The sequence below is a fragment of the Pseudohaliea sp. genome (assembly GCF_040217025.1).
In the GTDB taxonomy this organism is placed as follows: Bacteria; Pseudomonadota; Gammaproteobacteria; order Pseudomonadales; family Halieaceae; genus Pseudohaliea.
The window spans coordinates 335,742-393,412 of record NZ_JAVJOA010000010.1 but is presented as its reverse complement, the minus strand read 5'-3'; the positions used below and the strand labels follow the sequence as shown (position 1 = coordinate 393,412).

Annotated in this window: 46 protein-coding genes and 1 pseudogene (2 of these 47 cut by a window edge); 42 read left to right on the top strand and 5 right to left on the bottom strand. The window is 60.4% G+C overall.

Features of this window, described 5'->3' with window-relative positions:
* On the bottom strand, positions 1-747 hold the 5' end (the start) of the coding sequence (prsK, locus tag RKE50_RS13185; RefSeq protein ID WP_350037012.1) for an XrtA/PEP-CTERM system histidine kinase PrsK. 1,380 nt of this gene lie to the left of the window's left edge; the window shows 747 of its 2,127 coding nt (coding positions 1-747); the start codon lies at positions 745-747; its stop codon lies off the left edge, out of view.
* 208 nt (positions 748-955) lie between these two features.
* Here prsK and RKE50_RS13180 point away from each other — a divergent pair, with 208 nt between their 5' ends.
* The 21 genes from RKE50_RS13180 to RKE50_RS13080 all read left to right on the top strand — a co-directional run bounded on the left by RKE50_RS13180 (position 956) and on the right by RKE50_RS13080 (position 26,404).
* Positions 956-1,999, top strand: a complete 1,044-nt coding sequence (locus RKE50_RS13180) for an SDR family oxidoreductase (protein WP_350037010.1) — start codon at positions 956-958, stop codon at positions 1,997-1,999.
* Positions 1,996-3,312, top strand: coding sequence for a nucleotide sugar dehydrogenase (locus RKE50_RS13175; RefSeq protein WP_350037008.1), 1,317 nt, complete (start codon positions 1,996-1,998; stop codon positions 3,310-3,312). Before RKE50_RS13180 ends, RKE50_RS13175 begins: the two co-directional genes overlap by 4 nt.
* A gap of 138 nt (positions 3,313-3,450) precedes the next feature.
* Positions 3,451-4,845 (top strand): ExeA family protein, encoded by a 1,395-nt coding sequence (locus RKE50_RS13170; RefSeq protein WP_350037006.1) that lies wholly within the window; start codon positions 3,451-3,453, stop codon positions 4,843-4,845.
* Between the two features lie 146 nt (positions 4,846-4,991).
* Complete coding sequence (locus RKE50_RS13165; RefSeq protein ID WP_350037004.1) at positions 4,992-5,624, top strand: XrtA/PEP-CTERM system exopolysaccharide export protein; 633 nt, start codon at positions 4,992-4,994, stop codon at positions 5,622-5,624.
* A gap of 27 nt (positions 5,625-5,651) precedes the next feature.
* Positions 5,652-7,199, top strand: coding sequence for an XrtA system polysaccharide chain length determinant (locus RKE50_RS13160; protein ID WP_350037002.1), 1,548 nt, complete (start codon positions 5,652-5,654; stop codon positions 7,197-7,199).
* The gene (locus RKE50_RS13155) at positions 7,196-8,146 is read left to right on the top strand and encodes an XrtA-associated tyrosine autokinase (protein WP_350037000.1); all 951 of its coding nucleotides are present in this window, start codon (positions 7,196-7,198) and stop codon (positions 8,144-8,146) included. Before RKE50_RS13160 ends, RKE50_RS13155 begins: the two co-directional genes overlap by 4 nt.
* A 5-nt stretch (positions 8,147-8,151) precedes the next feature.
* Entirely contained in the window at positions 8,152-9,636 is a 1,485-nt protein-coding gene (locus RKE50_RS13150) for a TIGR03016 family PEP-CTERM system-associated outer membrane protein (protein ID WP_350036998.1), read from the top strand.
* A 12-nt stretch (positions 9,637-9,648) separates the two neighbouring features.
* Positions 9,649-10,785 (top strand): non-hydrolyzing UDP-N-acetylglucosamine 2-epimerase, encoded by a 1,137-nt coding sequence (gene wecB / locus RKE50_RS13145; protein WP_350036996.1) that lies wholly within the window; start codon positions 9,649-9,651, stop codon positions 10,783-10,785.
* Entirely contained in the window at positions 10,782-11,660 is an 879-nt protein-coding gene (locus RKE50_RS13140) for an XrtA system polysaccharide deacetylase (RefSeq protein ID WP_350036994.1), read from the top strand. The genes wecB and RKE50_RS13140 overlap by 4 nt, the downstream gene beginning before the upstream one ends.
* Entirely contained in the window at positions 11,657-12,754 is a 1,098-nt protein-coding gene (locus RKE50_RS13135; protein ID WP_350036992.1) for a GNAT family N-acetyltransferase, read from the top strand. The genes RKE50_RS13140 and RKE50_RS13135 overlap by 4 nt, the downstream gene beginning before the upstream one ends.
* Positions 12,754-14,034, top strand: coding sequence for a TIGR03087 family PEP-CTERM/XrtA system glycosyltransferase (locus RKE50_RS13130; protein ID WP_350036990.1), 1,281 nt, complete (start codon positions 12,754-12,756; stop codon positions 14,032-14,034). The genes RKE50_RS13135 and RKE50_RS13130 overlap by 1 nt, the downstream gene beginning before the upstream one ends.
* Positions 14,012-15,601 (top strand): exosortase A, encoded by a 1,590-nt coding sequence (gene xrtA, locus RKE50_RS13125; protein ID WP_350036988.1) that lies wholly within the window; start codon positions 14,012-14,014, stop codon positions 15,599-15,601. The genes RKE50_RS13130 and xrtA overlap by 23 nt, the downstream gene beginning before the upstream one ends.
* Positions 15,601-16,782: a TIGR03088 family PEP-CTERM/XrtA system glycosyltransferase gene (locus RKE50_RS13120; RefSeq protein WP_350036986.1), complete on the top strand. Its 1,182-nt coding sequence runs from the start codon at positions 15,601-15,603 to the stop codon at positions 16,780-16,782. The genes xrtA and RKE50_RS13120 overlap by 1 nt, the downstream gene beginning before the upstream one ends.
* Before the next feature lie 66 nt (positions 16,783-16,848).
* Positions 16,849-18,756, top strand: a complete 1,908-nt coding sequence (locus RKE50_RS13115; RefSeq protein ID WP_350036984.1) for an XrtA/PEP-CTERM system amidotransferase — start codon at positions 16,849-16,851, stop codon at positions 18,754-18,756.
* Positions 18,757-18,761: 5 nt separating this feature from the next.
* Entirely contained in the window at positions 18,762-19,976 is a 1,215-nt protein-coding gene (locus tag RKE50_RS13110) for a TIGR04063 family PEP-CTERM/XrtA system glycosyltransferase (RefSeq protein ID WP_350036982.1), read from the top strand.
* A complete protein-coding gene (locus tag RKE50_RS13105) occupies positions 19,969-21,180 on the top strand; it encodes a glycosyltransferase (protein ID WP_350036980.1) in 1,212 nt (403 codons plus the stop codon). Before RKE50_RS13110 ends, RKE50_RS13105 begins: the two co-directional genes overlap by 8 nt.
* 68 nt (positions 21,181-21,248) lie before the next feature.
* The gene (locus RKE50_RS13100; RefSeq protein WP_350036978.1) at positions 21,249-22,529 is read left to right on the top strand and encodes a phenylacetate--CoA ligase family protein; all 1,281 of its coding nucleotides are present in this window, start codon (positions 21,249-21,251) and stop codon (positions 22,527-22,529) included.
* 88 nt (positions 22,530-22,617) lie between these two features.
* Positions 22,618-24,045, top strand: coding sequence for a putative O-glycosylation ligase, exosortase A system-associated (locus RKE50_RS13095; RefSeq protein WP_350036976.1), 1,428 nt, complete (start codon positions 22,618-22,620; stop codon positions 24,043-24,045).
* Positions 24,026-25,039, top strand: a complete 1,014-nt coding sequence (locus tag RKE50_RS13090; protein WP_350036974.1) for a polysaccharide deacetylase family protein — start codon at positions 24,026-24,028, stop codon at positions 25,037-25,039. The genes RKE50_RS13095 and RKE50_RS13090 overlap by 20 nt, the downstream gene beginning before the upstream one ends.
* Before the next feature lie 8 nt (positions 25,040-25,047).
* Complete coding sequence (locus RKE50_RS13085) at positions 25,048-25,713, top strand: tetratricopeptide repeat protein (protein WP_350036972.1); 666 nt, start codon at positions 25,048-25,050, stop codon at positions 25,711-25,713.
* Positions 25,652-26,404: a GNAT family N-acetyltransferase gene (locus RKE50_RS13080; RefSeq protein WP_350036970.1), complete on the top strand. Its 753-nt coding sequence runs from the start codon at positions 25,652-25,654 to the stop codon at positions 26,402-26,404. Before RKE50_RS13085 ends, RKE50_RS13080 begins: the two co-directional genes overlap by 62 nt.
* Here RKE50_RS13080 and RKE50_RS13075 read toward each other — a convergent pair.
* Positions 26,393-28,033 carry an asparagine synthetase B family protein gene (locus RKE50_RS13075; RefSeq protein WP_350036969.1) on the bottom strand — a complete coding sequence of 547 codons (1,641 nt, stop codon included), beginning with the start codon at positions 28,031-28,033 and terminating at the stop codon, positions 26,393-26,395. The genes RKE50_RS13080 and RKE50_RS13075 overlap by 12 nt on opposite strands.
* 444 nt (positions 28,034-28,477) lie before the next feature.
* On the opposite strand from RKE50_RS13075, the gene RKE50_RS13070 reads away from it, so the two are divergent.
* From RKE50_RS13070 to RKE50_RS13035, 8 genes and pseudogenes are all read left to right on the top strand, one after another.
* On the top strand, positions 28,478-29,440 hold the full coding sequence (locus RKE50_RS13070; protein ID WP_350036967.1) for a glycosyltransferase family 2 protein: 963 nt from the start codon (positions 28,478-28,480) through the stop codon (positions 29,438-29,440).
* A 157-nt stretch (positions 29,441-29,597) separates the two neighbouring features.
* Positions 29,598-30,566, top strand: a complete 969-nt coding sequence (locus RKE50_RS13065; protein ID WP_350036966.1) for a glycosyltransferase family 2 protein — start codon at positions 29,598-29,600, stop codon at positions 30,564-30,566.
* The gene (locus tag RKE50_RS13060; protein ID WP_350036965.1) at positions 30,556-31,497 is read left to right on the top strand and encodes a glycosyltransferase family 2 protein; all 942 of its coding nucleotides are present in this window, start codon (positions 30,556-30,558) and stop codon (positions 31,495-31,497) included. The genes RKE50_RS13065 and RKE50_RS13060 overlap by 11 nt, the downstream gene beginning before the upstream one ends.
* Positions 31,498-31,513: 16 nt before the next feature.
* Complete coding sequence (locus tag RKE50_RS13055) at positions 31,514-32,947, top strand: oligosaccharide flippase family protein (protein WP_350036963.1); 1,434 nt, start codon at positions 31,514-31,516, stop codon at positions 32,945-32,947.
* Between the two features lie 80 nt (positions 32,948-33,027).
* Positions 33,028-34,110, top strand: coding sequence for a glycosyltransferase (locus tag RKE50_RS13050; protein ID WP_350036961.1), 1,083 nt, complete (start codon positions 33,028-33,030; stop codon positions 34,108-34,110).
* Between the two features lie 260 nt (positions 34,111-34,370).
* Complete coding sequence (locus tag RKE50_RS13045; RefSeq protein ID WP_350036959.1) at positions 34,371-34,739, top strand: hypothetical protein; 369 nt, start codon at positions 34,371-34,373, stop codon at positions 34,737-34,739.
* Between the two features lie 363 nt (positions 34,740-35,102).
* Positions 35,103-36,214, top strand: a pseudogene (locus RKE50_RS13040) (IS3 family transposase).
* Positions 36,215-36,303: 89 nt separating this feature from the next.
* Positions 36,304-36,522 carry a hypothetical protein gene (locus tag RKE50_RS13035; protein WP_350037906.1) on the top strand — a complete coding sequence of 73 codons (219 nt, stop codon included), beginning with the start codon at positions 36,304-36,306 and terminating at the stop codon, positions 36,520-36,522.
* A gap of 182 nt (positions 36,523-36,704) precedes the next feature.
* Here the strand turns inward: RKE50_RS13035 and RKE50_RS13030 are convergent, their stop codons facing one another.
* Together RKE50_RS13030 and RKE50_RS13025 are read right to left on the bottom strand one after the other, a co-directional pair.
* The gene (locus RKE50_RS13030) at positions 36,705-37,655 is read right to left on the bottom strand and encodes a methyltransferase domain-containing protein (protein ID WP_350036957.1); all 951 of its coding nucleotides are present in this window, start codon (positions 37,653-37,655) and stop codon (positions 36,705-36,707) included.
* 262 nt (positions 37,656-37,917) lie between these two features.
* Positions 37,918-39,696: a TonB-dependent receptor plug domain-containing protein gene (locus RKE50_RS13025; protein WP_350036955.1), complete on the bottom strand. Its 1,779-nt coding sequence runs from the start codon at positions 39,694-39,696 to the stop codon at positions 37,918-37,920.
* 210 nt (positions 39,697-39,906) lie between these two features.
* Here RKE50_RS13025 and RKE50_RS13020 point away from each other — a divergent pair, with 210 nt between their 5' ends.
* The 9 genes from RKE50_RS13020 (at position 39,907) to RKE50_RS12980 (ending at position 52,068) form a co-directional block, all read left to right on the top strand.
* Positions 39,907-41,991 carry a PQQ-dependent sugar dehydrogenase gene (locus RKE50_RS13020; protein ID WP_350036953.1) on the top strand — a complete coding sequence of 695 codons (2,085 nt, stop codon included), beginning with the start codon at positions 39,907-39,909 and terminating at the stop codon, positions 41,989-41,991.
* 68 nt (positions 41,992-42,059) lie between these two features.
* Positions 42,060-42,305, top strand: coding sequence for a phosphopantetheine-binding protein (locus RKE50_RS13015; RefSeq protein ID WP_350036951.1), 246 nt, complete (start codon positions 42,060-42,062; stop codon positions 42,303-42,305).
* Positions 42,306-42,327: 22 nt separating this feature from the next.
* On the top strand, positions 42,328-44,157 hold the full coding sequence (locus RKE50_RS13010) for a hydrolase 1, exosortase A system-associated (protein WP_350037865.1): 1,830 nt from the start codon (positions 42,328-42,330) through the stop codon (positions 44,155-44,157).
* A 5-nt stretch (positions 44,158-44,162) separates the two neighbouring features.
* A complete protein-coding gene (locus RKE50_RS13005; protein WP_350036949.1) occupies positions 44,163-45,641 on the top strand; it encodes a polysaccharide lyase in 1,479 nt (492 codons plus the stop codon).
* Between the two features lie 248 nt (positions 45,642-45,889).
* A complete protein-coding gene (locus tag RKE50_RS13000; protein WP_350036947.1) occupies positions 45,890-46,882 on the top strand; it encodes a Kelch repeat-containing protein in 993 nt (330 codons plus the stop codon).
* A gap of 138 nt (positions 46,883-47,020) precedes the next feature.
* Complete coding sequence (locus RKE50_RS12995) at positions 47,021-48,034, top strand: polysaccharide pyruvyl transferase family protein (protein WP_350036945.1); 1,014 nt, start codon at positions 47,021-47,023, stop codon at positions 48,032-48,034.
* 191 nt (positions 48,035-48,225) lie between these two features.
* Positions 48,226-49,212: a hypothetical protein gene (locus RKE50_RS12990; RefSeq protein WP_350036943.1), complete on the top strand. Its 987-nt coding sequence runs from the start codon at positions 48,226-48,228 to the stop codon at positions 49,210-49,212.
* Between the two features lie 3 nt (positions 49,213-49,215).
* Positions 49,216-51,111: an asparagine synthase-related protein gene (locus tag RKE50_RS12985; protein WP_350036941.1), complete on the top strand. Its 1,896-nt coding sequence runs from the start codon at positions 49,216-49,218 to the stop codon at positions 51,109-51,111.
* Between the two features lie 18 nt (positions 51,112-51,129).
* A complete protein-coding gene (locus tag RKE50_RS12980; protein WP_350036939.1) occupies positions 51,130-52,068 on the top strand; it encodes a glycosyltransferase in 939 nt (312 codons plus the stop codon).
* Positions 52,069-52,296: 228 nt separating this feature from the next.
* On the opposite strand, the gene RKE50_RS12975 is transcribed toward RKE50_RS12980, so the two are convergent.
* A complete protein-coding gene (locus RKE50_RS12975) occupies positions 52,297-53,235 on the bottom strand; it encodes a PEP-CTERM sorting domain-containing protein (RefSeq protein ID WP_350036937.1) in 939 nt (312 codons plus the stop codon).
* A 334-nt stretch (positions 53,236-53,569) separates the two neighbouring features.
* Between RKE50_RS12975 and RKE50_RS12970 the strand changes: the two genes are divergently transcribed.
* The 4 genes in view from RKE50_RS12970 to RKE50_RS12955 are tightly spaced (at most 34 nt apart) and all read left to right on the top strand, a layout consistent with a single transcriptional unit that may run on beyond the window.
* Positions 53,570-54,295: a PEP-CTERM/exosortase system-associated acyltransferase gene (locus RKE50_RS12970; protein WP_350036935.1), complete on the top strand. Its 726-nt coding sequence runs from the start codon at positions 53,570-53,572 to the stop codon at positions 54,293-54,295.
* Positions 54,296-54,329: 34 nt separating this feature from the next.
* Positions 54,330-55,751, top strand: coding sequence for a phenylacetate--CoA ligase family protein (locus tag RKE50_RS12965; RefSeq protein ID WP_350036933.1), 1,422 nt, complete (start codon positions 54,330-54,332; stop codon positions 55,749-55,751).
* Positions 55,748-56,977 (top strand): ABC transporter permease, encoded by a 1,230-nt coding sequence (locus RKE50_RS12960; protein WP_350036931.1) that lies wholly within the window; start codon positions 55,748-55,750, stop codon positions 56,975-56,977. The genes RKE50_RS12965 and RKE50_RS12960 overlap by 4 nt, the downstream gene beginning before the upstream one ends.
* Positions 56,974-57,671: the 5' portion of an ABC transporter permease gene (locus RKE50_RS12955; protein ID WP_350036929.1), read on the top strand. Its footprint extends 529 nt past the window's final position; the window shows 698 of its 1,227 coding nt (coding positions 1-698); the start codon lies at positions 56,974-56,976; the stop codon falls past the right edge of the window. Before RKE50_RS12960 ends, RKE50_RS12955 begins: the two co-directional genes overlap by 4 nt.

Below are 57,671 nucleotides of genomic sequence, written 5' to 3'. Positions count from 1 at the left end.
CCCCAGCAGGTAGACGCCGGCACCCATGAGGGTGACGGTGTGGAACACCACCTGCCGCGACACGTGCAGCTCCAGCTGCCAGTCGCGGTTGCGGGCGATGGCGACGGCCAGCCACGGGGTGACCAGCGCGGTAACGAGGCCGCGGGCCTGCCAGAGGTTGGCATCGAGCTGGCGGAAGAGCAGCGCCTCGGCGTACATGAAGAAGTCATAGGCCCAGAGCGTGCCCAGGCTGAAGCAAAGGTACTTCAGCGACCAGCGCTCCGCCTGCGTGCCGTTGCGGTAAAGCTGTTCGATGAGCAGGAGCCCTGCCAGCGAGACCAGCAGCGAGATGGCGAGCATGGTGTTGTGGTAGGTGCTGACGTTGAGCCCGAGGGCCGAGCGCGCGCCAGCGAGCCCTCGAAGCCCGGCGACGACGAGGAGCGCCAGGGCGAAGAGGGCGAACGTGCCCCGCCAGCGGCGGCCCTGCCAGCGCCAGGGATCACCGCCGTTCTGCAGGCAGAGCAGCTGGACCAGCAGGAACAGCCAGGCGAGGTTGCGGGCGGCCTCGGTCAGCTGGATGGCGGCCAGCGGCGGGTACTCGGCCAGCGTACCGAGGGCCACTGTGCCCGCCCAGAGTGCCGTCGCACCGCAGCCCGCGAGCAGCGCCGGCCCCACCGCCGTTCGCCGCTGCTGGACAATGATCAGCACGGCGAGCAACGCAAAGGCGACGGCGGCTACGAGGTACGTGTACAGGCCGATGTTGCCCAAGGCAACTTCCTCCCATGGCGGATAGCGGTCCGGGCAAGCCCGGCCGGCGCGTGCTTCAAACTGTGGCGCCGGTCACGGCAACGCCGTGGCCCGACAGACTCCCAGACCCTATACTCGCCGCTCAAGGCTGTAAACGACCCGCGCGCCCGGACGAGACACCGCGCACAAAAAGCGCCGGGCGTGGGGTTGCAGAGATAAGGGAGTGGGGATGTCGCCTATCGAGACCGTTGAAGCCTCGCTTCGGGAACAGCCCGCGACCTGGCTGGTCACCGGCTGCGCCGGATTCATCGGTTCGCACCTGGCCGCTCGACTGCTTTCCCTGGGCCAGCGCGTGGTCGGCCTCGACAACTTCGCCACCGGGCACCGGCGCAATCTCGAACGGGTCCGGCGCGAGGCCGGGCCCGCGGCCGACTTCCTTTTTACCGAGGGTGATATCAGGGACCTGTCGATCTGCCGCACGGCAACAGACGGGGTGGACTATGTCCTCCACCAGGCCGCCCTCGGCAGCGTCCCGCGCTCCCTTGAGGATCCACTGACCACCAACGCGGTAAACGTCGACGGTTCCCTCAACGTGCTGGTGGCGGCCCGCGATGCGGGCGTGCGCCGCGTGGTCTACGCGGCGTCCTCCTCCACCTACGGCGACCATCCGGGGCTGCCCAAGGTGGAGGATGTGATCGGCGCGCCGCTGTCGCCCTATGCGGTCAGCAAGTATGTCAACGAGCTCTACGCTGACGTCTTCGCCCGGTCCTACGGGCTGGAGAGCATCGGCCTGCGCTACTTCAACGTCTTCGGGCCGGGGCAGGATCCCGCCGGCGCCTACGCGGCGGTGATTCCGCGCTGGTTCGGGCAGCTGCTGGCCGGGGAGCGCTGCGGGATCAACGGCGACGGCGAGACCTCGCGGGACTTCTGCTACGTCGACAACGTGGTGCAGGCCAACCTGCTCGCCGCCACCACGGACCGCGAGGACGCCGTGAACACGGTCTACAACATCGCCTACGGCGCGCGCACCACGCTCAACGAGCTGTACGCCGCCATCCGCGATGCGGTGGCCGCTGAATACCCCGGGGTAGCGGAACTGCCTGCCGACTACGGCCCCTTCCGCGAGGGTGACGTGCGCCATTCGCTGGCCGATACCGGGCGGGCGAGAGAACGGCTTGGCTACGCCCCGGCCGTGGACGTGGCAACGGGCCTGTCGCGCACGGCGGCCTGGTTCCTGGCAGAACATCACAACGAGAGAGCGAGTAACGCGTGAACGACACAGTAGCGATCGTCGGCCTCGGCTACGTGGGGCTGCCGCTGGCGGTGGCCTTCGGCCGCCGCCGCCGCACCATCGGGTTCGACCTGAACGAGGCCAAGCTCGCGCGCTACCGCGCCGGTGAGGACCCGAGCGGCGAAGTCAGCAGCGACGAGCTGGCCGCCGCGGAGCATCTCGAGTACACGGCCGATCCGTCGCGGCTGCGGGAGGCGGGGATCGTGGTCGTGGTCGTCCCCACCCCCATCGATGCCGCCCGGCGCCCGGACCTCTCGCCGCTCGAGGGCGCGTCGCGCACCGTGGGCCGCCACCTGTCGCCGGGTACGATCGTCATCTTCGAGTCCACCGTCTACCCGGGCTGCACCGAGGAGGTCTGCGTGCCGATCCTCGAGGCCGAGAGCGGCCTGCCGTGGCTGGGGCGCGAGGGCACCGCGGCCGCGGAAGGCGACCCGGGTTTCTACATCGGCTACTCACCGGAGCGGATCAACCCCGGCGACAAGGTGCACCGGCTCGAGACCATCACCAAGGTGGTCTCCGGCGACACGCCTGCCACCCTTGAACGCGTGGCGGCGCTCTACGAGAGCGTGGTGGATGCCGGCGTCCATCGGGCCGCCTCCGTCAAGGTGGCCGAAGCCGCCAAGGTCATCGAGAACACGCAGCGCGACCTCAATATCGCGCTGATGAACGAGCTGTCACTCATCTTCCACAAGCTCGGAATCGACACGCTCGACGTGCTCGAGGCAGCGGGCACCAAGTGGAATTTCCTGCCTTTCCGTCCCGGGTTGGTCGGCGGCCACTGCATCGGCGTTGACCCCTACTATCTCACCTACAAGGCCGAGAGCGTCGGTTACCACCCGCAGGTTGTCCTCGGCGGCCGGCGCGTCAATGACGGCATGGGCAAGTACATTGCCGAGCAGACGGTGAAGGAATTGGCATCCCGGGGGCACCCCGTGGCCGGCGCCCGGGTCACGGTGCTGGGCCTGACCTTCAAGGAGAACTGCCCGGACCTGCGCAATTCCCGCGTCGAGGACATCCTGCGCGAGCTGGCGGAATACCGCTGCGCGGTGCAGGTGCACGACCCGCTCGCCGAAACGGGGGAGGCGCGGGAGGAATACGGCGTCGAGCTGCTGTCCTGGGCCGATCTGCAACCCGCCCACGCGGTCATCCTCGCAGTGCCCCACGCGGCCTACCTCGAACAGGGGCTGGGCCTCCTGGAAGGCCGCCTGGCCGACGACGGGGTGGTGCTGGATATCAAGGGCGTGCTGGACCGGGGCGAGGCCGCGGAGCGCGGCATCAGCCTCTGGCGCCTGTGAGCGCCGGGCTTTAGACCACGGGATTGCCGGGTCGCCAGGCTTTGACCAGGACTGTGAGCAGCAGCACAGGCCGGCCCTTGCCAAGGTTCCACCGGCGGTTCAGGATGAAAGTTCGGTTTCACGGGTCTGGCTGATGCCATGTACGACCAGTTCTACGGCTTTTCCGAGGAGCCCTTCCGGCTGAGCCCGGACCACGGCTTCGCCTACGAGCACCGGGCCTACAGCAAGGCGCGGGCCTACATGGCCTATGCTTTCCTGCGGGCCGAGGGGTTCGTGATGGTCACCGGACGCCCCGGTACCGGTAAGACCACCCTCATCGGCGCACTCGTCGACCAGCTCGCGGGCGAGAACGTGACCACGGCCAACCTGGTCTGCACCCAGCTCGGCGCCGACGACCTGCTCAAGGTCGTTGCGGACGAATTCGGCATCGACCCGGCGATCACCCGCAAGGGCGAACTGCTGCAGGCTCTCACGCGCCGCTTCAAGGCGTGGCAGCGAGAAGGGCAGCGCGTACTGCTGATCGTCGACGAGGCTCAGGACCTGTCCGCCCCCGCCATGGAGGAGCTGCGGCTCCTCACTAACATCCAGGTGGGTGGGCGGCCCATCCTGCAGATTTTCCTGCTCGGCCAGCCGGAACTCCGGGAGTTGATTCTCAGCCCCCAGCTCGAGCAGGTGCACCAGCGCATCGTCGCCGCCAGCCACCTGCGCCCGCTGGAGGCTGAGGAGACCGAGGCCTATATCAGGCACCGGCTGGAGCGCGTGGGCTGGCAGGGAGACCCCGCGATCAGCACCGCGGTGTACCCGCTGATCTACAAGTTCAGCGAGGGCGTTCCGCGGCGAATCAATCTCATATGCAGCCGGCTGTTCCTGCACTGCGCGGTCGAGGGGCGCCACAAGGTAGAAGTCGCTGATGTAAAGGAAGTCATCGGTGAACTGCAGGAAGAGAACCTCGCTGCGGGCAGCGGCTTCACCGCGAGGGACTTCCGCGCGAAGGACAGCTATGAGCCGGGTCCCGCCGCTGCTGCGGAGCCCGCGGGCGAGCCGGATACGGCGGACAGCCCGGTGAGCGGCGACGGTGGCGATAGCCGGGCAGGGCAGGCTGACGAGCCGCCTGTATCCAGCCCTTCCCCGGAGGCGAGGATCGTCAGCACGGGCAAACCCCCGGGGGAGGAAGAGCCCGAGGAGGACGCCGAAGAGCAGGCTGCGACCTGCCGTCCGGTGGCGGCCGCCGGTGGTGCCAGGGTCGTCAGCATGCCGATACGTGCCGCTGCGCGGGCTTCGAAACCCGAGCCGGTGCAGCAACAGCAGACTGCCGAGCAGGAGCCGCCGCCGGTGTCACCCAGATTGCCGCCAGTTGCGCCTGTCCACCGTGCGGTGGAGGAGAGGGATACCGCAGAGCGTCGTACACCAGACCCCGCACCAACGTCTCGCAAGGATCGGTCGATGCTGGTGGCCGGCCTGCTGGTCGCCGCCTCCATCGGCCTGGTGGCCTGGGCGGCCAGTGGTTTCAGCCTCGGGCCACTGGCGCGCTAAGGCAGTAGAGTTATTGTGATTGCATTGCCTGTGATTGCTTTCACAGATCAGTGATAAAAGAGGGGATGACGCATAGTTTGCAGTTTGCAATGCGGTCTATACTGATTTCGAACAGCGGGGAGAACCCCGGAGAGGAGAACAATACAATGACGGCGTCTCGACTGTTTACCCGGCGGCTCCTGGCCGCGCCCCTGGGGCTCCTGCTGGCCCTGGGCCTCGCTGCCTGCGGCGGCAACCCCACCGTGCCCGCCGAGGAGCGCTTCGACATTCCCGACTACGAATACGTCATCGGCCCGGGCGACACGATGGAGATTTTCGTCTGGGGTAACGAGGAACTGACCACGACCGGCATCGTTCGCCCGGACGGCAAGTTCACGACCCGTCTCGTCGAAGACCTGCCGGCGGCTGGCAAGACCTCAACGGAACTCGCGCGGGATATCGAGAAAGCCTACGCCGAGTACGTGCGCCAGCCGGTGGTCAGCGTCATCGTCAACGGTTTCGTCGGCGTGCCCGAGCAACAGGTGCGCGTGGTGGGTGAGGCCACCCAGCCGGCCAGCGTGCCGTTCCGCCAGCGCATGACGCTCCTCGACCTGATGATCGCCGTCGGTGGCATGACAGAGTTCGCGGATGGCAACGGTTCTGTGCTGGTGCGCAACTATAACGGCGAGCAGCGCGCCTACGACCTGCGCCTCGACGACCTGCTGCGGGATGGCGACATCTCGGCGAACATGGTGCTCATGCCCGGTGATATCGTGATCATCGCCGAGAGCTGGTTCTGATAGCGGCGAGCCGCGGAGGTCAGGACTATGCAGGAAGCGCTGGCGCAGGTTTACGGTTACGCCCTCGGCGTCTGGCGGCATCGCTGGGCGGCATTGCTTTTCGCTTGGGTGATTGCCCTCGCTGGTTGGGCCTATGTTTGGCAAATGCCTGAGTCCTACAAGGCGACAGCTCGCCTCTATGTTGATTCGAACTCGGTCCTTCGCCCGTTGATGAGAGGGCTGGCCATTACGCCGAATATCGACCAGCGCATCGCGATGATGAGCCGCACTCTGCTTAGCCGACCGAATCTCGAGAAGCTAGCGCGCATGACTGACCTCGACCTTGCGGTAACTACGGACACGCAGAAAGAAGCATTGATTTCAAGGCTGGAGGATTCGATCTCTCTGAGCGGGACTCGTGGCAACTCCTCCATGTATTTTATTTCAGTAACGCACCGGGAGCGTGAAACCGCTCGCCGTATTGCTCAGTCGCTGATCACGGTCTTCATCGAAATGTCGCTAGATGATAAGCGAGAGGATAGCTCGGGCGCACAGAGCTTCCTCGATAAGCAGATCGCTGAGTCGGAGCGCCGATTGGTCGAGGCCGAAAACCGCCTCGCCCGCTTCAAGCAGGAGAACGTGGACGTGCTCCCCGGGGAAAGCGGAGACTATTACGCCAGGCTGCAGAGTACGCGTAGTCAGTTGGAGGCGGCTCGGCTGGAACTACTCGAGCAGAAGAATCGGCGGGACGAACTTCAGCGCCAGATCGATGGTGAAGAACCGGTGTTCATCAGCAGCAGCAGTTCTGCACCCACTGGCTTGCCCATCGATTCCCGAATTCAGGCATTACAGGGACAACTCGACAACTTGCTTGCACGCTATACGGACAAGCACCCTGAGGTTCAGCAGCTCTCGGGCTTGATTGACGAGCTCCGGACCGAGCGTGCTGAACAATTACAAGCCATGGGGCCTGGGGCGGCAAGCACGTTCAGTGGTGTCGCCAACAGTCCGGTTTATCAGGGCATGCGCACTATGTTGGCAGAGGCTGACGCCAGTGTGGCGGAGCTTTCGGTGCGGGTAGGGGAGTATGAAAGGCGCGTGGAGGAACTCGCCGAGAAAGTGAACTCCATTCCTGAGGTCGAGGCTCAATTAAAGCAACTTAGCCGCGATTACGGGGTACTAAGCCAGCAACACGAGGAGATGTTGCAGCGGCGTGAATCCGCGCGCATTTCCTCTGATGTCGAGAACAATGCCGGCGACGTCAGTTTTCGGGTGGTCGACCCACCCTTCGTTCCGAGCAAACCCAGTGAGCCAAACAAACTGTTGCTAAATGCAGGGGTGCTGGTGATTGCCGTTGGCGCCGGTATCGCTCTGGCCCTAGGATTGTCGTTCATCCATCCGATCATCAACGACGCGCGAATGCTTGCCATGGCAACAGGGTTGCCACTACTCGGTAGCGTTACCTGGAACAAGAGCGCCGAACAGAAGCGGCGGGAGCGCTGGCGGCTCGCGGGTTTCGGAGCCTGCGTCGCGTCACTGATGGTCATGTTTGGCGTGTTGCTAGTCGCGCCGCAGATGCTGGAGCGGTTCGCATGAGTACCATCGAGAAGGCGCTGGGTAGCCTGCACAGGAAAGAACAGGACGATGTTCCAGATACGGTAGAGCGCGCCACTGCTTCACGCACTGACGCACAACAGGATACGCCCCCGGTGGGCGCCTCTGATGGAAAGCCACTGGTCGAGATTCCTTTCGAGGTGTTGCAGGCTCGTGGCTTCATGTCTCCGAGCGTACCGCGGAGTACGATCGCCGAAGAGTTTCGCGGTATTAAGCGACCATTATTGAAGAATATAGCGACTGGCTCGGTTAAGTCTGAAAACCCGAATCTGGTCATGGTCACTAGCGCCTTGCAAGGTGACGGGAAGACTTATACTTCGATAAATCTCGCACTGAGCATCGCGATGGAGCAGGACAAGACCGTGCTGTTCGTCGATGCTGACGTGCTAAAGGCAACGGCCGGGCGGTTATTGGGCGTCCCATCGCATACACCGGGGCTGATCGACCTTCTGGGTAAGGGCGGTGTGGAACCTCGCGACGTCATCCTGCGCACCAACATGCCCAAGCTGCGGATTCTGCCGGCGGGCTCGCCGAGCGAGCATGCAACGGAGTTGCTCGCCAGCGACAACATGCATCAGCTAATGCTCGAGCTGGCCCGCCGTTATCCGGACCGGGTTATCGTCTTTGATTCCCCTCCGCTGCTTCTCACTAGCGAGGCCGGGGTGCTGGCTAGTTTTATGGGGCAGATCGTGTTCGTAGCCAGTTCTGGAGTGACGGCGCAGGGTGCGGTGCAACGAGCCCTTGAACACATCGGCCCAGACAAGATGGTCGGAGTAGTACTGAACCGTGCGCCCAGGCGTCGCTTTAATCTGTTTGGCATGGGCTACGGCTATGGCTACGGCTATGGCTATGGGTATGGGCATGGCTATGGGCAAGGAGAGCGTGAGGGCGACCAACAGCAACCACCCCAGCCGGAGACAGTCCGGTGAGAGTTATGCGCGGGGCATTGTTCTCGCTCGCCGCCTCTTTCGCTGGGGGCGGGGTAGCTTGGGCTGCCGAATGGGAAAGAGGAGCTGCTGTCTCTTTGAGCAGCTACTATTCCGACAACATCTGTCTGGCGAACCGCGATAAGGAGGGCGAGTATGTGGGCACTGTGACGCCCGACATACGTCTAAAGGGGACCGGTGCGCGGGCGAGTGTTTCCCTGAATGCCAGGGTAGAGTTGAACACCCTTGACCAATTGGATACAGATTGCCCGGGCGGCGCACAGGGCGGTCAGCTTCTCAATCGGGAATCTGTGATCCCTACTGGAAATTTTTCTGCGGACACCGAAGTCGTAGAGAATTGGCTGACCCTGAATGCCGATGCCTTTGCTGGACAGAACCCCATCAACCCTTTTGCGCCCGGCGGCGATGATGGAATCAACGCCAGAGACAATACCAACATTACCTATCGCTGGGGCGCTGGGGCAACCGCCGCTCGTCAGTTCAGCGGTCGTACACAGTTCTTCCTGCGCTATTACTACAACGAACAGACCAACGCGGTTGGGCTGCTGGCGGATAGCAATGAAAATCAGTGGCAGGGCCGCTTTGGCATGATTCCGGGCACAAGTCGCTTTACAGCCAGCATCTCCGGCCAGTACAGCGAAGTGGAGTTTGAGGAATCGGCTCGGGCCCCGGCCTTCACCAACGAACTTTCTTCCGCACAGCTTAACCTCGCGTTCCAGCTGACCCGAAGCCTGCAGCTCAACGGCTATGTCGGCGAGGAGTGGAATGTCTTCACCAGTGCTAGTGACGACATAGATGGTGAGTTCTGGGACGTCGGGTTGCGTTGGACGCCGAATGAGCGGGTCGCTGTAGATATTGGTACTGGTGAGCGGTTCTTTGGTGATACTCCTCGTTTCAACGTCGAGTACCGACACAAACGCTCCATCTTCCAGGCCGGCTATCTGCGCACGCTCCAGTTCCCTCGGGACCTCAGAGCACCAGGGACTGAACAGGAAGATCCTTTTCCACCGGATCTGGGAGAATTGCCGGTCGATCCGGTAACAGGGTCGGGCACACCAACCTTCATTGGCCAGTCTCCGATCCTCAATGAGCAGTTCCTGCTCCGCTATAGCTTTCAGGCACGGCGTACTCGTTTCTCCGCGACTGCTAGTGAATCTCAGCAGACCCAGGTCGAGACGCTGGGGGAAGGCACGTTTCGCAATGCTAGTTTTGCCGTAACACGGCAGTTGTCTTCGCTGGGTTCACTGAGTGCCAGAATTGGTTACCGAGAAAGCGAGGGTGAGGGTGGCAATGCCGGATTCTTTGCGCAAAATGCCACGGCATGGATCGGCGGCGTTAGCTATCGGCGAAGGATCGGCGCTGCAACCTCCGTATCCCTGGGTTGGCAATACACCGATCAAGAATCCGACTTTGCCTTCAACGAGTTCGCCGAGAACCGGATCACCCTGAGTCTGCGCCACACTTTCTTCTGAACGAGGCATGCCATGACCCGGACCAGCGCATCGGCCCACATCCTCTGCGTGGTGGGGGCCCGGCCCAACTTCATGAAGATCGCCCCGATCATGCGCGCCCTGGCTGCCGCGCACGGGCTCACCGCCTCGCTCGTGCATACCGGCCAGCACTATGACGCTGCCATGAAGCACGCCTTCTTCGAGCAGTTGCATATCCCCGAGCCGGACGTGGACCTCGAGGTTGGATCCGGCAGCCACGCCGAGCAGACCGCGCAGATCATGCTCCGCTTCGAACCGGTGCTGGACGAGCGGCGGCCCGATGCGGTGCTGGTGGTGGGCGATGTCAACTCCACCGTCGCCTGCGCCCTGGTGGCGGTAAAGAAAGGTATCCCGGTGATCCACGTGGAGTCGGGGCTGCGTTCCGGCGACCGCAGCATGCCGGAGGAGATCAACCGCATTCTCACGGATCAGCTCTCGAACCTGCTGTTCACCACCGAGGCAGCGGCCGCTGACAACCTCGCCCGCGAAGGTATCAGCTATGACAAGGTCCATTTCGCCGGCAACGTCATGATCGACACGCTGTTCTACAACCTTGCCGGCGCGAAACCCGCGGCCGCGACGCTCGGCAGTGCCGGCCAGGCAGGCTGGGCAGCGCACTACGGCCTGTTGACGCTGCACCGCCCGGCGAACGTCGATGACCCCGCGACGCTCAAGCGGCTGCTCGAGACCCTGGTGGAGATCAGCCGCGAGACACCGCTCGCTTTCCCGGTGCATCCACGGACGCGGGCGCGCATTGAAGCGGCGGGTCTCGCAGGTCTCCTGGAGACAGGCCGCTTCGCCCTGCTACCGCCTCAAGGCTACCTGGAAATGCTCGGGTTGATGCGCTATGCGGCGCTTGTCCTCACTGATTCCGGCGGCATCCAGGAAGAGACCACGGCGCTGGGCGTCCCCTGCGTGACGCTCCGCGATAGCACGGAGCGGCCGATCACCGTGAGCGAGGGTACCAACACCGTGGTCGGCAGCGACCGCGAGGCGATCCTTGCCACCGTTGCCGCCATCCGCGCTGGCGAGGGCAAGGCCGGGCGCCAGCCGGCGCTCTGGGATGGCCGCGCTGCCGAGCGCATCGTGGCGACCATCGCCGAGTGGTGCGGGGTGGCGCGCGCCGCATGAGCACCCCGGCACCCCGCAACGCCATGACCGTAGATGTGGAAGACTATTTCCAGGTCTCGGCCTTCGAGGCCCACGTGCCGCGGGAGAGCTGGGAACGTACCGCCACCCGGGTCGAGGCAAACGTGGAGCGTGTGCTCGAGCTATTTGCCGGCCACGATGTGCGCGGAACCTTCTTTACCCTGGGCTGGGTGGCCGAGCGTCACCCGCAGCTGGTACGGCGCATCGTCGACAGCGGCCACGAACTGGCGAGCCACGGCTGGGACCACACCCGGGTGACGGAGCAGACCCCGGAGGCCTTCCGCGCCGACGTGCGTCGCACCCGCGCCCTCCTCGAGGATCTCGGCGGCGTACCCGTGCGCGGCTACCGGGCGCCCAGCTATTCCATCAACGGCGGCAACCTATGGGCCCACGAGGTGCTGGCGGACGAGGGCTACACCTACAGCTCCAGCATTGCGCCGCTCAGGCACGACTTCTACGGCATGCCGGAGGCGCCGCGCTTTGCCTTCGACACCGCCGGCGGCCGGCTGCGGGAGATTCCCGTGACCACCGTGCCCCTCGGTGGGCGCAACCTCAACGTCGGCGGCGGCGGCTGGTTCCGCCTGTATCCCTACGGCTTTTCGCGCTGGGCCCTGCGCCGGGTAAACGGTCGCGACGGCGAGAGCGCCCACTTCTATTTCCACCCCTGGGAGATCGACCCGGCACAGCCGCGCATCGCCGGCGTCGGCCTGAAAACCCGGTTGCGCCACTACCTGAACCTAGGTCGCATGGAGCGGCGGCTGGAGCGGCTTCTCGGCGACTTCTCCTGGGGGCGCATGGACGAGGTGTTCGCCGTGGGCTCTGGCGCCAACGCCAAGGCGGGCGAGGCTGCGGCGTGAGCATCACCGTGCGCGCGGCGGGCCCGGCGGACGAGCCGGCCTGGGAGGCCTTCGTGGACGGGTGGCCTGGCGCCACCTTTTTTCATCGCTATCCCTGGCGGCGGGTGCTGGAGCGTGCCTTCGGTCACCGCTGCCATTTTCTGCTTGCCGAGGACGGCGGGGCGGTAGCCGGTGTGCTGCCGCTGGCCGAGGTACGCAGCCGCCTCTTCGGGCGCAAGCTGGCGAGCCTGCCTTTCTGCGTTTATGGGGGCATCGCCGCCGGCAGCGAGGCGGCCGCCACGGCGCTGCGTGAGCGGGCGAGCGCCCTGGCCCGGGAGCTCGGGGTCGAGGCGCTGGAGCTTCGCCACCGCGAACCCACGGCCAGCTGCTGGCCGGTGAAGGACCTCTATTACACCTTCCGCAAGCCCATCGCTGCGGACAACGGGGCCAACCTCAAGGCTATCCCTAACCGCCAGCGTGCCATGCTGCGCAAGGCGCTGAAGGCCGGCCTCTACGGCGAGGAGGACAGCGGCACGGCGCGCCTGTACCGCGTGTATGCCGAGAGTCTGCGCAATCTGGGCACGCCGGTCTTCGGCCGCGGCTACCTCGACATCCTGCGCCAGGAGTTCGGCGACGCCTGCCGGGTGTTGATGATCCGTCAGGCGCCGGGTGGCCAACCGGTCGCCGGCACCGATGACAAGGCGCTGGTTGCCGGCGTCGCCGGGGAGGACGGGGAGGACGTTGCCGGTGTGCTCAGTTTCTATTTCCGCGGCGAGGTCCTGCCCTATTATGGCGGCAGCGTGACTCGCACCCGCGACATCAAGGGCTGCAACCACATCCTCTACTGGGAGCTCCTGCGGCGCAGCGCGGAGGAGGGCGTTACCGGCTTCGATTTCGGCCGGAGCAAGAGGGATACCGGCCCCTTCGCTTTCAAGAAGCACTTCGGCTTCGAGCCCACGCCGCTGCCCTACGAGTACGACCTGGTCACTGTCGACGAGCTGCCGGACCTCAACCCGAACAACCCGAAGTACCGGCTGCTGGTGAGGACCTGGCAGCGCCTGCCCCTGCCCGTGGCGAACCTTCTCGGGCCGCCGCTGGCCCGCAGCCTGGGCTGATGACCGCGGCCGCGCCCTCGGAGCCCGTCCTGGAAGCCGGCACCACCGTGCCGCGGCTGCCGCTGCTGTTTCTCTGCCACCGCATCCCCTACCCGCCGAACAAGGGCGACAAGATCCGTGCCTTGCACCTGCTGCACCACCTGGCGCAGCACTTTGAGGTGCACCTGGCGACCTTTGTCGACGATCCGGCGGACTGGGCCTTCACGGCCGACGTGGAGAAACACTGCCGCTCGGCCATCTTCGCGCCGCTAGTGCCCTGGCGGGCGACGTTGCGCAGTGCGCGCGGATTGCTCACCGGCGAGGCCCTCACCCTCCCCTACTACCGGGATAGCACACTGGCCCGGCGTGTTGAGCATACGGTGCGCGAGCACGCTATCCGCCACGCGATCGTCTACTCCTCGGCCATGGCGCAGTACCTCCCGGCTGATGTGGCTTTCGAGCGCCGTGTGGTGGACTTCGTCGATGTGGACTCGGACAAGTGGCTGCAGTACGCCGCGCGCAAGCGCTGGCCCCTGTCCTGGGTGTACCGCCGCGAGGGCCAGCGGCTCTTCGAACACGAGCGAGCCGTTGCCCGGTGCTTCGATGCCGGCCTCTTCGTTTCTGCCACCGAGGCCGCTCTGTTCCGGCGCCTGGCGCCGGAGGTGGCTCACTGCATCGGCCACTTCGACAACGGCGTCAATGCCGCTTATTTTGCGCCGGACGCTGATCATGCCAACCCCTATCCTGCCGGGGCCCGGGTGCTGGTGTTTACCGGCGCCATGGACTACTGGCCCAACGTGGATGCCGTTTGCTGGTTTGCCCGCGAGGTCTTCCCGGCCCTTCGGCGCATCAATGAGCGGCTGGTTTTCTACATCGTGGGCAGCAGCCCCAGCGCTGAAGTGCAGGCCCTCGCTTCTTTAGCAGGCGTCTCGGTCACAGGCCGTGTTCCCGATGTGAGGCCCTACCTCGCTCACGCTCTCGCTGCCGTTGCGCCCCTGCGCATTGCCCGCGGCGTGCAGAACAAGGTGCTGGAGGCGATGGCCATGGAGCGGCCGGTGCTGGTGACGGGTAAAGGTCTTGAGGGCATCGAGGCGCTGGACGGCCGGCACGTGCTCGTTGCCGAGAATCCGTCGGATTACGCGCGGCATGTGCAGGCCCTGCTGAGCGGCGAGCATGCGGGCCTCGGCGATTGCGCGCGCGAGCTGGTTCGCACGCGCTTTGCCTGGGAGGCGTGCCTGCCGGAGGTCGTCACCTTGCTCGCCGGGGGCAGAGAATGCCATGCACGCCGAAGCGGTGAGTGAACGCGGTGTGACAGGCGGGCTGCCGGCCTCGGCCCCGATCCCGGGGGGTTGGCGGTTGACGCTTGGTCTCCTCGCGCTGGCCTGGCTCCTGCTTGGCACGCTCTTCCAGGAAACGCTCGGCGCCATGGTGCACACCTGGACGGTGTCCTCCAGCTATAACCACGGCTTCCTCATCCTGCCCATCTCCCTGTGGCTTGCGTGGCGGGCGCGGGCCCGGGTGTTGTCTCATGCCCCTGTCGCCGCCGCTACGGCCGTCCTGCCATTCGTCGCCGGGGCGCTGCTCTGGCTGGCGGGTGCCCTGGTCGATGTGCTGGTTGTGCAGCAGGTTGGCCTGGTGGCCATGCTGGTCGCGGCTGCCTGGGGGCTGGTGGGCACGCCAGCGTCCCGGGAGTTGGCCTTCCCCCTTCTCTTCCTGTTCCTGGCCGTGCCAATGGGCAAGGGCCTCGAGCCGCCCATGATGGCGCTCACAGCCGACTGGACCGTGAAGCTGGTGCGCGCCAGCGGTGTTCCCGTGTACCAGGAAGGGCTGTTCTTCTACCTGCCGACCGGCAGCTGGTCCGTCGTTGAAGCCTGCTCGGGCGTCCGCTACATCATCGCCTCCGTGACGCTGGGCCTGCTTTATGGTCACCTCAGCTACCGAAGCCCCTGGCGCAGGGTGATCTTCGTACTCGCGGCAATCGTTACGCCGATCATCGCCAACGTGCTGCGCGCCTACGGCATCGTCATGCTGGGGCACCTGTCGAACATGGAGCTGGCGACTGGGGTAGACCACCTGATTTACGGCTGGATTTTCTTTGGGCTGGTCATGTTCTTCCTCTTCTGGATCGGCAGCTTCTGGCAGGAAGCAGGCGCGAGCGCTCCGCCGCAGCGGGCAAGGGACAGTGCCGGCACTCGCGCCCCTGCCGCGCGTGTACTCATCGCAGGGCTGACGCTTGGCATCGCCGTGGGTGTGCAGGCCCTGGGTGAGCGCCTGAGCGCCTCGGCGACGGTCGTGACTGCCGAACTGCAGGCGCCGGACCCGGCTGACGGCTGGCGCCGTCTCGACCAGCCCTTCACCAGATGGCGTCCGGTCGCGCAGGCTGCAGATCGCCGCCTCGAAGCAAGCTATGCGGCCGAAGGCCCGGTGACGCTGGTCTTGCGACAAGTCGTTGCGCAGACCCAGGGCGAAAAGGAACTCGTGGGCTACGGTAACGAATGGGTCGCCGACGGGAGCAGCTGGCGGGTGGTTAGCCAGCGCGTGCTGGACTACGGCTTACCGGGTGGCGGGTCTGTTGACGAGCGGCAGCTACGGGCCCGGTTCGGTGGCGAGCGGCTGCTGGCCTGGGCGTGGTATCACGTCAATGGCGAAACCGCCGTCAGTCCCTACCGGGTCAAGTGGCTGGAGGTGCGGCGACAGCTGCTGGGCCGGCCGCGCGTCGGCACACAGCTTCTGCTGGTGACGTCGATGGCAGAGGGCGAGCCCGCTCCGGCCCGTGACCGCCTCAAGCTCTTCCTGCGGGATCACTCCGCTTCCATCAACGCGGCGCTGGCCGCCGGCCTCGGCCGCGCAGACCCCGGGCGCCAGTGATGGGAGTGCCCGCGCCGCCGCTGGTCGTGCACATCATCTACGCTCTCGGCACCGGCGGGCTGGAGAACGGCCTGGTCAACCTGATCAACCGCACGCCGGCTGGCCGTTATCGGCATGCGGTTGTCTGCCTGACCGAGGCAGGCGCTTTCGCCGGCAGGATCACCGTGCCCGGCGTGCCGGTCATCGCGCTGCACAAGCGGCCCGGGCACGACCCCGCGATGTACTGGCGCCTTTGGCGCACGCTGCGCCTGCTGCGGCCCGCCGTCGTGCACACGCGCAATCTCGCCGCGCTCGAGACCCAGGTGCTGGGGCTTGTCATGCCGCGGACCCGGCGGGTGCATGGTGAGCACGGTCGCGACGTGCACGACTTGGACGGGAGTAACCCACGCTACCGATGGCTCCGCCGCGCCCTGGCGCCGCTGGTGCAGCGTTTCATCTGCGTAAGCAGTGACATCGAGCAGTGGCTTGTTAACGAGGTTCGCATTCCCCGGCGCAAGGTCACCCAACTCTACAACGGGGTCGACCATGAGCGCTTTGCCCGTCCGCCGCCGCCGCCCTTGGACTGGCCAGCGCACTGGCCGGTGGATGCCGTGGTCGTCGGCACCGTGGGACGCCTGGCCGCCGTGAAGGACCAGCGCAGCCTGATACGTGCACTCGCCCACAGTTTCGACGAGCGACCCGATCTGCGGCGCGCGGTGCGTTGTATAGTGGTGGGCGATGGACCGGAGCGGTCGGCGCTGGAGGCTCAGATCGCGACGGCGGGCCTTGAGGACTACGCCTGGCTCGCCGGTGACCGGGAGGACGTTCCGGCGCTATTGGGTGCCATGGACCTGTTCCTATTGCCGTCCCTGGGGGAGGGCATCTCGAACACCGTGCTCGAGGCCATGGCCGCCGGGCTGCCGGTAATCGCCACCCGCGTCGGCGGTAATCCGGAACTGGTTCTGGACGGCGAGACCGGGTTCCTGGTGCCGGTCGGCGACCCGGTAGCGCTGGCGGCGACGATGCTGCCGCTGCTCGATGACCCGGCGCGGCGGCGAGCCCTTGGCGAGGCGGGGCGGCGGTCGGTGCGCGAGCGCTTCGACTGGTCGCGGACGGTGGCCGGTTACCTGGCCGTTTACGACGACCTGCTCGGGCGGGCCGGAACCCCGGACCTTACGCCCGCGGGACGGGGAGCGGACTGACGCGCCGCCCACGGGAACAAGACAGGAAAGCAGCCGGGAAAGCAGCAAGGGAGCGACAGCGACGGCATGTGCGGTATCGCGGGCATTTTCGACCTCACCGGCGAGCGGGCTTTCGCCCGGGACCTGGTCGATTCCATGAACCAGACCCAGTTCCACCGCGGGCCGGACGAGGGCGGGGTCTACCTCGCGCCCGGCGTGGCCCTGGCCCACCGGCGCCTGTCGATCATCGATCTCGCCTCTGGGCAACAGCCGATGCAGAGCGAAGACGGCGAGCTGTGCCTGGTGTATAACGGCGAGATCTACAACTTCCGGGAGCTGGCCGCGGAGCTGCGGCAGCTCGGCTACCGGTTCCGCACTCACTGCGATACGGAGGTCATCCTCCACGCCTGGCGCGAGTGGGGCGAGCGCTGCGTCGACCGCTTCCGCGGCATGTTCGCTTTTGCCCTTCATGACCGACGCCGCCACTCACTGTTCCTGGCCCGCGACCGCTTCGGCATCAAGCCGCTGTACTTCGCGCCCCTGGGCGACGGTCAGTTTCTGTTCGCCTCGGAGCTGAAGGCAATCAAGGCGCATCCCGCCTTTCCGCGCCGCATCCGCCCCAGTGCCATCGAGGACTACTTCGCACTCGGCTACGTGCCCGAGCCCGACACGATCTACCGCGATGCCTGGAAGCTGGAGCCGGGGCATACGCTGCTGCTTACCTGCGGCAGGCCCGTGCCCGCCCCTCAGCGCTACTGGGACCTGCCCTTCAGCCCGGCCGCTACCGCCAGCGAAGCGGACCTGGAGCGGGAGCTCCTAGCCCGCCTTCGCGAGGCCGTGCAGGTGCGGCTGGTGTCGGAGGTGCCGCTCGGCGCCTTCCTCTCCGGTGGTGTCGATTCCAGCGCCGTGGTGGCCGCCATGGCGGGGCTTCAGGATGAGCCGGTGAACACCTGCGCCATCGGTTTCGACGTGGCGCGCTTCGACGAGACGGACTATGCGCGCAGCGTCGCCGAGCGCTATCACACGAACCACTTCGAGCGCACCGTGAGCGCGGACGACTTCGATCTGCTCGACGACCTGGCGGCCCTTTACGACGAGCCCTATGCCGACAGCTCGGCGATACCCACCTATCGGGTCTGCCAGCTGGCGCGGGAGCGGGTGACCGTCGCGCTCTCCGGCGACGGCGGCGATGAACACTTCGCCGGCTACCGCCGCTACCGGCTGCACATGGCCGAGGAGCGGGCGCGCGGTCTGCTGCCCCTGGGCCTGCGGCGGACGCTCTTCGGCGCGCTGGGACGCGTGTATCCGAAGGCGGACTGGGCGCCGCGAATGTTCCGCGCCAAGACTACCTTCCAGGCCCTGGCCCGGAACAGCGTCGAGGCCTACCTGCACTCCGTTTCCATCTGCCGGGCGGAGCAGCGTGCGAAACTGTTCTCCCCGGCACTGAAGCGTGAGCTCGGCGGCTACAGCGTGCAGTCTGTCTTCGACCGGCACGCGGCCAACTGCCCGGCGGAGGACCCGCTGTCGCTGATCCAGTACCTCGACATGAAGACCTACCTGGCCGGCGATATCCTTACCAAGGTCGACCGGGCGAGCATGGCCCACTCCCTGGAGGTGCGGGTGCCGCTGCTCGACCATCCGCTCACGGAGTGGGTCAGCGGCCTGCCGCCGGCGTACAAGCTGCGCGGCGGCGAGGGCAAGTACCTGCTAAAGAAAGCCCACGAGTCGCTCCTGCCCCGAGACGTGCTCTACCGTCCGAAGATGGGCTTTGGCGTGCCGCTGGCCGACTGGTTCCGGGGGCCGCTGAAGGAGCGCCTGCGCAGCAGCCTGCTCGCCGGCGGCCTCGCCGACACAGGCCTCTTTGACGGTGACACCCTGGCCCGGCTGGTCAACGAGCACCAGCGCGGCCTGCGCGATCACAGCGCGCCGCTGTGGACCCTGCTCATGTTCCAGGCCGCGACCCGCGACGATGACCTGTCGCTCGCGGGGGACTGACGGCCATGCGCATCCTGCACGTGCTTGACCACAGCATTCCCCTGCACAGCGGCTATACCTTCCGCACCCGCAATATCCTGCGTGAGCAGCGCAAGCGGGGATGGGAAACTGCGCACGTGACCTCGCTGAAGCAGGGGCCGTTCGCCGCGGCGGAAGAGGACGTCGACGGGCTGCGCTTCTACCGCACGGCGCCAAGCCGCAACCCGCTCTACCGGCTGCCGCTCCTCGACCAGTGGGCGGTAGTGGAGACTCTAGCCCGGCGCATCGTCGAAGTGGCCGCCACGGAGCGCCCCGATATCCTCCACGCGCACTCGCCGGCGCTCAACGGCCTGGCCGCATTGCGCGCCGGCAGGCACCTGGGCCTGCCCGTCGTCTACGAATGCCGCGCCTTCTGGGAGGATGCGGCCGTCGATCACGGCACGAGCACGGAAGGGGGCCTGCGCTACCGGGCGACGCGCGCTCTAGAAACGCACGTGTTCCGTCGAGCGGTTGCCGTAACTACGATCTGTGAGGGGCTTCGCAGTGACATCGCGGCACGGGGTATCGACGCAAGTAAGATAACCGTGATTCCGAACGCTGTGAACATAGAGGAATTTGGTCAGGCTCGCGAACCCGATCCGGAACTCCGAGGGCAGTTGGGCTTGAACGGCAAGCGCGTGATCGGGTTCATCGGTTCCTTTTATGGGTACGAGGGCCTGCCCTTACTGATAGAGGCGCTGCCGGCCCTGCTAGCGGCTACTCCGGAACTTCGGCTGCTGCTGGTCGGTGGCGGGCCAGAAGAGGCAAGAATTCGGACGCGGATTCGCGAGTTGGCAGTTGAGGAAGCGGTGGTGCTTGCCGGTCGCGTCCCCCACTGTGATGTCCAAGCCTATTATCATCTAGTCGATATCCTCGTCTATCCTCGCCTGCCCATGCGTCTGACTGACTTAGTCACGCCGCTTAAGCCCCTTGAGGCAATGGCCGAGGAGCGACTTGTGGCCGCTTCGGATGTCGGTGGCCACCGGGAATTAATAGAGGACGGGGTGACCGGCCGGCTCTTCCCGGCAGGTGATGCGGCGGCCCTGGCAACGTGCGTGGCTGAGATGCTCGCGAACGAAGAGGGCGCGCATGGAATTCGGGAGGCGGGACGACGCTTTGTCGCAGAAGAGCGCAACTGGCCCAAGAGTGTTGCGCGCTACCAGCACATATACGCAGCGCTAGCGGACGGTTCGCATGGCTGAAAAAATGCTTAGGCTCGTCCTATTCAGCTCTCTCTTTCCGACCAGCGCCCGTCCTCAGGCTGGGCTGTTTATTCGGGAGCGGCTGCGCCAGGTCATGCCGCGGGTTCAGGCGACGGTTGTCTCACCTCAGCCCTGGTTTCCGTTCCAAGGCTTGTTGCGCCTGGTTAGACCCGGCTACCGACCGTCGGTACCTCGACGGGAGGTCCAGGATGACCTCATAGTCTATTCCCCGCGTTTTCTTGCCCTGCCAGGGCTAGGTCGGCGCTTCGATGGCTTCATGATGGCCTTGAGTGCCTACGGTACTGTCTCTCGTATCGCCCGGGAGTGCGGTGTGGACCTGCTCGATGCTCACTTTGCTTATCCGGACGGCTATGGTGCGAGTTACCTCGCGCGGTGGTTATCGATCCCTTTCGTAGTGACCTTGCGTGGAACCGAAGTCCGCTGCTGTGGCACACCGGCGTTGCGAAAGCGATTGCTCCGCGCCCTGAACCGCGCGGCAAGCGTAATCACGGTCGCCAACTCACTGCGAGATGTCGTGTCAGCCGCGGGAGCTGATCCAGCCAAGATCGAGCGTATTGGTAATGGTGTTGACTGCGAGCGCTTCCAGCCGGTTGACCGGAAAGAGGCGCGAAGGCGTCTCGACCTGCCCGTTGGGGTGCCGGTCCTGATTTCGGTCGGTGGCCTGGTGGCACGGAAGGGCTTCCACCGCGTAATTGAAATCCTGCCGGCGCTGCGCGAACGTTGGCCCGAGCTACGCTACCTCGTGGTCGGCGGCCCGGGACCGGAGGGCGATATGCGTGATCAGCTGGCACAGCAGGTGGCAGCCTTGGGACTGACGGATTGCGTGCATTTCTTGGGAGCGATCCCTCCAGAGGAGCTCAGGGTTCCGCTGTCAGCTTCGGATCTGTTCGTTCTCGCCACCGAGAACGAGGGCTGGGCGAATGTGTTCCTCGAGGCCATGGCGTGTGGCCTGCCCGTCGTGACGACACGTGTGGGCGGTAACGCCGAAGTAGTGGAGTCGGAGGCCCTGGGACGGCTTGTACCGTTCGGTGACGGCGAGGCCCTCCGCGAGGCGATTGAGCAGTTGCTGCAGAGCCCGCCCGATAGTTCAGCAATAAGGGAATACGCGGTGGCCAATGCGTGGTCGCGTCGCGTGGATCAACTGCTTTCTGTATACCGGCGTGCGAGCGAGGGCGGGCAGTGAGTCTGTACACGAGAATGATTTCCTCGCTGGTCTTCCCGCTCCATGAAAGGCTAAAGGGACACAGCACCGTGGCTGCCCGGCGAACCCTCGAACGTAGCCAGTGGCAGTTCCCTGAAGCGCTACTCGACCGACAACTTGGCGAGCTGCGTGTCTTCCTTGAGCGAATCGGGCGAACCGTTCCCCACTATCGCGAACTCTTCGAGGCGCTGGAATTTCGCCCAAGTGATCTGGTTTCACTGGAAGATTTGCAGCGACTACCGCTTCTGGACAAGGCGACGATCCGCGGCCACTTCAAGGGGCTTCACAGGGAAGGGGCGAAGGGCCTGATGGCCTTCAACACCGGCGGATCCAGTGGCGAACCCCTCACTTTTATGCTCGGCCGGGAGCGGGTAAGTCACGATGTCGCTGCAAAATGGCGGGCCACACGCTGGTGGGGCGTTGATATCGGCGACCCTGAGGTCGTCCTTTGGGGCTCACCTATCGAATTGGGCGCCCAGGACCGGATACGTCAGCTCAGGGATCGGCTGCTGCGCACAGAACTCTTGTCTGCCTTTGAAATGTCGGCCGACAGTATGGACCAGTTTCTCCATCGCATTCGCGCTCGTCGTCCACTTATGCTGTTCGGGTACCCCTCTTCGCTGGCCTTGCTCGCTAAGCACGTGGTTAGGACAAATCAACGCATGGATGACCTTGGTATACGCGTGGCTTTTGTAACTTCGGAACGGCTTTTTGATTACCAGCGGGAGGCAATTGAGCAGGCTTTCGGCTGCCCAGTCGCCAATGGTTATGGCGGCAGGGACGCGGGCTTCATCGCCCATGCGTGCCCGGCCGGTTCGCTGCACGTGACAGCGGAAGACATCGTCGTAGAGGTCGTCGATGGAACGGGTCGGGCGTTACCGCTTGGCTCGACGGGCGAGATAGTTGTTACTCATCTGAGGACAGGAGACTTTCCCTTCGTACGATACCGAACTGGCGACCTAGGAAAACTTTCGTCAGACGTTTGTGACTGTGGACGCGGTTTACCGGTCCTTGCCAGTGTTGAGGGCCGCAGCACTGACTTCCTCGTTACTCGAGATGGGACGACGCTGCACGGCCTTGCTTTCATATACATCCTGCGCGAAATGGCCGAGGTGGAAGCATTCAGGGTTGTGCAGGAATCGCTTGAGTTGACTAGAGTACAGGTCGTACCGGGTGACGGCTTCGACACGGCGTCAGAGAAAACGATAGTCGAGGGTTTTCGGAAGCGGCTTGGTGAAGAGGTCGACGTCCAAGTCGACCTCTGCAGCGCAATCCCGAGCGAGGCCTCTGGCAAATTTCGCTATGTTCAGAGCCGGGTGAGCGCTCCATGATCGACAGTCTTTATCTTCTGATGGTCGTTCTCTCCATGTGCTTTCTTCTCTGGTGGTCTGACCACCAGGACCGTGGAGGGCGCCGTTAATGCGCGACCTGCTGATCGTCGGTTTCCTTCTCTATGCATGTTTTTTCGCGCTGCGCAGACCATACCTTGGTGTTGCCGGATGGATCTGGATTGCCCTTGCGGCTCCAACAGAGTGGGTCTTCGGCTTCTCGCAGAACTTTCGACCGAACCTGACGATCGTTCTAGTCACAGCGGTTGCTTTCTTGTTTTCTCGCGGAGGGCCAGGTGTTCGGTTCAATGGCCTTTTTGGGCTTGTACTTTTTTTCTGTGGGTGGACGCTGCTCAGCACCATCGGTCATGAGAGCTTCGACGGGCTCTGGGTCTGGGATGCATGGGTCAGGTTTGTCAAGATAGTGCTACTCTTCATTTTCGTCGTGCTTACTGTCCGCACCCGCCTGCAGGTCGACACGGTCGTTTGGGCTATTGTTCTGGCCGTCTCCTCCTACGCGGCGATGGAGGGTGTAAAGTTCCTGCTTTCCGGTGGGGGACACCGCATTCAGGGTATGGCCGGGATTATCGAGGATCGAAATCACCTCGCGGTAGCTATCAATATGTGCCTGCCATTGGTGGTTTACCTAATTGGTGTGACCCATCACCGAGCACTGCGCTTCGGGCTGTGGCTTCTTGTCGTCCTCAATATTGTTGCCGTCGTCGGTACTTACTCCCGCGGTGGCTTCATCGGCCTGGCGATTCTCGGCTTTGCTGTGTGGCTGGCGTCCCGCCACAAGCTGGTCATTGCTCTTGCGGCAATGTTGCTGCTGCCAGTTGCATATCAATTCGCTCCGGAGGACTGGAAGTCTCGGCAGTCGACCATCGCCAGCGCCGCAGCAGAAGACAGCTCCTTCATCGGTCGACTTTGGGCGTGGAAAATTTCAGTGATGATCGCCAATGAAAACCCAATTATTGGGGGTGGCTTCGGGGCCGTTACGGACCCGGTTCTCTGGGCTCGCCATGCTCCTGCTACCCCATCATTCGGACCTATCGAGACGCCGCCGATACCGCAGGGCCTGTCGCCAAAAGCAGCGCACAATATCTTTCTGCAGGTCCTGGGGGACCATGGGTGGGTTGGTCTTTTCCTGTTTCTCTCCGTTCTCGGCCTCTGCTTTTTCGTCAACCTCCGCAATGTTCGAGCTGCTCGTGCTGCCGAGGTCGTATGGTTCCGGCAGTTGGCTAGCGCTATCAATCTTGCCCTGGTTGGTTATGGCATAACTGGTGCCAACGTGAGCCTTGCCTACTTCGATCTGTTATACACGCTTATTGGACTGGTAGTTGTCATGACGGTATGGCGCCAAGAACTACTTGGCACGGGTAAGCCTCAGGAGACGACACGAAGCGTACAGGACCCGAACTGGATGAATCCGGTCTTGGCGGGCGGTCGCCAGGCACGTTGGCATGGCTCGTCAGTAGGGGAAACGCTGAGGAGAACACGTGAAGTACCCGATGCGTAGGGAGACTGGGGCAATCCACGCCGTCGAGGCGGTGACAAAGGGCTGGTTCTCCAAGGATACGCTGTCAATTCTGCTGTTTCACCGCGTTCTTGCAATGCCGGATCCGTTGCTTTCAGGCGTGCATACAGCCTACTTTTTTTCAAAGCTGGTTGGTGCCTTGCGGCGTTATTGTAATCCGCTACCGCTTGCCGCCGGCTTACAGCGCCTGGCCGATGGTGATCTACCCCCTCGCGCTGTTTGTATTACTTTCGACGATGGGTACGCTGACAACCTGCAAGTTGCACTTCCAATTCTCCAGCGTTTTGACGTTCCGGCAACGGTTTTCGTGACGACGGCCTTCTTGGACGGTAACTTGATGTGGAATGACCGGGTCACAGAGGCCATTCGGCGCTTCCGGGGGGCAGTCATGCCACTGCAGCGGGTCGGGTTGCCGGACGCGCCCGTAGCGACGCTCCAGGAGCGCAGGGCCGTCGTCACTGAAGTGCTTACGGAGATAAAGCATCGCCCGCCTGCGGAGAGGAGCAATGCTGTTGAGTATATTGAAGCGCTCGCTCCGGGACAGCCGGCCAGGCTTATGCTCTCGACGGAGCAACTCCAGGAGTTATCTACCGCCGGGGTTGAAATTGGCGCACATACGCACTCTCACCCAATTCTTGCGACCCTTGCCGATTCTGATGCGCGGAACGAAATTGCGCAGGGCAAGCGGATGCTTGAGGAGATACTGCAGCAGAAGATTCGATTCTTTGCATATCCCAATGGTCGTCGCGGGAGAGACTACGTGTCGCAGCACGTTTCCTTCGTCCGGGAGGCAGGTTTTGATGCGGCACTTACCACGGACGGCGGCGCCAACAGGGCCGGCGTAGACCGCTTCCAGTTGCAGCGCTTTACACCTTGGGATAGCAGCAGGATCGGCTTCCTGGGGCGCATGATTCACCATAGGGGCGCAGCCTCGATGGGGCCGCGACCTAACGTTCAAGACGAATACCAGGGGTAGAGTAGGCCATGAAGAAACGCATTTGGCGCGTAGTGTTGTTCTATTGGTTTGTAGGCTGCATTGGGGCGCCTGTTGCGGCCTCTTCCTGGGTTGGTTCGGATTTTACCGGCTTGCGCTGTTCAGGAAAGCCGACCGGCGTTGGTCCCTTTGATTATTTGCAGCGCGCTGCCTTTGCAGACAAGCTAACGCTTGTAGAGCGCTTCCACTTTACGCCTGAGGTGGAAAAGCTAGTACGTGGAAAAAGCGGTGCAATCGAGAGTGACTTGGATTATACGCTGAGGGCGTGGCCTAATCATCATCGGGCGCTGAATGCCATGATGCGTCTACAGGCGCGGCTTGATCGTGCGGGCATGCAACGTCTGAAGGCCAGTCAGGTTCCAGCAGTAGAGTGCTACCTGCAACGGGCGATCACTTTCAGCCCGGGAGACGCTACAGCAAGGATGCTGTTCGCTATGCTGCTTCAACGCACTGGAAATTTGCAGGAAGCGGGCCAAATGTATGATGCGGCCATAAAGCTAGCCCCCCAGGATCTTCAGTTACAGTACAACTACGGCCTGTTCCTGGTAGAGACCGGGGAGCTAGAGCGCGCGCGGGAGATAGCCGACAGGGTCTATGGGCAGGGTTTCCCCCTACCCGGGTTGCAACGGAAGTTGGAGGCCGCATCGACGCACTAGACGACGGCGTTCTGGTATGAAGTTTCTGTACCTCTGCCACCGCTTACTCCAACGCCTATCTTTTGGGCGTGCGGGAATTGTCCCTTACTTTTTCTATGCCCAACCAGTCCTAACTGCTCCTGCCAGGCAGCGCGGCAGAGCACCCGTCGAGGTTGAGCGAGCACGAGGGCGCGCCTGTCTGCCAGCGTCCCTGCCGCGCCCGGAGGCAGTGATTGAAGGTCGCTTCGCAGCAGGTTCCCAGTGCCTCTTCATCGCAAAGGATGGCGAACTGCTCGGCTACCTGTGGTTGCATCGCGGGCCCTACCGGGAAGATGAAGTCAGGGCAGTGTTCACGCCTGAACCCGCGGAGCGCAGTGCCTGGGATTACGATGTCTACGTCGCGCCAGCCTACCGCCTTGGTCGTACCTTCTCCCGGCTATGGGAGGCAGCCAATAATGATCTACGTGCCGGTGGTGTATGCTGGTGCCACAGTCGAATCTCGGCCTTCAATACGAGCTCTATTGCAGTACACGAGAAGTTAGGGGCCAGACGCATAGGCTGGGCATGCTTTCTCTGCCTGGGGCGGCTTCAGGTAATGGTCTCTTCACTCAAGCCTCGACTGCATTGCTCACTATCAATAGCGCCGTCGGTGACTCTGCCTTCACCGAAGGCTGGCACACTCCCGCCCGCCCGAGAACCGCTATGCCGTTAGCATGGCATCCGGGTTTGCCTTGAGCCATAGTTCGAGTACCAGCAGCAGCCAGACGAGTTCGCCAAAGTAGGCCGCATGTCCATCCGCGTGTTTGCGCAGCGTGTCCTCGATAAAGCTATCCTTGAAGAGGTCACGTTTTCTTAGGGCTTGCAGATTCTCTATGGCCATATCCCGAAGCGCAGGGTGCTCGCGAAGCCATACGCCGAAGGGCAGCCCAAAACCTTTCTTGCTCTTGCTGATGGTGATGTCGGGAAGCCAGCCGCGCAGCGCTTCCTTGTAGAAATAGCGTAGATTCCGGCCTTTGATTTTTTGTTTGTCGGGGATAGTCATCGAGAGCGCAACGAGTTCTTCATCCAGCATGGGATAGCTCACTCCAATGCCAGCCAGCCCACAGGCGCTGCTTACTTTCCGCAGGTCGTTATCCGCAAGGGTGATTTGCCAGTCAAGGAAAAGCATGCGGTCCAGGGTGCTCGCATTATCCGGCACCCCGTAAAGAAACTCGAGCAGCTGCCCCGGCTGCTGTTGGTCCGCAGCCTTCAGCACGCCCTCTGAGAACACCTCTTCTGCCGGGTACTGATTGAGGAAGTTGTAGTGCTGAAGCCTCAAGGGGAGAGGTACCCGCGCCTGCGACAGAAAGCTCTGCGCTTTCCTCGCAAGGGGCAGGCCTGCCGGTGCCAGCTTCACCAGAGGTTCCACGATGCCGGATCGCAGGAATAGCGGCAATCGGAGGTAACGTTCAAAAACCATTTGATGGGCATAGCGCTCATTTCCTCCGAACAACTCGTCGCCCCCATCACCGGCTAGCAGGCATTGCATACCACTTTCGCGGGCCAGTCTCGCGCAGAAGTAGGCAGGCAGCGCCGAGGAGTTTCCGAAGGGCTCACTTTGGGCGCCAACAACATCAGGTAGGGATGTCACGATGTCATCAGGCGTAACGTAGTACTCGTGCAGTTTGAGCCCAAAGTGTCTTGCGGTGGCCCGGGCATAGGCCATCTCATCGTAGCCATCAGCCTCGAAACCAATAGCGAAGGCACGAGCATCACCCGGGTGTAGTTCCGCGAGCATGCCTGCGACGGTCGAGCTATCAAGCCCTCCGCTGAGGAATGCACCGGTAGCAGGCGGAGAGGCCTGCAACGCCTTTTCGACACCAGCTCGCAGTGTACGCCTGAGAAGCTCGCCGTCTGCTGGTACCCTGGCCTTTCCTCGCCTGCCATCGAAAGCTGGCGCCCAATAGCGCCTGATCGATAGGTCATCGCCCGTGGGTCGGTATAGCTGCTGTGCCGCTTGTAGCCTTTGCATACCGGCGAAGGCGGTACCGGGTGCTGGCACCACGTGAAAATACACGTAGTTGAAAAGTGCCTGGGGGGTAATCGATGCTGGGATCAGGCCAGATCGAATCACCAGCGCGGCGGATGTGGCAACAACGAGGTAGGGGCCGGTATGCGCCCAGTAAAGCGCATGGACACCATAGCGGTCGCTTGCTGACAGAACCTGACTTCGGTTTAAGTCTATGGCAATGACTGCGACGTGGCCATCGATGGCGCTGGGGAACCCCTCTGGTCCGCGATGATTGAAGGCCTCGAGCAATGAGGTTGACGACAAAGCCGTGCGAGGTTCGTTGTCGGCCACCTGTATTGTGCCGCGGCCCACGGCGCCGAGGGCAAGCGAGTCGGTAAAAGCCCATATGCCCCCGGCAACACCAAGAAACGCGCGACCATCGCTAAGCTTCTCAGCATCCCAAGCGCAGGCGGAGGACGCGCGTTGGAGGACTTCTCGTCGCCCATCCTCACGCTCGATGCCTGACTCCGTAGAAACAAACACGCCCAGCATAGCTGGAGAATTGAACGTCATCACAGTTTGGAATAGTGCATGCTGTTGGTCCTCTATCCGGGTGTGCGTGGCACTTATTTCAATGCAGGGAGGATGCTAGCATCGGAAGGTACGACACAACAGCGACAAAGCTGGATGTTGCCGCAAGCGGGGACTTCTCGAAGATGCATCTTGTAGAGTTTTTTAGCCAGTTGTTCGTGCTACCGCATAGTCTGGTCGACGCTACAGTGATTGAGAATCAAGATGGCTGAGTCGCCTGCCTTTTCGGTCATCTGCCCGAACTACAACGGCAGCCTTTTCCTGCAGGCCTGCTTAACCAGTGTTTTGGAACAGACCGTTGATGATCTGGAAGTAATTGTTGTCGACGATGGCTCTACAGACGATTCCATTGAGGTGCTAAACGGACTAGCAGCAACTGACCCACGGGTGCGGATAGAAAGTCAGGGGAACGCCGGGAGTGCCGTTGCGCGGAATCATGGCATTGCGCTGGCCAGAGGGAGTTACATTGCCTTCATTGATGCTGACGATGTCTGGCATCCACAGAAGCTTGAGAAGCAGCATGAGTTATTGCTGAGAGCCACGATGCCGGTAGCGTGTTTCAGCAACTTCTCCCTGTGGCCGCCCGAGCGGGATGGCCGATACCTGGCTCCATCCGAAGCCTTTTCCCAGCTGGAGCCTGTCGATGAGTTTCCGGGGATCGGGGTCGATAAACCAGCTTTTGTTTATCATCTCCTTTTGCAGGATGTTTTTGTATGGACGAGTACGGTCGTCGTGCCTTCGACTGTTCTCCATGAGGTCGGCGGCTTCGACCCCTCCTATCGAAAGGGGCAGGATTACGATCTTTGGTTAAGAATCGCTGCCCGTTATCCTTTTCTGAGGCATCCGGACTCGCTCGCACTCTATCGTCAACACCCGGATAACATCACATACAGGTATTCCGAGGTGAACTATGGTGCCGTGATCGTTGAGAATGCTCTACGATCATCTGGTTTGAGTAGCCCCGATGGGCAAATGGTTCGAGAAGACATCATGCGGCGTCGACTTTGGAAGCTTTGGTCTGACTACGCTGACAACTGTAGACACCATGGAAAGTACGAATCTGCGATAAGAGCGCTCGCTTCAGCGAGGCATTATCGAGCCCACTATTCCAACTCTCTTCGTGCCCTGGTCTGGCGCGTAGAGCAGAAACTGATCGGCCTTCGCTAATGAACGTCCGAGGTGCGACTATGGATGCTTGGCTGGCTCCCCCTCTGCAGCGGAGAAACTGGCGGTTACTCCGCGGGAGGCGGTGGAAGCGGCAACAAGTGATCAACCCATCCGAAGGGTAGCGCCAGTTCCCCGAAGCGTTAAAGGAGCGAAGGGATTGAAGATAGCGATCTTGATACCCGCCTACAATGCAGGCCGGTTCATTGAGGCAGCGCTGGACTCAGTCGCTAAGCAGTCGAGGCGGCCTGATGAGGTCATTGTCGTCGATGACGGATCCATCGATAACACCGCAGATGTTGTAGAAACGTGGCGGAGGCTGCATCCTGAGATGGCTCTGCTGCTTGTGACGCAAGCGAATGAGGGCGCATCGGCGGCGCGAAACAAAGCTCTTCGGTCGGCGAGCTCGGGGCTGGTTGCGTTTCTCGACGCCGACGACTTGCTAGAGCCCGGCCATTTGCAAGAACTATCAGCAGCACTCCTGGCAAATCCTGATCTAGTGGCGGTCTTTGCTGACCAATCGGTTTTTACAGTGAACGGTGAGCGATGCGCGAGCTTTTTAGCGGGGAAACGCCAAGAGAGGATTTCGCAGAAACCCGGAGCCCGTGGAGTACGCATTCTATCGCGAGGCCTTTGGTGCGCTCTCGTGCGGGGAAACTTTATTCCGACCAGTGCGAGCATGGTGTATCGACAGGTTGCGTTGGATGTCGGGCTCTTTGATACAGGGTTGGCGACATCAGAAGACCGTGACTTCTGGCTCAGGGTGTCGAGAAGAGGATCCGTGGGATTCCTGCCGCGGGTTCTGGCTCGAAAACGGGAACACGAGAGTAATCTATCGGGCGATATGAACAGCCAAGAAGTCTCTGCAAATGCGCTTGAAGTGCTCTTGAAGCAGATGCGTATGGCAGACAGCCTGGGGCTAAGCGAGACTGAGCGTTCAGCGACTGAGGAAGCTTTGAAGCTTGCGGTCGTTGACTGGCTGTATTTCTCCTCGAGACGAGGCATTCGAGGCTACCGCCTGGCGCGGAAGCAAATCAAGCATGAAGTGCCTGAGTTCCTGACGATGGACACCATCTCCTGGCTTCGGGCGGTATTTTATTCACTGCGAAGAAAGAAAAATGCCGCCTAAAGTAAACGCCAGCATTATCCTGGCGACGAGGAATCGGCTAGCGCTACTCGAGCAGACGCTGGCGTCGATCGCGCAGCTGGATACTGAGGGCATCGAGTGGGAGCTGATTATTGTAGACAACGACGGTGGTGAGTCGGCCAGCTCTACCATCGAATTGTTTTCGAGCCGGCTTCCGATTAAGGCCTTGCATGAGCCTAAGCCCGGAAAGAACCGTGCACTCAATAAGGCACTCGACCACGCAAACGGCGAGTTGTTTTTGTTCCTCGACAACGATGTGTCGTTACCGTCAGGTTGGCTTAAGGGGTATCTTGATGCAGCAACTCGATGGCCGGACGACGACATTTTCGGTGGCCCGGTCTGGCCAGTTTTTCCAGCCGGCACACCGGAGTGGATGGCTTCGGCCCGCTTTCCTTTTGCAGCCATGGCATTTGGGCGGTATGAGCCCGGGGTGATTGAAGGGCCAGTATCAAATCCACCATACGGCGCTAATCTGGCTATGCGCGCAGGTGTATTCGAGGACGTTCGCTACAACCCGGATGTCGGTCCCGATGGAACAAAGAACTACCGCATGGGAAGTGAAACGGAACTTTTGCTTCGACTCGCGCAGAAAGGGCATCGTTTTATCTTTGTGCCAGAAGTAAGCGTCAATCATGTGATTACTGCCGACCAGACAGAAGTGGACTGGCTCGTGCGCCGTGCTACGAGGGATGGCAGGCAGGCAGCAGCCGCACTGCAGAACTTTAAAGGGAAGAGAATTTTTGGTGTGCCTCGATACCTCTTGCGTGGGTTGATGGAAGAGACCGCCAGCCTCGCGGCATCCATGCTAGCCGGACCCGAAGCGCGATGCATTTGCCGGATGCAATACGCAAAGACGTGGGAGATGATCAAGGAAACTCGGCGAAGCCACCCGCAACCCGCGGTGCACCGATGACTGCAGTGATCAACTAGTGCTGAGCACTCGAAGAGCGCTTGCTTACACATTCTCGGCCCAATATCTGGCGCTTGCGATCCAGTTTGCCGCCACTGTTGTCATTGCGCGTTTACTTACCCCGGCAGAAATTGGCATTTTCTCCGTCGGTGCAGCCCTCATCGGGTTGGCGCACCTTCTGCGTGATTTCGGGTCTGGTCAGTACATCGTCCAGGAAGAGGAGTTAACAGAGGACCGAATCCGCGCTGCATTCACGGTCACTTTGTTCCTTGGGTGGTCTCTGGCAGCAATCATACTCCTGATCGCGCCGATCGCGGCCTCCTACTACGAGCAAGCTGGCCTTCGGCCAGTACTCACGCTCCTTTCACTGAACTTCATACTGCTCCCTTTCGGCTCGATCACACAAGCGTACTGCAGGCGGGAGATGAACTTTAAGCCATCGGCGCTGGCTAGTGTTGCTTCGACGTTGGTCCAGTCTTCCACCTCTGTCCTGCTCGCGTTCAACGGATTCAGTTACATGAGCCTGGCCTGGGCAAGCATTGCCGGTACGCTTACTACAATTTCAGTTTTATTCTTAATGCGTCCCGCTGGGCTTCCCTTCCTTCCCGGCTTCAGGGAGTTGCGTCGCGTGCTCGGTTTCGGCAGTAAGCTAAGCCTCGTATACGTGCTCGTTGAATTGGGAAACGTTGTTCCTGAGTTGGTTCTCGGGAAAGTGCAGAGCTTTCACGCAGTAGGCCTGTTCTCCCGCACGCAAGGCACAATCTCGATGTTTGATCGTCTCGTTATGCAGGGGATTGGGCCAGTAATAGGCCCTGTTTTCGCTCAACAAAAGCGGGCAGATCAGGACATCAAGGCGGCCTTCATGTTCGGCACGACGTGTGTCACTGGGCTTGCATGGGCGTTTTACTCCAACCTGGTTGTGCTCGCTAAGCCCGCTGTACTAATTCTCTTTGGGGAAAAGTGGATCGATACAGTGCCACTTATACAGATGTGGTGTGTTGCCGCTGTGATTGGACAGCTTACGTCGTTGGTAGAGCAGGCATTCACGAATATTGGCGAGGTGGATAGACTTATGAGATTTTCCGCCATTATGCAGCCGATTCGAATTATGCTACTTGGTGCTAGTGCGGCGGCAGGCCTCGAATACCTCCTCCTTGCGATTATGTTTTTGCCGATTATTCGCTTTATCTTGCTATGGCCCCACTTGTCAGTGGTTTTTGGAGTGCGTTTGAATGAATACCTAGGAATTCTGCGTACTTCTGGAAGCCCGGCTGCGATTAGTGCAGCGGTTGCTTTGATGGTGTCGATATCCGTTCGAAGCATCGGTGATGCTGGATTGCTGGTCGAAGCGTTCCTCGCCAGTGTTGCAGCTGTCCTTGTATGGGCTGTAATGCTTTTATTGGTTGAGCACCCACTTGCGAAAGAAGTAAGGCAAATGCTCGAAAAATTTTAATTTTGCATGGGGAGGGATCCATGCGGACCGTAGTAGATGCTATAAAGTTTATCTATATTTATTAGAGGTAACTACAAGGAATGAAAGATAGAGGGGTTTGCAAACGCCGCGCTATTCACGTGCCAGACTGGTCAGATGGGAATCCCTACCAGGGGTTACTCGCTCAGGCGCTGGCGCGTAGGGGCTGGAACGTTACCTTCAAAGATTACGGGCAAGGTCCTTTACCTCTCGTAGAGATCTTACGTCGAGAGAACGATGTGGAAGTTATACATATCCATTGGCTGGCTCCCTACCTTGCAAGGGCTATGTGGAGTTCGTCAAAGCTCCGCTTGTACATCAAGACGTTCCTTTTGATTTCTGACGTTGTTCTTTGTCGCCTGATGGGCTGTAGAGTAGTCTGGACGGTTCACAACCTTTGTTCTCACGAGTCTTCGGATACTCAGCGGGAGAGATGGATACGTAAAAAACTAAGCAAAGTCGTAAGTCACAAAATATTTCACAGCGAAAGTGCGAGGCAGAGCTTTGGTAAGCAAATCGCGTCAGTAGACAATAGAAGGTCCAGTATCATTCCGCATGGGAACTACATCGGTGTGTACCCTGAAAGCGAAGATATATTGAAGTCGCTGCGGTCCCGGCTGTGCGTGCCGGTCGGTCATCGAGTTATACTTTTTTTTGGGGCAGTTCGTCGCTATAAGGGCTTGGGGGATTTGATCACCGCATTTCGGCAGTCTAGTGCTTCAGATCTGCGACTTGTGATTGCGGGTAATCCAATGGACCGAGAGTTGCGCGAGGATCTAGAAGAGACGGCTCAGCTAGATGATAGAATAATTCTCTATCTAAAATTCATACCGGAAGAAGAGGTCGCGCCTTTGCATCGCCTGGCCGACCTTGTGGTGATCCCCTTCAAGGAAATTTTCACGTCTGGTTCTGTTTTGCTTGCGATGTCACTTAGCAAGCCTGTGGCTCTCCCGAGGAATGCGGAACAAGTAGGGATCCTTCAAGGTGGACATGGACTCAGTTACACAAATAGTGTAGAGCTTTTAGATATCATAAATAGGGCGGGATCGCAGGGACATCGTGCTATAGCGGAGAAAAATTACCTTGCAGCGAAGCACTGTTGTTGGGCGAGAATTGGGGAGGCGACTGCAGGAACTTATCGCTAATGCGTTGAGTACATCTTTTATGACTTCCTCAAGATCATCACGCTCATTTTATCGAAAGGCGATCTCTGTTTTCTGTCAAGCAGACCCTGTAGAACACTGATAGAGTTAAACGCTGTCTTGCATTTAAATATGGTGCTTAAATAGAGCGTGTCTCTAGAGGTATAAAAAGGGCATCTTTCGGATCTGTTATCCGATTACTATAATGAATTGATCACCCAGCCTCAACCGTTCCGCTTTTTGTCCAGCGACGACGTTTATACATGAGTCGAATTCGTAGGGAAATTGATGCCTTGACTGGTGCGTTCTTTGGAGACGAGCGAGCGAGATTTGCTCACAGTCATGAAGGGCGGAACAAGAAGCCATTAGCAACGATCATTCGTGAACTTGGTGACGCCACAGCCGACTTAGATGATGACTCTGAGCGACCGGTTTTTTTGCTGAGTGCTTGGTGGCGGTCTGGTTCAACGTTCCTTCAGCGCTTGATGCTCTCGAGCAAAGAAGTTCCGATCTGGGGAGAACCTTTTGATCGATGCAATTTGATTCAACTCCTTGCTGAATCGCTGGCACCAATCAATGGTGAGTGGCCACCCCCAAGCTATATTTTGACCGACTTTAGCAGTGAACTATAAAGGACCTGAACTGCAAACGTGTACCCGAAGATTCACGATTTGAGGTTGGCGTATCGGGAATTGTTTCTCCGGTTGTTTGCAATCCCCGCTTACGAAAAGGGGTTTTTCACGTTGGGGCTTAAAGGAGGTGCGTCTAGGGGAGTGTCACCTTGCTTGTCTGCATTGGCTTTTTCCACGTGCGCTATTCGTTTGCTTGGTTCGCAACCCTTATGACGCTTACAGATCATATAGAGCGCGACGCAGAGATTGGTATCGCCGCTGGCCTAGTGAACCCGTTTTTAGTCCTCTGTAAGTACCCCGTGAATTAGCCCCGCGCAGGATTGGAGTTCTCGGCCATAATTGGCATGGCAAGGAGAACAATCAATGCGCAAATCACGATTCACGGAATCGCAGATCATCAAGGTTCTGAAGGAGGTCGAGGGCGGCCGCCAGGTCAACGAAGTCTGTCGCGAGTACGGGATTTCAGATGCGACCTACTACAACTGGAAGGCGAAGTACGGCGGCATGGAAGTGTCGGACATCAAGCGTCTGAAGGAGCTCGAGGAGGAGAACCAGCGCCTGAAACGCATGTTCGCGGACCTCAGCCTCAAGCACGAAACCCTGCGAGACATCGTTGAAAAAAGCTCTAAGGCCGGCGGAGAAACGCGAACTCGTCGACTACGCCCGGGATGAGCATGGCCTCTCGATGAGAAGAGCTTGCGCCATCCTGCGCCTGAGTCGCTCCGTGTATTGCTACCGGCCCAAGCCGAATCGAGATTTACCCATGATTGAAACGATCCAGGGGACCGTGGAGGAGTCACCCGGCTGGGAGGTTACCGAAGATCTACAAGACGCTGCGCCGTCGCGGTTATCCGTGGAACCACAAGAGGGTGCACCGCGTGTATTGCGAGCTACGCCTGAACAAGCGCCGCAAGGGTAAGCGACGGCTGCCGACACGCAACCCAGAGCCGCTTGCAGTGCCGGAGATGGTGAACCACTGCTGGACAGTGGACTTCATGAGCGACACGCTCTTCGATGGCCGTCGGTTCCGCACCTTCAACGTCTTGGATGATTTCAACCGCGAGGCGCTGGCGATCGAAATAGACCTGAACCTGTCCGCCATTCGCATCATTCGCGTGCTAGATCGCGTGGCTCAGCAACGCGGTTTCCCGAGCAAGTTGCGCTGCGATAATGGACCGGAGCTCGTCTCGATTGCTCTCGCCGGCTGGGCTGAGGACCACGGCGTTGAACTGGACTTCATCAAGCCTGGCAAGCCGACGCAGAACTCCTACGTCGAGCGATTCAACCGGACTTACCGCGACGAGATTCTGGATCTTTACCTGTTTCGATCGCTCGCCGAGGTGCGCGATCTCACAGGGAGTTGGCTGAGGAAATACAACGAAGATCGACCGCACGATGCGCTCGGGGACCTCAGTCCCGTCGAGTATCTGGCGGCGAACAAAGGCGCCGAAATCTCTAATAATGCGTGGACCTAGTTACGGGATACTTACATCTCTCGTTTGGCTGCCACTGGGCAAACCTGGTTTCAGGTTTTTTGGAGTGCGTCTCCAGGAGCGAAGGGCTCATGGTACAGTACGAGCATTTGCTTGAAAGCAGCTACGATTTCTCTGCATTGGAGGAGTATCTTGAGCTTGAGATAGACTCTACTGTCAGAGAGTATTTTGTAGGGAGTTTAAAGATGGGCAAAGAAGAGAAGTTGTGGGCGCCTAAACTGGACTTAATGTTGGTGCGGTTTGCAACTCGCGCAGTAGCTCCAAAGTTCGGCTACTCACTTGTTTGGTAGCGCTGATCAATGTTGTCGAATATATCTTCCTATGCTGCGCACTTCTCTTGCTAAGGCCCATTAATCTTCTGCATGCACGCAAATATTCCTTTTGCCCGAGTCGCCCTCTCTAGTGTCTTATCATTTGTAGGGCTTTTTGATAGCATTTTTCCCGGAACACGCTTACATGACAAAGGGTGACTTTAGCTTTGCGCGCCTCGGTATCCTTCAATGAGTTCTTTCATTCCTAGTTCTTTCCGCCCTCTTTCACCAAAGAAGTAAAAGGCTGAAGCACTGTCGAAGGTGGATTTCCTGATCCCAAATAGACGATCGATCCACAAAAGAGGCTGAAGCAGTATGCGCAAAGGGACAGTGATGACCTTAAAGAGGGTGTATTGTCGCGAGAAATACTCTAAAGCCCAAAACGCAGCCATGCCACTGCCATTGGCGACACCACTATTGATCTCCGAATACTCCCTCCAAAGCCACCGGTGTGCGCGTTCACTAAAGCGCTGAAAGTCGTAGCGTCCCATGTGAACCTGTTGCATAAAGGGTGCCACTGAATACACGATGCCATCAGGCTTGAGTACCCGGGTGATTTCCTGGACAACGCGGGGTGGATCGAGGACGTGCTCCATGACTGCTACTGCAATGGCAGCGTCAAAGCTGCTCCCACTGATAGGTAGGTCGTGTGCGTCGGCAACGAGACTTGTCAATGGCCCCAGGGCAACATCGGTATATACTATCTTGAGGCCATGCTGTTCAGCAGTGCCATAGGCCGCATCGCCTGCTCCAATCACGAGGACGCGAGCACAGGGCTTTCGCTCACCGATATACTTGAGTGCGTCCTGGGCGGAAAAGTCGGTTATGGAAACGGATTTGGCCGGGATGAGCGAACGAATGGCGCGTTTCAATCGATCCTTTATGGGAATTACTGAGTTCGGTCGGAGGTCCATTGTCGTGACCCCCTTCGCGCGTCGATAATCGTCAATGCTGAAGAGACTATTGTCCTCGTTGATCAGGATCGGCCGTCCATTGATTACCGGATAGCGTGCCGCGCATGATGCCTCCGTACATACCCAATCATCACCATCGGCCCGCAAGGGCTGCTTACAGGCAGGGCAAGCCAGGACTGAAGAGAGAAAGGCGTCCATCAGGTGATCAGGTACTCCATAATAGTTGCACGTCCTGGTACTGAATTTCGGCGCCGAGAGCGAGGTGGTAACAATGCTGCCAATGAGCGGCGCAGGTCAACTGTAGCGTGAGCCGTCCTGCCAATCTGGTCACACTTTCCCCGGCCAAGGCTGATGGCCTGAAGTGCAGACATTCGGTTCAGCTTTAGCAGTGCGATGCGGTGAATGTCAGCGATGTTCGCGACGGGACAATAGAGGCCGGGTCCGGATTGATGTTATCTCTTCAGAGACGCAGCCGTCCCGTGACGCGCCAGGTACGCTCAGGTCCGCGCAGGCCAATTGCGTCTTCCCGGGGGTTATCCAGCAGGTTTTCGAACGTGAGTGCTAGTTCGAGCCGACTGCCCAGCGACCAATTCGCCCCGGCGTCCAGGGACGAAAACCCGCCCAGCGTCTTCTCTCCAGTCAGAACTGAACTGTCGATAAAGTCATCTCGATGCCGAAGTGCGATGAATCCATCGAGAGCTGGGCTAAGGCGAGCAGATAGTTGAATGTTCGTGAGCCATTTGGGACGTCGGCGCAGCGCTCCTTCGCTCTCTAGCGCCTTTGCATCAAGGTGCGTCGCACTGGCATCAAGTCTGACTGCTTCGCTGATGGTCCATCCGGCCGATAACTCTGTACCTTCCATGGTGACGGACCCACGATTAATCTGTGTGAAAGCCTCCGGATCAAAGTCCACCAGATTCTGGTAGTCGACCTGAAAGTAGGTAGCTTTGATTTCGAGGTTGTCTCTTGTCCGGTAAGCAATGCCCCACTCCCAACTATCGCTCCGCTCTGGCTCCAGGTCAGGATTGCCAACCAGCGGATGCGCCAGTGCAAAGAAGCTGGGGAGCTTGTAGCCTTCGCTCAAGCTGGCGTTCAGCGTCAGGTTTGAAGTGACGGAGTAACTGGCAGACAGCCGCAGGGAGGTCTCGCGCTCGAAGCCTTCCGGGTCGTCTATACGAAGGCCGGCATTTCCGTTGAAGCCCCCTTGCGCCCAGCCCAGTTCAGCGTAGCCGGAGAACACGTTTTGCTCCAGTCTGTAGTCCACTGGCACGGGCGCGCCAAAGTCTACAACACCGTCGTTACGCCCAGTTGATTTTCGCGCAGTGGCGCCGGCCACGGCCGAAAGATGTTTGCCGAGATAGCCTGCCAGGTTCACATCCACAGTAGTCTGCTGAAACCGGGAAGTAATCTCGCTGGCTGGTACTCCTTCGAGGGCGCCAGGAGCAATACCGGGATGGTCGCTGTCTTCCCGGTGGTCCGCGTGAGCGACGAGCGCGGTCGCAGTCAGGGTTTCTCCCATGTCCAGCCTGCCTCGCCCGCTTGCAACAATCTGTCGACTATCGCGGTACTCAATTTCCTGCAGCGTGGCTAGCGAACCACCGCTGTCCTCGGGGAATGCGTTCGCGGTCTGTTCGCTGATGCTGAGCAATAGATCGCCGCTGGCACTGCCGGTATCCTTCCGAACTTTAAACATTGCCTGTTCGTTGCGATAACGCTGGGCGTGTGAGACTTCGAGTTCACTCAAGCCGAGAGATATGAGGCCGGAGAGGGAGTCAGTCAGTCGGCGAGAAGCGGTGGCGCTCGCGTGTCTCTGACCCTTATTGCCAACGCCGGCAGCGAGGTTCACACCGTCTGACCCGCGAGTGATGAAATGGATGACCCCGCTCAAGGCATCGCCACCGTAGATGGCGCTAATACCACCTCGGTGCACTTCAACTCGATCAATAGCCGCCGGGTCGATCTGGTTGAAATCGAAGCCTCCGCCGCGGCTGTTGGTGGGGTCGTTCACCGCAACGCCATCAATGAGCACGAGAGTGAAGTTCGGATCACCACCCCGAATCGAGGCAAAGGACAGGCCGCCAGGGCCGCCGTTTTCGAACAGGTAGAGATGGGGAATAGCACGCAACAGGCTGGTGGTCGACGCCGGTGAGAGTAGCTCGATCTGTCGGCGGTCCAGGACAGTGGTGGCGAACTCGGGGCTACCTGACAGACGAGTGCCCGTAACCAGCACAGTCTCCATGGGTGTTTGGCTTTCCCCCGCTTTCGACATGGTTGCCGCCAGGACACCTGAAAGGAGCGCACCGAGGGCTAGCGAGAACTTGTTTTTTTTGTGCATCGGTTCGCAACTTCTGGTGTGAATGGGCGGGGGCGTTGTTTACCATGAATGCCCTGCTGATGAACTCTTGAGGTGCAGCTAGTGGCAAAGCTATCAAGGCAGGGCGTGTCGCATATGCTGCTGCAGCTCGCGCTGGTAGCGATGTCTGTCATTGCGGCTTACCACCTGACGCGCTCGCACACGATTATACCGAAATCGGTCCTGCCCCTGCCGCCCGTTTACGTAAGTGGCGAAGATATGTGGGCGATGGTTCGCATTTTCTGTGTCGTCTTCGGGCTGCAAGGTCTCGCGTTGCTGTTTCGCACGGGTGCGGGCGCCTTCACCAGTGGAGAGCGTTTCGCCCGGGAGTACCTCTGGTACCTCGTTGCCTACACCACTGCCTCGCTTTACGCTTTCCTCGCCACGACCATCAATTACGATGCGCAGCTGGTTGCAGGTATCGGGCTGCTCTCCACTGCCTCCTATCTGCTCGCCTTCGTGGTCTTGGCGGCGGTCGGTCAGGGTCGCAGGGTGTTGCCCGATGCTGGGAGATTCCTGGGCGGCATAGCGCGGGGCCTGTTCCGGCCTTCCGGTGTTCTAGTCATCCTGTACTTTCTTTCCCCCCTCGCCCTGGGTGTAGCTTTCAGCAAGAGCAGGGACGTGGCCAATGTGGTGACGCAGGTGCGAATCTGGTTCAACCCCGTCGAGGAGACCGCCTGGGGTTTTCGCAGTTTCCTGGCTGGACTGGTGTTCGAGCAACCCCTGCTCGTCGTAGAACGTGCGGGTGACCCGGGCGCCATCTACGTGCTGGAGCGGGTCGGCCGGGTATTGAGGGTGCCGCTTGCCGACCCTGAAGCACTGGAACTCGTGCTCGATATCCGTGATCAGCTGGGCGTGGTCGAGGTGGAGAATGGCGCCTTGGGCATGGCCTTCGATCCGAGGTTTGACGATATCGAGGCGCCGCGGCCGTTTCTGTATCTCTATTATACGGATACGCGGTCCGACGGCGGGCAGGTTAACCGAATCTCCCGTTTCGATCTCTCACAGCCCACGGCTTACGAGCGAGCTATTTCGGAAGAGCCCTTAATGATCCTTGAGCGCGAGGGCAGTGGGTTCCACAATGGGGGGTCGCTGGTCTTTGGGCCGGGGGGTTATCTGTACATTGCCCTGGGAGAGGGGGTGCGTACTCCCGAGGGTTTCACTTCTGCGCAAGTCCTCCGTGCGGGCATCCTTCGGATCGATGTGAGCGGTGGGAAGGCGAATGGACTGCCTATCGAACCCTTCGAGTTCGGCGAACTCGCCGGCTATCGGGTTCCTGCAGATAACCCGTTTGTCCATGACCCCAGGGTTCGCGACGAGTACTGGGCGCTTGGTCTTCGGAATCCCTACCGAGTCAGTTTCGACCCTGAGACCAACACGCTATGGGCTGGTGATGTCGGCTCGACTGTTTGGGAGGAGGTGAATCGCATAGAAGCGGGCAACCATTATGGGTTTCCGGTAGTCGAAGGTCGTGAGGTGACTGGCAAGCAGGGATGGGAGTCGCTAGGGCTGGCGCATACAGAGCCGGTCTTCACTTACGTGCATACGGCTTATGACCGGGCCGTAATCGGGGGCATTGTCTATCGTGGTAATTTGCATCCAACCCTCGAAGGTCAATACTTATTCGCCGACAATTATTCCTCCAAGCTTTTCTCACTTCCCGCGGATGTAAGGCGGGTAGAGCAGGTCAACCTGCTCGCCCGAGCCAATCAGTATGCACAGCGTGGCGTCAGCTCAGTGACACAGCTGTCATCGGGGGAGGTACTGGTAACGACGCTGGGTGCGGCGTCAACGCCCAGTGGAGAGATTTTGGAACTGGTGCCCGCCGAACTAGCGGACAATACGCTTCCCGAGTCACTCCGGGAGCGAGAAGGCCGCGTGCGGATTGGTGCTAAGGAGGCGGCCTCACTCTATCAGGCAAACTGTGCTCGCTGCCATGGTTCGGCGGGGGATGGTGATAGCCCAGATGCCAGGGCTCTCGGCGTGCCTCTCCCCGATTTCACTGATCCAAACTACCTCTCCTCGCGTGGGCGGGACAAGGTTCGCGCGATCATTAGCGAGGGTGGCGCCGCTCATGGTATGAGTGCGCTCATGCCGCCTTGGGCGACCGCTCTCTCCGATGCCGAACTCAATGCCCTCGTGGATTTTATCGGGACGCTTCACGGGAATGATAACAAGTAGGATCGGAATTACGGCGCCAGTTGCGGGGGTGAGCCCCGACGGCAGCGCTAACTTAGAGGAAAAGATTTATGCTGGCAATTGCGGATGTAGCCCGGATAGTTGGTGATGTGCTGAGCCTTGGTGACCGCGCCGCGGGCTTGAATGAGGATAGTGAGCTACTCGGCGCCATGCCGGAGTTCGACTCGATGGCTGTGGTCTCAATAATCACAGCCTTTGAGGACGAGTATGGCATTCTGGTGGATGATGATGAGGTGACCGCTGAAGTCTTTTCCACCATCGGATCACTCCATGCTTTCCTCTGCGAGCAGGGGTGATTACGGAGCCCCTAACGTGGGCATGGCTGAATCAGGAATGAGCGAGTTGGCACCGCGCTCGGCGCCGCTGGGGTTTCTTCCTGGCCCGCACGGGGATATCCCGGTAGCAGTCTGGTGGCCATCCGGGGGAGAAGAACGATCAGTCTGTGTGATCCACTGCCCCGCCTTTGCCGAAGAGATGAACCGCTCCCGGCATATGGTGGCCCGCCAGGCGCGTATATTGGCCGAGGCTGGCTATGCAGTGGTTGTGCCCGACCTGCTGGGTACGGGTGATAGTCCCGCCTCGCTGGAGATAGCCAGTTGGGCGGACTGGCGAGAAGAACTCTTGCATCTCGTTACAGAGGCCTATGCGAAGGGCTTTGAGCATGTAGTGATGTGGGGACTCCGGCTGGGCTGCCTACTCGCAGTGGATGTGGCGGTTGCTGCTCCGCGGCCACCGTCGGCGCTGCTTCTCTGGCAGCCGATGGCATCAGGAAAGCATCAGATGTCCCAGTTCTTGAGGCTGGGGGCCGCTTCGGCAATGCTGGCTGGCGAGGATGGGCAGCGATCTGTCGCTTCGCTGCGCGAAGCATTGGAGGCCGGACAAGGATCCGATATTGCAGGCTACCACCTGACCAGCGGCCTCTTTGGCAGCATTAACGCTGCACGGCTCGATCAAGCCTTGCCTGAAAGCACGCGTGTAGTGCTCCTTGAAGTTTCGTCAAACCCCGCTAGAGAACCCTCTAATGCATCTCGGCAACAGGCAGAGCAGTGGGCCGCTCTGGGTATCGATGTCTCCGCAGATGTCGTGTACGGAGAGAGCTTTTGGGCAACCCAGGAGTTGGGTTTTGCCGAAGGATTGCTGAGACGCAGCCTTAGCGAACTGTCGCGGATTCATGCCGCTTTCTCTCCTGCCCGCGGCAAGGGAGATTGGCTGCCCGTGCTGCCATGCAGCACAGGCTCAGGTCTTCGGGCATTGAGCTGGACCTGCGAGGGCGAACGGCTGTGTGGTGTTCTTCATACCGTCACCGACGGTCATTATGCCGATGTTGGAGTCGTGATTGTCGTGGGTGGCCCGCAGTACCGTGTGGGTAGCCATCGTCAGTTTTTCCGACTGGCGAAAGCATTGGCAGATGCTGGTGTACCGACCCTGCGCTTCGATTACCGGGGCATGGGTGATGCATCGGGCAATATGGACGGTTTTCTCACCGTGGCGCCGGATATCCTCAGTGCGGTGGACGCATTGCAGAGAGAACTGCCGACTGTCAAACGAGTCGTTCTCTGGGGGCTTTGCGACGCGGCCACAGCGTGCGTCGGCTACGCTCCCACGGACGAGAGGATTGCAGGTCTGGTTATTGCGAACCCCTGGGTCTACAGTCCTGAGGTAGCGGCGCGTGTTCGCCTCACTAGCTACTATGCCGGCCGTGTGACGAGCGGTGCTTTCTGGCGGAAATTATTTTCAGGGCGCCTGCAACTCGGGGCGAGCCTGTACGGGTTTGCCGCCACGTTACTCCAGGTAGCTACTTCAGGTCGTTCAGCCGGTCCTGTAGATCTCAAGATGAGCGACGGTGAGGAATCCTCCGCGCAACTGGATACCCGGGCAGAGGATGTTCAACGCAATCTCGTTGATCTTGTGGCGAACGGCGTCAATAGTTACCGACAACCCATTTTGCTTATTCTCAGTGGTCAGGACTACACAGCTCAAGAGTTTGAGGAGGCGCAAAGGCGGAATCCGAGATTGGGGCTGGCTTTGGCACGTACCGATGTGCGGTCAGAGCGTCTCCCGGCTGCAGATCACACATTTTCAACGCGCGCGGATTCTCGTGTGGTAGAGGCTTTATCATGCGAATTCGTGCTAGCGCTCGGGAGGTGACATAGATGTGTAATCAGTTACGCATTCTCTTGCTACCCTTTTTCTGCATCTTCGCTGTTCCAGCGGTGGGGCAGCCGCCGCTGACCGAAGACGGTGATGGAATGACATGCCAGTTTCACTTCCGTGCAGCGCGAGCAGACTGGCGGAGACCAGGTGGCGACTGGCTTGATGCTGATGGTCGCCTGCATGGTGGTAGTCCTTTTTCCGAAGCGGATATTGCTTCTTCACCTCAGACGCGTGTGTTGGCGTTTGATATGGCCTCGCTTGTCCAGGAATGGTCTGAAGGTCACTGGCTGACCGGTGCGATCATGTTGCGACAAATGCCTGGCGGGCGCGGTCCGGGTGCTCGCCTCTATAGCGGTGAAAGCGACGCGGAAGGCACGCAGCCATTTCTTGAGTTGAACTTTGCGGATGGCTCCCGGCGCAGGATTGAACCTGCAGCTGACACAACGCTCGACTGCAACACGATAAAATCGCTCGGCGATGAAGCGACTCTGAAAGTCGGCGGCAAGATTTCCGCAGCGCTTGTCTTCCCCCTCGAAGAGTTGGCGCTGCGCGAGGTTGAGTCTGCGACACTGCATCTCACTGTTGACAAGGTATACCAGGGCGCATCGCGACTAGGCGTGTTTCAACTGGCACCGCCCTGGATGAGCGATCGAAAGGCGCATCAGGGCATTGCAGCTGTCTATCCCGGTGACAAGTTTCCAAGCGGCGACCCGCGTGTACTTTTTACAGCCGATTTCGAACGAGGGCCCTGGCACCGAGGCTGGACTACCGTTAATGAACTGAGTGTCGCCGAAAGAATAGCGCGGGAAAGCCACGATGGCTTTCAGCCCTTATCGGGGAACGCCTTGCGTGTAACCCTAGCAAAAGGAAACAACCTTGCTCTCGATCTTCGCTATGACTTTGCCAAGGCGGGACTGCCGGAGCCTGAGGAAGCCTACCTTCGGTACTATCTCCGCTTCGGGAAGGATTGGAAGCCTACGCGCGACGGGGGCAAGCTGCCAGGCTTTGCCGGCACCTACAACCGGGCCGGCTGGGGGCTTCGTAAGTCTGACGGGTACAACGGATGGTCAGCGCGCGGCGCATTTTTCAGGTTAAGCGCTAAGCGTGTACTTGAGGAGCACGTTGCCATCGGATCCTATCTGTATCACCCTGAGATCCGCGGCTCTAATAGCGAAAATCAGGGCTGGGGTCTGGGGCCCGCTGGGTGGCTTGGAACCAATCGCTGGTATAGCGTGGAGCAATATGTGCGCCTGAATACTCCGGGACGGGCTGATGGCGAACTAAAAGCATGGGTCGATGGGAGGCTCGTACTAGACCGAGAGGGCATGGAGTTCAGGAAGACGTCTGAGCTTAAGATCGAGAACGCATGGTTTAACGTCTACCACGGAGGTGTAGCACCGGCCCCGGCGGAGATGACGCTCTATATTGATAACGTTGTCATCAGCCGAGAATATATTGGTCCGATGGTTATCCCCTGATGAGACTTAGGAGCCTTGCGCACCGAGTATTGCCCGCGCTCGCATGGTTACTGGCATCTGTTTCAACGGCTGAGGCAGGCTCGTCTCCAGTAGACTGCTCAACCTCCACAGCACGTCGATTGGCGGCCCTCGCACCCGGGTCCGCAACCCGTTTGGGTAAGGCAGAGGTAAATGGGCCATTCAATGATGTGGCGCGGCGCTTTAATCTGCATCGCACCGGGCCTCGTGCTCGGGATTATTCGCTCCGGATGGTCTGGTCGCCTGAGCGCAGGACAGCGCTCTATCTCGGGGCAAATCATGGACGTCCGCACCGCCTGAATGATGTTTGGGAGTTTGATCTCTGCGAGATGCAGTGGATCTTGCTCTACGCCCCTGATAATCCACGCGACTATCTCGGTTTAGGAGAGGATCCGTCAGATGTCGTTCTCAAGGACGGGGTTCTGCAGACCCGTCGCGGGGGACCGGCTGTGATCGGGCATACCTGGTCCGGGGTGACTTATGATAGTGACGGGAAGCGGTTGCTCTGGATGAATACCTGGGTCACCAACCGCAGAGAAGCGGCCATCTCCATCGGCTTGGATCCGGGTGATTTAGCGGGTGGGCTGCCCTTGTGGAGTTTTGATCCCAAGGCGAGACGCTGGTCGCGCTTGCCAAGCATTGGCGAGGCGCCCCGATCAATTTTCGGAGGGCTTCTCCAGTATGTGCCCGCGATGAAGGGCGCTGTTTGGCATGGCAATAACTGGCAGATGCGTGGTACTTGGCTCTATGACCTTCACAGCGGCTCTTGGTTGAACCTCGAGGCCAATTCGCGCGCCGGCGACTTCTCGGAACAGGCGCCTACGCGAGAGCAGGTCGCTTATCTTGACAGCGAAAGGCAAATGATCGTGGCACAGCAGGGTACTGATACCTATGAGTTCAACATAGAACTTAGATCATGGCGCCACGTTCTTTCAAAGCCGGCAGAGGCTCAGCTGTGGCCAATCGGTCATGACTCCTCTAGCGCCATGTTCTATGACCCCGGCACCCGAATGGGACTGCTGATTGATTATCAGAGTAATCACCTGTGGAGGTATGATCCTGCTACGCCTACCTGGGAGATACTTGGTCCTATCGCTCCCCCGATGCCCGATGGCGCGAAGCGGCTTGCGTTCATAGATGAATACTTTGGTGTGGTTGTAGTGATCGAAGATCGTGAGGTCTGGGTTTATCGTCCCAAGCGTGGCCGTAAAGCCGATCGATGATGAGTTGAAGCTGCTGCATGAAGGGTCGGGCCGAGGCGGTAAGCTCTGAACTCGTGCGTTTGGGCCACGACACGGAAAGAGTACTTTGAGGAAAGTTGCTATGCTGGGCACATTGAGGTACTAGGAGAGCATTAATCAATGCAGCCCTACGAAGCGGTAATTGGCGATTGCTTGTCTAGTCTTGTCCCTGTCGGCAAGCCAGTAGCGCTTTTCGATTTTCCCACTTATACGAATGTTGGCGATAGCGCTATCTGGCTGGGCACGATAGATTATCTCTCCCGCCATAGAACCACCTCCCGCATACTCTGGGTTGGCGATGGCAGTGTTCACGATCACGCACTCCCTTCGCTTCCAGAGGATTGCACCATACTCATCAATGGTGGTGGAAACTTTGGGGATATCTGGCCCTCTCACCAAGTGATGAGAGAAAGGCTGCTGCTAGCCTACCCTCATAATCGCATCATCCAACTTCCGCAGTCAGTTTTTTTTGGCTGTCAAGCAACAGCTGAAGACAGCAGACTGATATTCAGCCAACATCGGGACTTCCACCTGTTGCTGCGTGATGAAGAGAGTTTCGCTATTTGTAAGTCGCTCTATGAGTGTAACGTCGTTATGTGTCCGGATATGGCGTTGCACCTAAGTCAGTTGCCTCGTTCCAAGGAGCCTGACTATGATGTTTTCGCGTTGCTGAGAACCGATAAGGAGAGGACTGTCGGGTTCAGTGCACCTGAGGGGTTCGATTGGTCTTTTGCGAAAGCTGATTGGGTCGAGCAGCAAGCAGGACCTTTCCAATTAACATACGGTATCTTTGGCGAGTTCTTTTCCAGATATCCTTCGACGGCGCGTTTCTTTACTGCTTTTAGAAGACGATTGTTTACTTCTCTGGCCAGAGAGCGGCTGTTGGTTGGCTTTGGGTTGCTCTCAAGGGGCCGTGTAGTCGTCACGGATCGTCTGCATGGGCATATTCTTTGTACACTTATGGGCATTCCCCATGTCGTGCTCGATAACAACTATGGCAAGATCAACAGATTTCGCAAGCTATGGAACACAGGTACTGATATCTGTCACGCGGTGCCGTCGCTCTCGGATGCATACGAGAGGGTTGACCTGCTTTTGATGAGCCCCAGAAGCACGTCAGTCATATCACCGTGAGTTCTCGTCAGATAACTCTTCGGCCCGCGGGCTCCGCCAGGGAAGGCAGTCTCTTCAAGGTCAACTGGCGCGTTTCCGGCGGAGCATTCGACAAGTTTACACTCTGGCATGGCTTGGATGAGGCCGCACAGACATGCTTACCCTCGGATGAGCGCGGCGATCATGTACTTCCCGCGGTGATATTCTTGGCCATGGCTGAACGGCGAGACGTCGTGTTGGAGGGTGTTGTTTCGCCCACGCTGCTTGATGGAATAGAACAGTTAGTAGAGATGTGGTCCCGTTGGTGCCCTCGTCACTACGGCAGAATTGAGGTTAAAGCGGCGCGGGAGCTCGAAGCGCAGCCTTCCAGTGAGCGTGGAGATGGGCTGTTCGCGTTCTCCGGGGGGGTAGACGCCACTTTCTCTTTTCAGAGGCATCTGGTCGGTGCAGCAGGGCGTCAGCGTCACCGTCCGTCTGCAGCGATGATGGTGCTTGGTCTCGATATTCCCGCTGATGATCAGCGCTCCTTTTCAGGTGCCATCGAGCGCGCATCGCGGCAACTGGATGTCTCCGAAATCAGTCTGATCAGGGTTGCAACAAATTCGCGGCAACTTGCAACGTCCTGGGAGGATTGCTTCGGTATGCACTTGGCAAGCAACTTCTTGCTCTTCCAGAAGCAGTTTTCGCACGCATTTGTTGCTAGCGGAAAGCCTTACGAGGACTTGCAGATTCCGTGGGGCTCCTTACCGCTGACGGATCCTTTGCTCTCCACAGGCATTATGAATGTTCACCATGACGGTGCGGGTCATGATAGAACCGAAAAGGTGAAGTGGCTCACAGATAATTGTGGTGACACTGTAATCTCAAATCTGCGCGTTTGCTGGCAAGGCGTGGAATTGGATCGAAACTGTGGATACTGCGAAAAATGCATTCGGACGATGCTCAACTTTTGGGCGGTCAAGGCCTGCCACCGTGGTTGCTTCCCACACGATATAACACCCCAACTTTGTGGTCGATTGAATCCCAAGAGCAGGAGCCAGTTGGTAGAACTTATCGCCATCCGAAGGCACGCAGCAAGCCGTTACGCACCAAATGACGCGATCTTGCGAAGTCTGGATGGTGTAATCAGGCGTGCACGAATCCTGCGATTTACATCGGCTACACGAGCCGGTGTAGCACGCCTAATTAGCGGAAACTAAGATATGGCGGTAATCGTAGGTCTTTACGATACCAGCAATGAGAACAGGCGCGCTTTTTGTAAGCAAATCGAAGCTGTTCGTCCATACATCGGCAATCTGGTTGAGCACAAACTGGACTGCGGGCCGCTGATGCTGCGGTGTTATGCCTCGCCTTCAGCACCTGTATCAGTAGCGACAGACGAGGGTAGTCCATCATCAGGGGCGGGAGCAGCCGCCTTTGTAGTTGGTGACTATTGGGGGGCCGGGCTGGGGGCTGCGGATAGTGCGCTTGAACTGTTGCGGTCCTCAGGTACATCAGGAGACGGTCTGGCTGTCGTTGCGGGCGGCGATGGGTATTACTGCGCGGTACTATTGCATCATGAGCGCCTGTGGTTAGGCACCGATACTCTGGGCTTTTTTCCTCTATACTTCACGACTTCCCCAGATTTCCTGCTTTTTGGTACTTCTCCCTCGCTTTTTGCTGCGCATCCGTGTCATTCCGCGGTCCCGAATGAGAAGGCGTTAGTCTCCATGCTGATGTTTTCGCACGCAGCAAATTGTGAGTCTCTGTATGCCGGAGTCAGACGGACACAGCCCGGTCATGCGATGTGTTGGAGCCTCGGCCAGGGCGCCGTAGAAACCCCTTGCGCTTCGCTGGCCTTCACGGACGAGCGTTTTGGCCAGAGTTTGCGGGAGGCCGAGCACGAGTTGGATGCGGTGTTTGATGATTGCTTCTCTGGTATGCGAAAGCATCTAAAGCGTGTTTCATGCCTTCTCTCCGGAGGCCAGGACAGTAGGCTGATGGCCGGTTACCTGTCGAGACACTTTTCGCGCAAGGATGTCCTCGCCTTATCCATTGGTCGCAGTTCAGATCAGGAGATCAAGGTTGCTCGCTCCGTGGCTCGATCACTCGGCTGGCGCTACGTGTTCGATGATATAGATCCTTCGCGTGCAATAGCTTACGCGGAGCGTCAAATTCTCTTGGAGTCCTTGCAAGGCGCTCCTGGCTCGTTTGCACCCCACGCCTCGGCCGATATGCTTCAGAAAAACAGCTTACCTTTTGTCGCAGGGTATTTTGGAGATCGAGTCCTCGGTGACGGCAACCTCAAGTGCAATAGGTCCCCCCTCACTGGCAACCTGGAGTTCGAGCAGACACTGAAATACATGAGCCATTATGGCTTTCCAGAGGAACAGGTTGTAGATTTGCTCTCTTCCTCAACGACTGAAGCTACGATCAAGGATGTTCTTGAGAGCATGCGGAACCGCCTTGATCAGTTTGAAGGGAGAGATTTTCAGAAGTTCTGGCAGTTTCATATGCTCCATCGGCAACGGTATTACATTGGCTCAATTGCATGGCGGCTTACACTCGGCGGTTGGCCTGTGCTGCCCTACATAGACCGGAAGATACTGCAGTTAGTGGCGACCTGGCCTTTCAGTCACTTCGCTGACCGCAGAATCCAAGCCTCTATAATTGCATCCCGATTTCCCAAGCTGGCTTCCGTCCCGCTGGACCAGAATTCAGAATCGCTTGGATATATCCGAATGTCGCCTTGGCGGCGGTTTCGCGAGGGCTTGCCGAGAGCATCCGATTTTTCCTGGCGGTTGCACAAATTGCTCCAAAACCGCGCTGAGTCACGGTTTTACTATCGGGTTTTTGACTTTAATGGGCCGAGTTGGCAAAGAGTTAGGAGGCGGGTCGACCCTGTTCGCGAGAGAGGCAGCCAATTCCTGTCTAGGGAAGCCTTGCACGCTAGCCTTCCCAGTTGGCGCGAAAACGTAGAGCTTGAAGATGCAATAATCGGCTCTGCCAAGTTCAAGGTCCTCTCGTTTATGCTTTTGCATGAAGATCTCTTTGGATGCGGCGCGCAATTATCTGGCTCACTCGATAAGAGGTCTTCTCTGTCCTCTCGCACTGATTAATCGCTTGAGTTGGTGTGTATGCAACTGTCGGTAATCATATGCACATGGAATCGTGCGGAATCACTCAGGCGGTGCCTTGCCCGCTTTACTGAGATCGCTCTTCCGAAGAAGGGTGATTGGGAAATACTGGTTGTAAACAATAACAGCACTGATAATACATCCCGAATAGTCAAGTCATTTTCTGCGCTTCTTCCTATCCGGGAGGTTTTGGAGCCTGTGCAGGGCCTGTCGGCTGCGCGCAATCGAGGTGTACACGAGGCTCGCGGAGAGCTTCTCTTATGGACAGATGATGATGTGCTGGTGAGTATGAATTGGCTGTTGGAGTACGCAAGCGCCTGTACTCGTAATCCGTCCGTTGCTTTTTTTGGTGGACCCATAGAGCCTGTTTTCGAGGGTTCACCAGCGTCCTGGCTCTCCGAGGGCTGGCGGGCAGTTGAAGCTGCGTTTGCCTCAAGAGACCTTGGGTCAAGTGAATGCCGTTTGTGCCCGGACACTCTCCCCTACGGAGCAAATTTTGCCGTAAGGCGGCATGTTCAAAAGCATTTTCTGTACGATCTGGAGCTAGGTAGAAAGGGCACGGAGATGCTTAGTGGGGAAGAGTCTGCAGTGATGACTGCTGTCCTTGAGGCTGGGTACTCTGGTTTATGGTTGCCGGGAGCGTCTGTCAGCCACCTTATTGAGCCGGACCGACAGCGTATCCGATACCTGAGAGACTACTATCAGGGCATAGGGGCACTAAGTGTCAGACGAAACCAAGAATTGCGTCTGGAGAGTGCTGGGCGCGGCCAGAAGAGGAGAATCACGGCGATTCCGCTTTGGCTGATTCGCAGGCTGTTTATGGCTGAATGCATGTATCTGATCACTAAACGCCTAGCTAACCCTGAAGTTTGGCTAGGTCATTTGCGAGTAGCCTCAATATCACGCGGCGCCGTAAATGAAATGCTGCGCCCCTCGTAACACGTTTTTTTTCAGGGTGCGGGCTGGAAGAGTTGCGGAGGTCAGCACTGCTGCTTTAATGGAAAAGCGCCTGAAGAGATGCAGGCCCGCAGTGATCGCCTTGCATTTTCTCGATAGACACTGAAAAAAGAGCGGCTCTCATCAGAGCCGCTCTCTCATTCAGGTAGACAGGTGGCCGCCTTTTTCGCTTACTCGATAGCAGCCCTGTCCAGCAGTGATACGCCTGTGTCAGGCGTTATCCTTGCGGCGGCGGGCTGCGAAGCCCAGACCGAGCAGACCAATGCTCATGAGCCCGAGTACCGCCGGGGCCGGAACCTCACGGACTGAGTAGCTCATGGCTACGTTGATGGCGCTGAACCCGGGAGCAGCCTCCTCGGTAAACACCCAGATCTCCCCATCGTCTACGGTAACACCCGCGCAACGGGGGTCCGGAGAAGGACACACCAGCGACAGGTTGCCGGAGGGTTGTGAGGGTCCGGGGATCAGCGTGAAGTCGATATCGTAAGCAAACCCGTCGCGCGTGAAGGTGATCGGATCGAGCTCCGTTTCAAGAATACGGAACACGTCATCGCATCCTGTGGCAAGCGGGTTAGCGCCAGAGCAGTCTGCGACATCGTCCTGGTTGAGCGATTCCCAGAACTCGATACGAACCCGGCTGTTCGGATCCGCTCCCAGGACATCGGTGCGCCCCGCGTCCGTGTAGATCGTCAGGTTCGCGAGGGTGTCGGCAATCCACAGCGGGTCGGGGATCGGCGTCGAATCAACGTCAAGAATGTTATTCTCCTGAATCAGGGTATCAATCACCCACCAGTCCCCCGGATTCCATTCGCCGTCAGCGTCGGGCGTGCTCAGGTCACTTTGCAGCGTGAGCGGGCTAGACCCATCGTCCCAGGAAAAAATGTCGATGCGGCTTTCATTACCGTTTGATGCGGCTTCCCACGACATACCCGTGACCGTACCCGCCGGTGCGCCTGCGGGAGCGGCAGGGCCCGCAGCCAGCCCGGTAAGGCCTGTGACGCCGGGGAAAAACTGGAAGGAAGTCGGGTCCCATCCGGCGAACTGGGTAAAGTAAAGTTGGCCGAAGGACGGGGCTGCGGCGACTCCACCACTGGTTAGCGCCGCGGCGAGCGCGGTTGCTCCTAAAATTTTTGAGGTCGAGATCTTCATTTTCTGCATCTCCTGAGTCTTTAGCGTGCGTCTACGCACCCTGGTCATTTAAGCTTCCGTTGGCATTCAACCTTCGGTTTAGGCCACAAGCTGAGCTCGTATGAGTCAGAGCAACGCACATGCCATAGTAGAAAAATCCCCTAAAAAACAGGGGGCTGAGGTTTTCGAGGGGGCGTGCCGCGGGGCTACTGCATGCTGGCTGTAAAAACTGCTGACACTCGATATTGATGGCGATCACACCCGCTTGCGCTTAGCATGACGACGCGCGATAGACTCGTGTTATCGTGCCGAGGACAGGAAGAGAGGGCTCAGGATGAGCTCAGAAGGGGCTTCTATGGGATCTGTTGCCGCCCAGGCACTGACCGCGCTTGACCAGTACTTTGAACTGGAGGTGTTCCCCCCGGGTGCGCCCACCGAGAACCTTGAGAAACTCTACGCTCTGCGCTTCTCCATCTTCTGTGAAGAATGTGGCTTCATGCCGACTGACCACTACCCCGATGGCCTCGAGCGCGACAACTGGGATCCCGCCGCAGCGCATTTTGCTGCGCGCAATGCCGACCATCGGATCGTCGGCACCTCTCGCCTGGTGCTGGTACCTCCGGGAGATCCATTCCCCTATGAAGCCCACTGCCAGCCCTTTCCGGGTTTCCAGCCACCGGACCCGGCAGAGAGCGCCGAAGTCTCGCGTCTCGCGGTCGACCGCTCCTACCGGCGTCGCGCCGGTGACACGGTGTACGGCATCAACCCGGCCGACCTCGAGGGGCCGCGCACACCCGGTGAACAGGGCGCTGACAAGCGGGTCAACGCGCCGCTACTGGTGCTTGGCCTGTATCGCGAGATGTATCGCTACAGCCGCGCCCACGGCATCCGCTACTGGTATGCCGCCATGGAGCGATCGCTGGCGAAGGTGCTGGCCCTTTACGGTTTTGTTTTCAAGCCCATCGGGCCGGAACAGGATTATTACGGGCCGGTCACCCCCTACCTGGGTGATCTTCGCGATCTAGAGGACCTCGTGCGCAGCTATAACCCCAAGTTGCTGGACTGGTTCCAGCATGGCTGAGAAACGCACCGGGCTCCGGCAGGCGCGCTGAACCATGGGGCTGGCCGCGCCCTGGGCCCGTTGGCGCCGCCGCGCGCTGCTCGGGTTGCTCTACCGCCAGAGCCCCGCTTCCCTGGAACACCGGGCGCTCAAGCGCCTGCCTCGCGCCGTAGGGCGTGCGGCCGCACAGTCCGCTGCGTATCGTATGATCTACTGCGAGTCAGGCCTGGACTGCACCCATCCGCCGCAAGATCGTGACGCCCTGGCCCGTTACCCGATACTGGAAAAAGCCGACCTGTTTGAGCGCTTCTCCCTCGAGGAGTTGATTGCCGATGATGTACCTGTCGGCGATCTGGCCGGCGTATTGACCAGCTCCGGACACGGCGGCGCCAACTTCGCCTTCGGCGTCTCCACCTGGCGCGACAAGCGCCTCACGCCCTTCGATATCGACCTGGGCCTCGAGCACGCCTTCGGCACGGATCAGCGCTCGACGCTGCTGGTCAACTGCCTGCCGATGGGGGTGGTCTTTGATTCCCGGTCGGTCTGCGTCGCCAACGTCAGCGTGCGCGAGGACATGGCCTGCGCCATCCTGCGCCAGGCCGGGCCGCGCTTCGAGCAATGCATACTGGTCATCGATCCGCTCTTCGCCAAGCGGCTGCTCGACTATGCGGCCGAGCTGCGTTTGGAATGGGCGGCACTGGCGCCGCGGGTCATTCTCGGGGAGGAGACGTTCAGCGAGGAATTCCGCAGCTACCTGGCAGAAGCGCTGGCCATTCCCCTGGATGAGCCCGGGGAGCAGCGCGTGCGCAGCTCCATGGGGGTAGGTGAACTCGGCCTCAACCTGTTCTTCGAGACCGCCGAGACCATCGACCTGCGCCGCGCCCTCCATCGCGCGGACCCGGACGCGCTCCTGCCTACCTTCTTCGCCTACAGCCCGCTGCGCAGCCTGGTCGAGATCGTGGAGCCGGACGAGCAGGGGGCGGGCGACCTGGTGATCACCATGCTGGACGCCAAGGCACCTATACCCATGATCCGCTACCGCACGGGGGACCGGGCCCGGCAGCTGCGCCCCGAAGACCTGGACGCGCTGGAGCCAGGCCGGCGCGCCGCGCTCGAGCGGCTGCCATTCCCGGTCATCGCGCACCTCGGCCGGAAGCCGGCGGCCGATGAGTCCGGCTGGCCCGTGGACCGCTGTAAGGCGCTGCTCTACCGCGACCCCGCGCTGGCCGCCGCGTTGTCCGGCGCCTTCGTGCTGCGCCGCGAGGCCGGCACCCTCGTCTGGCACGTGCAGCGCCGACCCGGCGGCAGCGAGGCGCCGGCGGTGCTCGCCGCCGGGCTGCAGGTGCTTGTGGATGCGGTCGTTGCCCGGCGTGGTGGTGAAGCTCCCGCCGTTCGTGTCTGGCCCTACGAGGACTTCTCCTGGGGCATGGGCCTCGATCACGAGCGCAAGTTCCGCTACCGGGTCGAGGACGCATGATGGGGGGGCGCTGGCTGGCGATACTCGCCCTGGCCTGGCGCAACCTCAGCCGCCAGTGGCGCCGCTCGATCGCCTCGCTGGGCGCTGTTGCCTTCAGCGTCGCTGCGCTGCTCCTCGCCACCGGTTTCAACGCCGCCCTGTTCCGGGAGTTCCGCGAGGCAACCATCCATTCGGATACGGGCCACCTGCAGATCACCCGGCCCGGGTTCCAGGAGCGCGGCCGCAGCGATCCGGCGGCGTTCCTCATGCCCCCGGAGCCGCCGCTAGCCGCGGATGAGCTCGGTGTGCCGGCTACCCTGGCGCCGCGGCTGCTGGTCAATGGCCTCGCCAGCCACGGTGACCGGACGCTGCCCTTCGTCGCCGAGGGGGTGGACCCGGCAGTGGACCTGCGTGACGACCGCGCGCTGCGCCTGGTCGAAGGCCGGCGCCTGGCGGCCGGTGAGGACCGGCAGCTGCTGCTCGGCCGCGGGCTCGCGGAGCGCCTGGACGCGGCCGTGGGCTCCAACGTCGTGCTGCTGGCCAATACGCCGGACGGCCAGCTCTCGGCGGTGGAGGCGCCGGTGGTCGGCCTGTTCAGCGCCTTCAGCGAAGAGCTGGACGACGCGGCGCTGGTTCTACCGCTGGGGTTGGCACGGCAGCTGCTGCAGGTAGCCGGTGCGCACAGCTGGCGCGTCTTTCTCGAGGACACGGCGGACACGGAGCGGGCATTGGTCCGGGCCCGGGCGGCGCTTGCCGGGCAGGCGCTCGACGTCCAGTCCTGGCCGGCGCTCGCCGAGTTCTACCGCCGCGCCGCGGCCCTTTTCGGCCAGCAGCTTGCCCTGCTCAAGGCCATCGTCGTCGGCATCCTGCTCCTGGGTATCGGTAATACCATGCTCATGAGTGTGCTCGAGCGCACCGGCGAGATCGGCACCGTGCTCGCGCTGGGGCACCGGCGCCGCGAGGTGCTGCGGGACTTCCTGGTGGAAGGGGTCCTGCTCGGCGCCCTCGGGGCGGTGATCGGCATTGCCGTGTCACTCGCGGCGGGCGTGGTGCTCGAGCTTCTCGCCATCGAGATGCCGCCGCCGCCCACCTTCGCCCGCAGTTACACGGCCAGCCTCTATCTGCGCCCCGCGGATTTCCTGCAGGCGGCGGGCATCGCCTGCGCCACCACGACCCTGGCGGCACTGTACCCGGCCTGGCGCGCCTCGCGCCTGGCGATCGTCGACTGCCTGCGGCAGGTGCGATGAGCCTGGCCCCGGACATCCTCCGGCTCGCCGCCCGCAACACGCTGCGCCATCGCGGCCGCTCGGGGCTGACGCTACTGGCCATCGCCGCCGGCGTGGCGGCGCTGGTGTTGGCGGGGGGCTTCATCAAGGACACGGTCGTGGAACTGGGCGAGTCCATGATCCGCTCCCAGTCCGGGCACCTGCAGGTGTCGCGGGACGCGTGGCGACCGGGTAGCGGCAGCCTGGCGGAAGGTGCGCGTATCGGAAACCCTGCGGCCCTGCGCAAGCAGCTGGCGGCGCCCGCGGGCGTGCGCGAGGTGATGTTCCGCACTACCTTCGACGGCCTGCTCGGCAATGGCCGGGTGGACTGGGCGGTGGTCGCCGAGGGCATCGAGCCGGCGCCCGAGGCGCGCCTGGGTACCTACATCGAGCTGGTGGAGGGGCGGCAGCTCGCCGCCGCGGACGAGTATGCGGCGGTCCTGGGCGCGGGGGTGGCGCAGGCACTCGCCGTCGCTGTCGGTGACTGGGTGACGCTGACGACCACGACCGCGGCCGGTGCGATCAACCTGCTCGAGTTCGAGGTGGTGGGCGTTTTCCGCAGCTTCTCCAAGGACTACGACGCGCGCGCCGTACGCGTGCCGCTGCCGGCGGCGCAGCGCCTGCTCGACAGCCCCGGCGTGCACGTCGCGGTCATCCACCTCGCCGACACCGCGGC

Bases quoted from the DNA above. Each gene is read 5' to 3' on its own strand.
- RKE50_RS13130 (WP_350036990.1), top strand. From the start codon at position 12,754: ATGACCGCGGCCGCGCCCTCGGAGCCCGTCCTGGAAGCCGGCACCACC.
- RKE50_RS13110 (WP_350036982.1), top strand. From the start codon at position 18,762: ATGCGCATCCTGCACGTGCTTGACCACAGCATTCCCCTGCACAGCGGC.
- RKE50_RS12985 (WP_350036941.1), top strand. From the start codon at position 49,216: ATGGCGGTAATCGTAGGTCTTTACGATACCAGCAATGAGAACAGGCGC.
- RKE50_RS13070 (WP_350036967.1), top strand. From the start codon at position 28,478: ATGGCTGAGTCGCCTGCCTTTTCGGTCATCTGCCCGAACTACAACGGC.
- RKE50_RS13025 (WP_350036955.1), bottom strand. From the start codon at position 39,696: ATGGAGACTGTGCTGGTTACGGGCACTCGTCTGTCAGGTAGCCCCGAG.
- RKE50_RS13015 (WP_350036951.1), top strand. From the start codon at position 42,060: ATGCTGGCAATTGCGGATGTAGCCCGGATAGTTGGTGATGTGCTGAGC.
- RKE50_RS13050 (WP_350036961.1), top strand. From the start codon at position 33,028: ATGAAAGATAGAGGGGTTTGCAAACGCCGCGCTATTCACGTGCCAGAC.
- RKE50_RS13140 (WP_350036994.1), top strand. From the start codon at position 10,782: ATGAGCACCCCGGCACCCCGCAACGCCATGACCGTAGATGTGGAAGAC.
- RKE50_RS13115 (WP_350036984.1), top strand. From the start codon at position 16,849: ATGTGCGGTATCGCGGGCATTTTCGACCTCACCGGCGAGCGGGCTTTC.
- RKE50_RS13060 (WP_350036965.1), top strand. From the start codon at position 30,556: ATGCCGCCTAAAGTAAACGCCAGCATTATCCTGGCGACGAGGAATCGG.
- RKE50_RS13170 (WP_350037006.1), top strand. From the start codon at position 3,451: ATGTACGACCAGTTCTACGGCTTTTCCGAGGAGCCCTTCCGGCTGAGC.
- RKE50_RS12970 (WP_350036935.1), top strand. From the start codon at position 53,570: ATGGGATCTGTTGCCGCCCAGGCACTGACCGCGCTTGACCAGTACTTT.
- RKE50_RS12960 (WP_350036931.1), top strand. From the start codon at position 55,748: ATGATGGGGGGGCGCTGGCTGGCGATACTCGCCCTGGCCTGGCGCAAC.
- RKE50_RS13150 (WP_350036998.1), top strand. From the start codon at position 8,152: ATGCGCGGGGCATTGTTCTCGCTCGCCGCCTCTTTCGCTGGGGGCGGG.
- wecB (WP_350036996.1), top strand. From the start codon at position 9,649: ATGACCCGGACCAGCGCATCGGCCCACATCCTCTGCGTGGTGGGGGCC.
- RKE50_RS12980 (WP_350036939.1), top strand. From the start codon at position 51,130: ATGCAACTGTCGGTAATCATATGCACATGGAATCGTGCGGAATCACTC.
- RKE50_RS13155 (WP_350037000.1), top strand. From the start codon at position 7,196: ATGAGTACCATCGAGAAGGCGCTGGGTAGCCTGCACAGGAAAGAACAG.
- RKE50_RS13000 (WP_350036947.1), top strand. From the start codon at position 45,890: ATGGTCTGGTCGCCTGAGCGCAGGACAGCGCTCTATCTCGGGGCAAAT.
- RKE50_RS12975 (WP_350036937.1), bottom strand. From the start codon at position 53,235: ATGAAGATCTCGACCTCAAAAATTTTAGGAGCAACCGCGCTCGCCGCG.
- RKE50_RS13095 (WP_350036976.1), top strand. From the start codon at position 22,618: ATGCGCGACCTGCTGATCGTCGGTTTCCTTCTCTATGCATGTTTTTTC.
- RKE50_RS13080 (WP_350036970.1), top strand. From the start codon at position 25,652: ATGGGCAGGGTTTCCCCCTACCCGGGTTGCAACGGAAGTTGGAGGCCG.
- xrtA (WP_350036988.1), top strand. From the start codon at position 14,012: ATGCACGCCGAAGCGGTGAGTGAACGCGGTGTGACAGGCGGGCTGCCG.
- RKE50_RS13160 (WP_350037002.1), top strand. From the start codon at position 5,652: ATGCAGGAAGCGCTGGCGCAGGTTTACGGTTACGCCCTCGGCGTCTGG.
- RKE50_RS12990 (WP_350036943.1), top strand. From the start codon at position 48,226: ATGGCTGAACGGCGAGACGTCGTGTTGGAGGGTGTTGTTTCGCCCACG.
- RKE50_RS13120 (WP_350036986.1), top strand. From the start codon at position 15,601: ATGGGAGTGCCCGCGCCGCCGCTGGTCGTGCACATCATCTACGCTCTC.
- RKE50_RS13010 (WP_350037865.1), top strand. From the start codon at position 42,328: ATGGCTGAATCAGGAATGAGCGAGTTGGCACCGCGCTCGGCGCCGCTG.
- RKE50_RS13030 (WP_350036957.1), bottom strand. From the start codon at position 37,655: ATGGACGCCTTTCTCTCTTCAGTCCTGGCTTGCCCTGCCTGTAAGCAG.
- RKE50_RS13085 (WP_350036972.1), top strand. From the start codon at position 25,048: ATGAAGAAACGCATTTGGCGCGTAGTGTTGTTCTATTGGTTTGTAGGC.
- RKE50_RS12965 (WP_350036933.1), top strand. From the start codon at position 54,330: ATGGGGCTGGCCGCGCCCTGGGCCCGTTGGCGCCGCCGCGCGCTGCTC.
- RKE50_RS13045 (WP_350036959.1), top strand. From the start codon at position 34,371: ATGAGTCGAATTCGTAGGGAAATTGATGCCTTGACTGGTGCGTTCTTT.
- RKE50_RS13165 (WP_350037004.1), top strand. From the start codon at position 4,992: ATGACGGCGTCTCGACTGTTTACCCGGCGGCTCCTGGCCGCGCCCCTG.
- RKE50_RS12995 (WP_350036945.1), top strand. From the start codon at position 47,021: ATGCAGCCCTACGAAGCGGTAATTGGCGATTGCTTGTCTAGTCTTGTC.
- RKE50_RS13180 (WP_350037010.1), top strand. From the start codon at position 956: ATGTCGCCTATCGAGACCGTTGAAGCCTCGCTTCGGGAACAGCCCGCG.
- RKE50_RS13035 (WP_350037906.1), top strand. From the start codon at position 36,304: ATGGTACAGTACGAGCATTTGCTTGAAAGCAGCTACGATTTCTCTGCA.
- RKE50_RS13005 (WP_350036949.1), top strand. From the start codon at position 44,163: ATGTGTAATCAGTTACGCATTCTCTTGCTACCCTTTTTCTGCATCTTC.
- RKE50_RS13020 (WP_350036953.1), top strand. From the start codon at position 39,907: ATGCTGCTGCAGCTCGCGCTGGTAGCGATGTCTGTCATTGCGGCTTAC.
- RKE50_RS13105 (WP_350036980.1), top strand. From the start codon at position 19,969: ATGGCTGAAAAAATGCTTAGGCTCGTCCTATTCAGCTCTCTCTTTCCG.